The organism is Aureispira sp. CCB-E, from assembly GCF_031326345.1.
In the GTDB taxonomy this organism is placed as follows: domain Bacteria; phylum Bacteroidota; class Bacteroidia; order Chitinophagales; family Saprospiraceae; genus Aureispira.
Genome location: NZ_CP133671.1, coordinates 2883573 through 2941243, shown reverse-complemented (window position 1 = coordinate 2941243; position 57671 = coordinate 2883573). Strand labels below are relative to the sequence as shown.

Genomic DNA, 57671 nt, shown 5'->3' with positions numbered 1-57671 from the left:
CGCCGATTTATGATTGTGGATACAAAGATGAAGGTCGTTCCTAATATGCGCCGTTCGGCAACACCTCCCTATTCTAGTTCTCATCAAGAATTGTTTTTTAGCATCGAACATGCAGGCATTAGAATCGGAAATCCTGGTTCTCAAATCAAGACGGCTGTTTTACAAAACGGGCGTTGGGATAACGCCATTACTGACTTAGAGCCTACTTTTATCCAAGATGAAGAAATTGGCTATGACATGCATGGCAAATTGCTTTTTCCAGGTTACAAAGAATTTCGTCCCTTAGATTTACGCTCTTTTAGATATCGAACACTACAAGTAGAACAGTTGAAGGAGTACAACGATGGTTTTGAACTCTGGCTATTTGAAGATGCTAACCGAAAATACACCTCGCATGTCTTTACCCACGATTTGAATGGCAAGTTCTTGATTGAGTCCAACGACGACCGAGAAGGAAAACTAGAAGGAGAATACGCTCAAATCAACTTTTCTCTCAAAGCACTTACTCCTTATGAGGGCGAGGTCTATGTATTGGGAGAGTTTAATAATTTTCGCCCAAAACCTTCTTACAAAATGAACTATAATAGCGATTGTCTGTGTTATCAATTAAGCAATACCTTTAAAAATGGTTTTTACGATTATTTTTATGGTGTTTTTGATCATGCTACGAACGAACTAAATATCCAAAAAATTGAAGGCAGTAGTTTTGAATCTGAAAATGATTATTTATTTTTAGTTTACTACAAACCTTTTGGTGGTCTATATGATCAACTGGTTGCTGTGCAAAAACTCAATACTAGACCCAAATAAGTCACTTCTTAATCGAAACGAATGAGCTTATACCGACCCAATCACTATAACACATTTCTACTTACAATTCTTCTACTTTTTGTAGTTGTTCTTTTATTAATCCCCTTACGACCTTCCGTTTGGGATAGAGATGATTTTTTAGTTGTCAATGACAGCCTAAATCAAGTGAATGGGGATACATTATTACAGAAAGATAGCTTTATTGTTACCACAACTAATGTTCAAGATACGCAGATTCGCCTCATTCACAATATAGACAGCGGAACAATAGATACTAACTTTGTCGTGCAAACCACAGAGATCAAGGATACTACTCAAATTACTATATTAACCACTCCCCCCACTGCTCCCACGGAAAACAAAGCAATTACAACCGATTTACCATCACTAGGCAGTCTAATTGTAGGCTTGCTCTTGTTTCTTATGTTAACGTGGTTGTTTGGCAAATGGCTTATTAATCGCTGGAAAAAACGCTATTGGTTGGAGTACAATGCCCCCTTGCAACCCTTAGCAACACTTGGTAATTCTGATTCTAGTATCAATATTGACTGGTCTAGTTTGCCTTTAAAAACAACGTCAAGCACTCCAACAGCTGCTTCAACAACGAAGGAGGTACCACAAGATACCGTAACAATAGATCCTCCCACAATTGAATCTCAATCAGTTAATAATGAACTACCTATCACCAGTTCTGATGACACCCCTACCCTAGAACTAGCCGTTTCTGATGCTACTAATAAAGAAGTGACCGCTACTCCCAAAGCCTCAAAAGATAAAAATCCATCTTGGTTCAGACTCTTTATAATAGAATTCTTTGGTCGGCTACCTCGTATTTTATTTGAAATCGGGCGAGGAATCACTTCTATCTTTAGCTTTTTTTCTACAGGAAATCAAAAAAGAAAACCTTTAGATTTAAAATGGCAGGATGGGGTTTCGGTTTTTATGATTCTATTCTTTTTACTGTGTAAATGGGTTATTTTTCCGTATCAACCTACTAGTCCAGCAGCCAATATTATCATTGGTTTGCTTGTTTGGGCTTCTCCTGCCTTGCTTCGGCTACATTGGGGCTGGGGTGTTTTGGGAATTGTTCTAATTTTCGGAGAAATTATTGGCTTAATAGTTTATATCGTCCTACAAGCACTCAAAGATTTAGAACCGAGCAATGGAGACTCCACGATTTACTGGATTATTGCCGCTGCATTGCTTGGACTCTCATTCTTATATTGGGCAAACAAAAAAGGTTTCTTCGCTAAAATAGCAACGATTAAAAGCTCTAGTTGGGCAGGTTTTCTGTTTATGACAATTGGTAGTCTATTTATCTTTCTTCCGTACATCCAACACCCTTTAGGAGCATTTCAAGGTTCTATACAATGGGGGGATGTGATCGCTCAACTAATTGGACTCTATGTTCTCTATGAAATTGGAGCAGCAGTGCTATCTGTCAAGACCCAACAACAACCTTCTGATGCTTCCAACTCGATTGCACCGCAACCTATTCAGGAACACCAAGTAGACGATAAGCAATCAAATGATTTAGCTAAAAAACTTTCTACCTCACTTTCTCACGAAGAGTTAAAAAAGTTATTTAACACCAAAAACTGGTATAAAAAAACAGCTCTAGATCAACTAGAAATGATTAGTTTGCCCAATCGACAACTGGATGAGCAAAGCGAGTTTGTCGTTCTATACTTGCCTGATTGTATTAATCTTCGTCAACTCTACTTATCCAACAATAATTTTAAGGAAATTCCTTACGAGATTAGCGAATTAGATCAATTAGAGGTTTTGAATTTATCTTATAATAATATTCACACGATTTTTCCAGACATTGCCTACCTAACCCATCTTAAAGTTCTATTTTTAGCTAATAATAATATTTCTAAAATCCCAAATGAATTAGGGGCATTAAAGCAATTGACTCAGTTGGATTTAACAGGCAATCCATTAACAAAAGATGCCATCACTGCTCTACAAGAATTACTTCCCAATACTACTCTAAAATTTGATACCATCAAAACAGACTTACCTCCTTCTAAAAAAGAAGTTGCAGTAGTATCAAAGGAAGATAAAAACCTAGAGAAAAAAGTCCGAAAAATTTTACACAAAGAATTAAAAACACCTCAACAGGTTTATGCCTTATCCAGTTTAATGAATCAGGGATTATCAGATTTGCCACTTTCTGTTTTACGAAATTTTCCCAATTTAAAAAGCCTATACCTCAACAGTAATCAATTCACTCAAATTCCCGAAGCAATATACCAACTGCCTTCGCTCTCAACTATAAGTTTTAGTTATAATCAACTAGATGCTATCCCAGATAGAATTATTGAATTACAAAACATACAAGAATTAGATTTTTCAGGCAATCCTATTCAGTCTTATTCTACTAATATTGTTCAGTTGCCTCATTTAAAGAAGCTAGCTTTAGGCAACCTTGGCTTAACTACCTTCCCTGCTTTTTTACTAAAAATGCAACAGTTGGAATCCTTGGATTTAACGGGCAACCATATCCTCCGACTGCCCGAAAACTTGTATAAACTAGGCAACCTAAAAGAACTTCGACTTAATTTCTCTGGTTTGAATATAATCCCTAATGAAATTTTCACACTAAAAAACCTACGTTCTCTAGATTGGACAGGCAATGGTTTAGAAACCATTCCCCCTGAGATTGCTCAATTGACAAAGTTAAACAAACTAATTCTTAGTTTTAATCAAAATTTAAAGAGTTCCGCAGATATTTTGCAGTCACTCCCCCCCGACTTAAAAGAATTCTATATCAGCGGATTACAAAAAGACTCTATAAACTCAATCATTAACAATATTGGTCTATTAAAAAATTTACAAACCTTGTGGTTAAGTTACAATGAGTTAAAAGAAGTGCCCAACTCGCTATTTGATCTAAAAGAAATGAGAAGGTTAAGTTTGGCTTGTAACCAACTAAATACATTGCCAGAACAAATAGGCAGTCTCTCTAACTTGGAATATTTGTATTTAGACGACAATCAATTAACATCCTTGCCTACAAGCATTAAAAAACTAAAAAAGCTACGCTATCTAAATTTAAAAGATAATCCTATTGACATACAACAAAAGAGATCATTACAACATTCCTTGCCCAATGTAAAAATTTACTTTTAGCTGTTGTTCCCTCTTTTAAAGCCACTATTAGAATACTTAACAATAACACAAACAAGAGTAACAATACTGATAGTCTTCCTCAGATAACAACTATTATTCATTAAAAATCAACAACTTAACAGCAAAGTAATATTTTTTTTATCTTTTTTTTTTTGATAAATGCCTTTCCCTGTATTTTGAATATTATTTTAAAATGCTTTTTTTAGTAGAGTATTTTTTAATATAATAATGCCACGCTATGAAAACTCTAACAATAATAACTTTATTAATGGTTTTATGCTGTTCCCAATCAGCTTTTTCACAACAACAATTAGATAGCACTTCAACATGGAAAATTCTAAGAAATGGGCATAATTCTCTTGGAGCATACAAAGAATATATCACAATTAGTATTGATGGAGATACAACAATTCAATCTAAAGTTTACTACAAACTTTATCAACATGGAATAGATTCTACCAATAACTGGACAGGAGGTACGACTACAAGTTTAGTTCCTAAAAGTTTTTATGGCTTGATTCGAGAAGATAATAACAAGTTTTATAGTTACCAACTCTCTGGGCAAGAATCCTTGTTATATGACTTCACGAAGTTGATTGGAGACACTATAACCCATTATTGTACTGATACTGTTGCTTTTATTGACACTGTCTTTTTAGGTACAACTCCTTTAAGAAGATGGAATTTTTCAACTTATTCTGACATGAATTCATACATTGAAGGCATCGGAGCTGTTTCTGAGCCAATAGGTGGTCTTTGCCAGCTTGTTGGAGGCAGTACTCGTTTGCTTTGCTATGAAAAACAAGGAGAGCAATTAATCGTTACTCCTGGTTATTCTTGCTCTGTGTTCAATACGACTTCCAAAGTTCAAGAAGAAAATAGTCTTGTAAAAGTTCAAATATACCCTAATCCGAGTTCTGAAAAAATTTCGATTCGCATCGACGCTCTCAATCAAAATGATTTCGATATACAACTTTATCACACTAATGGAGTATTATTAAAAAGTCAGTATTTAAACGGGCAATTCATCGAATTAAATTTAAGCGACTACTCTAGAGGAATCTACTGGTTAAAGATCCAATCTCCTCAACAAACACTCACCTATAAATTAATCAAAATCTAACCATTAGAACAATTGATTTAACTGCTCACTTTTTTTAGAAGTGAGCAGTTATAATTTGATGCGCAAAATTCTTCTAAAATTTCTACAACTACTATGCACCTTCTGCACTTGGATAGACTCCATTTTCAATCCAATCAATAGCTTTTTCTTCCCAATCAGGTGTTTCCGAAGCATTGATAAATATTTTGGTATTAATAACACCAGTTTTGGTGCATATGCGTTTGGATTGCATGTCTGTAATTACCGAATTAGTAATTGTAGCAGAGCGACTAATTCTAGGTTTAAATTTCTTTTGAGTAGCCATTAGTATTTCTTGGCTTTTGGCTGGCATAGCGGTCATTTCTATCATATCAATGAGCATACCAAAAGAGGGAGGCAGTTCGTCTAATAAAGTCAACATTTCGCTTTGCCATGCTTTCATTTCCGTTTCTCTTAAAAAACCTGCGAATGTTAACTTTACGCCATAATCTTTTTGTTCTACGTTGTACATATATGAATCTTTTAAACTTAGGGACTAAAAAAGAACATTATCATTATACTTCCGACACATAGGACGTTGTACGATAAGTATCAAATGCTTATCAATTTAACACTTTTTTATTTTTTTTCAAAAAAAACTGCTGTGTATGTGTCTTAAAATTCAATAAACGAGTCCTTAATTTGCACTTATAGATTAACTTTTAGCACTTTCTTTTTCTTTTAACATAGTCCAAAACCTAGTATTTTGAATCTGTTTTTTAAATTTTACAGCATTAAATTTTTTATCTGAAGATCCCAATCTATAGGAGTTGCCATAAAGAATAAACATTCCGATTTTTGCTTTTGTCTGTTTACCATTCTTCTCAATAAAAGCTCTTTCTGTTTTTACCTTTTGCAAAGCTTCATTAAAAGCCTCTTTAAAGCTATCAAAGCCATATACTTCATCAATTAAGTCCAATGCTCTTTGGCTAATTCTAGAATAAAAATCAACACTCGTAAAGCCTCCCCAATCAGGTTTCCTAAAAAATACATCTACGTCAATAGCCTTGTTTACCAAAACCCAGATCGCTTTTTCTTTTTGGTTATTCTCCAAATAAAACTCTGCTTTCCACATAGCAATAGAAACCGCCCTTTTCTCAAAAGAAGTTGCACTGAAAGTTTCATAAGGATACTTGGTTTCTGCCCAAAGCAGATAATTTAAACCTTCCTCATATTTCTTTTCCTTGGATAAAATTCGAGCCATTTGCATACAAGCATTATGATGATAGTTCGCATAGGGTTCCATAATTCCTGTTCCTGGATCAAAATTATTTAAATCTTTTTCTAAAATTTTTGTAATCCATAATTTGGCATTTTCAAAGTCTTCAAGTTGCTCATAAACCAAAGGAATATTATGTAAACTATTCTTATAACAAGACGAAGTATCTGAAAATGTATGAACAATCTGCAACCAATAGCTTAACGAAGAATCTATTTTTTCATCGTTATAAAGTGCAATACTACGACTAAAGAGAGAATCGCACTCAGTATTTTGTGCAAATGACAAAAAAGAAAGACAGCATAAGATAACACTTAGGATAGTTTTCATGGATTTAGATTTAACGCTACTCCGTTGAAAAATCGTATTAGTTTACTGTATGAGTGCTTCGCAGTTAATTATCAGTAAGATGAATCACTGTTAACCTTTACACTAAAAGACTAATAATCAAACTAATGCAAGATGTTTTTTTATGTTTTTTATAGAAAAACTAAAAAACTAAGCTTGCGCCCTCATGACCAGAGGGAATAATCAACGGAGTATTAATTTAACATTACTCCGTTGAAAAATCGTATTAGTTTACTGCATGGTATTTCTATGCCCCAAACGAACGCAGCGAATAATAATCAACGAAGTATTAATTTTAAATAGTTTTTACTAGGATACTTTACAAAGTAAGCTAGCGATCTCATAGGCATAGCAAACTACAGTAATAATATAATAACGAAAAATAATACCAAAAGATACCACCTCAAAAGGTAAAATTTTGATGCTAATTTTTTATTGCTTTAGTATCGAACCTAACAGACTTCTTTTAGCTGTAAAAAGACAACGTATATTGCTTATTGGAAGATTTTTATCATAACATAAAAAAAGCGCTTCAATAAGATTATTGAAGCGCTTTGCGGTCTGGACGGGACTCGAACCCGCGACCCCCTGCGTGACAGGCAGGTATTCTAACCAACTGAACTACCAGACCAAAATGAGTAAACTCACTTTGTATTTTATTGTAAAAGTTGCGGTCTGGACGGGACTCGAACCCGCGACCCCCTGCGTGACAGGCAGGTATTCTAACCAACTGAACTACCAGACCAACTCTTTATTTTGTTGCGATTACAAGCATGTCTTGTAACTAGTGCGATGCAAATATAGGGCAAAAATCAGTACTTGCAAATATTTGAGCAGTATTTTTTAAAGTTTTTTTAAAGTTTTTTTTGCACAAAAACCTAGTCACTACATAATCAAGTATTTAAGAAGAAACTTTTTTTTCTGTTTTTTTTTCAAGAAGCAAAGATGCGTACAAAAACAGCTTATATTCGTTCGCTGTGATTCGTGCTTGATTGGTATATCCTGTTCTCAAATCAGTAATGGTAGAAGCCTTGTGCTCCTCTCCCAACGATATATCATACAACCGTACTACAAAATTAGTTCCTAGTTCCACCTTCTTTTCTTCCGATCGTCGAATTTCTACCTGTATAGGCAACGGATTTTGATGCGAGCGATAAAACAAGTGATACCCCGCCTCTGCAATTAACAATTGGTGTGCCCCATAACCTTCGATATAAAAAACAGCATCAATCAACTTAAAAGACAATCCTAGTTCTTCAAAAATTGCTTTGTAAACTCGTTTTAAATATTTTATTTCTTCCTGCCCTTGATTGCTAATCGTTGAGCGAATTTCAATTTCTAGCTTATCCAATTGTTCTCGTTCCAAATGCTCTACCTTTACTTTTAGAAAAGCTACATCAAAATAATCGGTCAAGTACACCGACTGTTGGCGATCGAATTGCTCAGGAGCATTTTGATAAACATAACGCAACTCTTCCAACGCGCTTTTTTGAAACAATTGCTCTTTGAGTAAAATTTTATCAATTTTAGTCGTATCTCGTTTATAAATAATACTACTTGTTCCAGCACTTTTTAAGCGTAGAGAAGTAGATACGATATGATCCAAATACTTGCTTCTCACTCCTAACAACATTCTATTCGCATCCTCCTTTTTCTCTGCCAACTGATTTTTTAAGTCATAATATTGCCAGTCCAAATCATCCCCTTCATTCATATCAATTACATAATCCTCTTCAGCATCTAAGACGGCCAAACGATCTTCTATGGATTCAATTTCTTCAATCAGAAAACCATAAAACCGCTTTAATTGATTCTCGGTAGGGATTGGAGGTAAAAAGTTTTCTTGTAAGGGGTTGACAAAATCAAGTACTTCAATCTTGGGGTATAAGGTTCCATTTTTCAGCTTAATATCAAAAATGACAGGTTGGTCAGAAGTTGTTTTAATTAATTGCTCTGCCGAAAAAGCGGTTAAATCCTTTTCTATTTGACGTTTCAAAGCACGCCCTCCCATTTTAGCATTAAACCCACGTCTAGCCACCCACTCTAGAGCATCGTCTGAAATATTCAAAATAGTTGTCCGCCGCACAAAACCATCTCGACTTAACAAATTCTGAATTTGCAGTTTGGCAATTCCTAAAATATGCTCTAGCTCTAAAGCGTTAAAAATAACTGTTTTATCAATTCGATTAATGAACTCAGGTCGGAAAAAATTCTCTACCGCTTTCCTATAAATAGCATCATCCGTACTTTTTTGAGTTTGAAAGCCAAGTTGATTGTCTACATCTGACGCTCCAATATTAGAGGTCATAATAATAATGGTATTTCCAAAATCAACCGTTCGCCCCAAAGCATCTGTCAAACGACCATCATCTAGAACTTGCAGGAGTAAATCATGAATCTTAGGATGTGCCTTCTCTATTTCATCAAACAAAACTACCCCAAAAGGATTATAACGAATTTTTCCTGTCAACTGTCCTTCTGGATTATAATAATCGCCAATCAAACGAGACAAAGCCATTTCGTCAATATACTCGTTCATATCAAAACGCATCAACTTTTTAGCATCTCCCAACAAATATTCACAGATAATTTTAGCCGCTTCCGTTTTACCAACTCCTGTCGGACCAATAAACAGGAAGGAGCCCAAGGGTTTGTTAGGATCATTTAATTTGGCTTTGATGGTGTGAATCACATTGGTCAAACAATCTACAGCATTTTTTTGACCAACCAATGAGGCCTCAATATGTTGGCGCACCTCATTTTCTTCAAACGTGTACCCCATGTCAAAAATTTGGCTACTCAAACCACTATACATCTCGAATTCCTCTTGTGCCTGTTCTACATCAACCGTTTGCATACTATATTTAACCGCCAATTGTGTCAACAGTTTTGAAACAGAACCAGGTAAGGCCTTGCGCTTAAAATAGTTTCTATGAATGGTAAATAATTGCCGAACTGCTGGGATTGAAATGGTACATTGGTGTTGTAATTCCAAGCGTTTGCGTTCTTCCAAAACCATTTTAACCGCTGTTTCTAAGGTTGGTTGTTGAATCCGTATTACTTGAAACAAATCTGTAAACCGACGATCTTTCTCCTGTATAATTTTCCATTCCTCTGGTGTTGCAATCAGAATAACTTGCAACAAGCGTTTTTCCAGATAAGGTTTCAAAACATCACTCAAAGTCATGCTGTTTTGTGACGACTTGCCAATACGGAGCATTGCTACCACATTGTTGATTAGGATTTTGTCTGTTTTTTTTCCTTTTTGACGAGTTTTAAGGTGTTGCAATATTGCCTCAAAACGCTTCTGCCACATACCAACCACACTCATTCCTGCAATAATACGAGTAGGGTCAATATGCCAAAGCCTAGTCATTTTTTCTGTATCTGGCTTATCCCATGTCTTGCAGAAACGATAGACAATTTCGTGAATCAAGCTATGTTTGCCAACGCCTTCCTCTCCTACCAATACAATCGGTGTATTCTCTTGTTGATAAACAATCCCTGACAACTGCTGCACCAATTCTTCTCTCTGAAAAGCCCGTTTCAAACCAACTGGATACAATTCGTTTAAATTTACGCCAACCTTTCCAACTTCTTCGGCACCGTCAAAATCTTCCTGCCCTCCAAAAAAGGCAAACATCCAATCGTCCGCACTGCTCTCAAATCGAAAGTTGTTATGCGCCACATTCACCTTAAATTCCAAGGTAGTCACAAACTCTCCTTTACTGGCATAGTAGGGATCCATATCCAACGTAGTCAATCCAGCATTTTTTTTGTAAATCCGCAACAGCTTTTCAATCACCAATTGTGTTTGGATGCTAATGTCTTTAAAGCTGTTTTCAGCTTCTTCCATGACAAAAACAAAAGAATTAAAACTAGGCAAGCACACAAATGTCTTTTCTTGTAGCTGAAAATAAATGATACTAAAAGAACCGTTTACCGATTGTTTGCCTGCTACAAAATTCATTTTTAGCACCTTGTGTTGCATCTTAGGGCTAAACATATACCACAACAAATAATCAGCATTGGAACGCCCAATTTTTAAGCCTTTAAAATGATCTCGCACTTCTTTCTTAAACAGTGAGACGGCTTCCTCATAACGCCGATTGACGGCAACAGGATTTGGAAAAAAAATAGGGGCAATATGATATTGTTGTTGTTTGTTAATCTCTAAATGTTGTACCATTACGGGTACTGTTACCGTTACTTGGCTCATGTATGCTGCTTCTTTTTTGGTTGTTTGGGTCTTATCTTATGTTTCCCTTCTTATAACTGGTCTTTGAAACTACAAAATAGGCTTTTTGTTTTTTATTTTAAAATCGTAGATGGATTGGTGGGTTTTATTTTTTGGAATGTGTATCTTGGGATTCAAATTATATGCAAAAAATGAAGCAAGAAGAACAATATTCACCCGCCGTTTATTTTAAATCATTGACGATTGAGGGCATCCATTGTTTTAAATCAGAACAAACCATTGACCTTACAGACAATGATGATAATCCTGCTATGTGGACGGTTATTTTGGGAAATAATAATACAGGGAAGACTACGCTTTTGAAGTGTTTGGCTATTTATAATGATCAAGAAAACCCCAACAGTTCTAGCTTTCTTACTCATAAACACAATGCTATTAACATTGTCAATTATTCAATTAATATAAGATTAAATAATCATGCATTTCGACGTATTAAAGATTATACTAGTCACCAAACATCCGAATTGAATGCCCTCCTCAATAACGATAACAATTCTCTCCTACTTATTGACGCATACAGCACCCAACGGAAACAAGGCAAAAGTACATTTATAGAATACCAACTCAATGATCGAGCAGAGTCCTTATTTAAAGATGACATAGAATCCATTATCAACGCAGAAGAATGGTTTTTAGGGACAAAATTTGATGCTCTAAATGGAGATAAAAAAGCAGAACAAAATTTAACTCAAATTACCCATACACTAGTTTCCATTTTACCCGATATTACCAACATAGAAATTGGTGGAAACGGAAATAGGCGCGTCCACTTCGTCACCAAAGGAGGCGAAAGAGTTCTAGTGAATCAATTGGGTTCGGGATACCAAAGTTTGGTCACTTGGGTCGTAGACTTTGCCAAACGTATGTTTGACCGTTATCCTACTAGCGACAATCCATTGGCGGAACCAGCTATTGTTTTGGTTGATGAAATTGATTTGCATTTGCACCCCGAATGGCAACGTAAAATTGTATCTTTTTTGAGAGATAAGTTTCCTAAAACGCAATTCATTGTTACTGCTCACAGCCCTTTAGTAATTCAATCTTCAGATGATATTAATGTGGTGGTCTTGCAAAAGAATGAGGAAACAGATGAAGTAAGTATTTATCAGCCCAAAGAAACCAACTTTCAAGGTTGGACAATAGAAGAAATTCTATCTGATTTGATGGGGATGGGAGCAAAAATTCGTTCCGATAAATACTTAGAACTTTTATCAAGATTCAATGAAGGTTTAGACGAAGATAATTATCAGCTAGCAAATATAGCTTTTGAAGAATTAAAACAGATTTTAAACCCCCAAAGTGCAAAATTAGAATTGTTAAAACTCCAAATGGCATCTTTAAGTAATGATTAAATTAACCTTTGAACCTAGACCTATTGGATTAACAGATGCCCTTGTAAAAGAGTTAACCGATTTATTCAAACAAAATAAAAAAAAGGCAGTTTGGAAACGAAAAGATATTAAACAAGCACTTCTAAAAATGTCTAACAACAAATGTTGTTACTGCGAATGTGATGTTGTTCAAGCAAGTAACTATATGCAAGTAGAGCACTTTTATCATAAAGATAAATTTGAAGACAAAGTACTAGATTGGGAAAATTTACTTCCTTGTTGTCAACGTTGCAACACCACAAAAAACGACCATGATGTTGTGGAGACACCTTTAATCCATCCTGCTATTGACAATCCTCAAGACGAGCTTTCTTTTAAACTATATCGACTTTATGGTAAGACAGATTTAGGAAAGGAAACCATTCGTAAAATCAACCTTAACGATGATGATAGATTGGTCGATGTTCGTTATGCCTTGGGTAAAGAACTTATTTTTGAATTAGAAGAAATCTTAGATAAAGCGGAACGTTTTGAAAAAGGACTATATAGCCAAAAAGGACGGCTGACTTCTCATTTATCCAAAATCATGAAACGTTGCATTCCTAGTACTGTTTTCAGTGCTACCAAAGCAACCATTCTACTCCATGAGGATTCTTATCAACAAACCAAAGCAATTTTTATAAAACACAATCTCTGGGCACCTACATTTCAAGAATTAGAAGACTTGGCAAAATCTTGTGCTTTAGATTTAAAATAAACCAAAAACATGCTCAAAATAGGCGTCTTAGGACTAGGTCATTTAGGTAAAATTCATGTCAAATGCATTCAAATGATTGACCAATACGAGTTAGTTGGCTTATTTGACATAGACCAAAAGTTAACCTCCAAGATAGCGACAGAACAGAATGTTCAAGCTTTTGAATCGGTTGAAGCCTTGATCGAAGCAGTAGATGTAGTAGACATTGTAACGCCAACCATTACCCATTTTGAGTTGGCAAAAAAAGTTGTTGCTGCTGGCAAGCATTTTTTTATCGAAAAACCAATTACCCATACGCTTCAAGAAGCACAAGAACTCTGCGCATTGGTGCAAAACCAACCCATCAAAGCACAAGTAGGACACGTAGAGCGTTTTAATCCTGCCTTGTTAGCCATCGAAGATAAGAACTTAAATCCTATGTTTGTAGAAGCGCATCGGTTGGCCTTGTTTAATCCTAGAGGAACAGACGTCTCTGTTGTATTGGATTTAATGATTCACGACTTGGATATTATTTTAAAATTAATTCCTCACGAAGTTCATTCTGTCCAAGCGAGTGGCGTTGCTATTGTTAGTTCTTCGGCAGATATTGCCAATGCTCGAATAGAATTCAAAAATGGCGCCATTGTCAATATTACAGCCAGCCGTATTTCTATGAAAAATATGCGCAAATTGAGAGTTTTTCAATCCGATGCCTATCTGAGTTTGGATTTTCTAAACAAACAAACAGAAGTGGTGCGCATTCACGAGCAAATTCCAACAGGTAAAGACAATTGCATGGAATTGGATACCAGTATTGGTAAACGCTATATTGAATTAGATATGCCTGAAGCCAAGCCCAACAATGCTATTAAAATGGAATTAGAGTCCTTTGCCAATAGCATTCTTAGCAACCAACCAACAAAAGTCGCCTTAGAAGATGGGTTAAAAGCCTTGCAATTAGCTTATTGGATCATGCAAGAGATTGAACATCATCAAAATCGAATTACAACCAACCAAAATCAACATAAACTATTTTAAGAACATTACTTTTCTTTCCTTTAAGAAAATAGAATTCGTTGAAACCATAAGCAGAAGAACAAAATGTTTAATAATAATTTTGAGTTCTTACCTATTCTTAGGGGATTCTATTATTTTTGTGCCATACCATACATTTCCTACAGTTTGAAGAATCTTAATCAAGTTACTTTTGACTTCAAACTCATTTTCAAAAAATAGACAACAACAATGAAACACTTAATTGCACCTTCAATTCTAGCTGCTGATTTTGCCAACATGGGAAGAGACATCCAAATGTTACACGAGAGCAATGCCGACTGGGTACACGTAGATGTCATGGATGGTCGTTTTGTGCCCAATATTTCTTTTGGATTCCCTGTCCTAAAAGCCATCAAACCTTTAACAGACAAAGTAATGGATTGTCATTTGATGATTGAGGAACCAGAAAAATATGTTGAAGAATTTGCTGCCGCTGGAGCCGATATTATTACCATTCACTACGAAGCAACCAACCACTTGCATCGTGCGATGCAACAGATTAAAGCAACAGGAGCTAAAGCTGGTGTTGCCTTAAACCCACATACTAGAGTAGACCTATTGTTTGACATCTTAGAAGAAATTGATTTGGTTTGCTTGATGTCTGTAAACCCTGGGTTTGGAGGGCAAAAGTTCATTTATTCGACGTTGCAAAAAGTACGAGATTTAAAAGCTGAAATTATCACTCGAAACTTAAATACCAAAATTGAGATTGATGGTGGTGTGGGGTTGCAAAACGCAGAAGTTTTATTGCAAGCGGGTGCTGATGTATTGGTAGCGGGTTCTGCTGTTTTCAAAGCCGAAGATCCAAAGGATATGATCAATCGCCTAAAACAAGTGGGCGTTGAAAAAATCATCTAATACTCAACAATAGTTAGCTGCGCTCACGAGCTCACGAAGTAATCAACGACCACGAAGTAGCAGCTCAGCTAACTACTAACTCAACACAAGTGTATTTTAGTAATAATTTGCCCATCTCTGTTGCTATACTATGGTAATTGGAGGGCATAAATAGAATCTACATGAGAATTGTTTTTATGGGAACGCCTGATTTTGCGGTTCCTTCTTTAGATATTTTATTAAAAAATGGCTACGATATTGTAGGCGTTATTACGGCAACAGACAAATGGGGCGGTCGTGGCAATAAGAAGTTGCTAGAATCTGATGTCAAAAAGTATGCTGTAGAAAAAGGGCTCCATATCTTACAACCTAAAAACTTAAAAAGTCCTGAATTTCAAGCTGAATTGCGTGCCTTAAAAGCCGATTTGCAAATCGTGGTTGCCTTTCGTATGTTGCCTGAAGCTGTCTGGGATATGCCTCCTTTGGGAACGATGAATTTGCATGGTTCTTTATTACCTAAATATCGCGGAGCAGCTCCCATTCATTGGGCTGTTGTAAACGGTGAAAAAGAAACTGGTGTAACAACCTTCTTGTTGCAACATGAAATCGACACGGGCGATTTGCTCTTTCAAGCCAAAACAGAAATTGGAGAAAATGAAACAACAGGTGAGTTATACAATCGCTTAAAAGTAATTGGAGCTGATTTGATGCTAAAAAGCGTTCAGACCATTGAGAACGGTAATTATCAATTACAACCACAGGACAATAGCCAAGTTTGCCATGCACCTAAAATTTTTCATCAAGACTGTAACATCAACTTTGATCAAACCACAGAAGCGGTACACAACTTTATTCGCGGTATGAGCCCCTTCCCTACTGCTTGGACAACTTTAGACGGTGAAAAATTGAAAATTTTTAAAACTCAAAAAGAAACCACTACACACAATTATCCACCAGGCACTCTTAAAACAGATGGTAAAAAATTCTTAAAAGTAGCAACTCAAGATGGTTATGTCAACTTACTAGATGTCCAACTAACCAAACGCAAACGCATGGATATCAAAAGCTTTCTAAATGGTTATACCATACAAGATAACACTATAACAACATCTAGTATTTAAAGCTAATTGTTAAAAAAAAGTGAAGCCTTTAGGCTTATACAACAGAAAATGTATCTTTGTAGTTATCTAAATGTTGCTTTAAAACGAAAAAATACTATATTTATAATAGTTTGAAATTTGATAGGAATACTTTAGATTTCTAAAACCATGTTAGAAAGTAACCTTGTAAATGAAGGGAACGACTCTTTTTTAGGAATAGAGTTTGCATTTACAAAGTGTTTTGTTCAAATAAAAAAGAAAACATGATTAAGAAAATAGGCTTTTTTATAATCTTATTAAGTTTATTGGTTTGTCTACGTCCTAATCTATTCAAAGGAATGTTCAGTAGTAATGAATCCAATGACAAGGACTTAATAGATCGAGAAAATCTTGTTGCTGCTACTCGTGGTGTTGGAGAATCAACAACCGAATATGCAGAAGGATATAGTTCTGCCAATTTAGGTGAAGTTTTTGACCATCCTATGGATGGCAAATTTGTTGTCGAAAAGGAAATGGAACCTGTAGGTCCTTGGGAAGATTTGCTAACCTTAAAATTCGATATTCGTTTTGATGAAAGTGTTGACGATGTTATTTTTGAACCTAAAATTTCAAAAAGAGTTCGCCAATACGAAGGAAAGATAATTGAAGTAGAAGGTTTTATTATTCCTCATGATATTGCTGCGGATGCAATGGCTGATTTGGATGACGATGGACAACAATTTATGTTCTCGGCTTTTCCTTTAGCTTCTTGTTTCTTCTGCGGTGGCGCAGGGGCGGAATCTGTTATGGAGGCATTTCCTAAAAAACCTATCTCCTATACAGAACGTAAAATTAAAATTAGAGGTCGCTTAGAATTTAACACCACAGATTTCTTAAAATTGCCTTATCAACTTAAAGATGTTGTTGTGGTAGAAGATAATTTATAGTAATCTATAAAACAAGTTAATATAATTACAGCCATTCTGAAGCTTTCGGAATGGCTTTCTTTTTTGTTGTAATTCAAAAACTAGTTACTTTTAAGATAGTAGTTAACGGCATTGCTACTTTGTGGTTTCAACGACCACGTAGTAGCAGCGCAGCTAACTATTGTTTAAGAAGCACTGCTCTGTTTAAGATCGTGTTAACGTAACTATCACTACTATTGAAATAAGACAAACGAATGAAAAATAAATACGATACCATCGTGATTGGTTCTGGAATTGGAGGACTAACCACCGCCGCCCTACTAGCCAAAGCTTATCATAAAAAAGTCTTGGTCTTGGAACAACATTGGACATTAGGAGGTTTAACGCATGAATTTGAGCGAAAAACAGCCTCCAATACTTATAGCTGGGATGTTGGGGTACACTATATCGGTTTTTTACAGCAAGGAGATTTAATGACAGAGGTCTATGATTATATTAGCAATGGTCAACTGGAATGGGAAAAAATTAAAGATCCCTTTGATACATTTTGGTATCCTGACTTTCGATTTGGTGTCAGTTCAGACTTAGAGCAGTATAAAAAAGACCTTTGTACGCTTTTCCCAAAAGAAAAGAAAGCTATTTTACGTTTTTTTAAGCATGTAAAATCAGCTGCTAACTGGGCTGCTTTTTGGTTCTTAAAAGAAACCCTTCCTCGTCCGTTAAGTTGGATAATGGCATTGCTTAAAAAGTCTCAGGAAGGATTTTTCATGCAGACTACACAGCATTATTTAGATAAAAACTTCAAAGATCCCAAACTAAAGGCTTTGCTAACTTCTCAATGGGGGGATTATGCTACCATTCCAAACGAGAGTATACTGTGGGGACATTGTATGATTGTTAATCATTATAGTATTGGGGGATTTTATCCCAAAGGCGGCTCCAAAACCATTGCTCAATCTGTTGTTCCAACCATTGAAGCGGCAGGCGGGAGATGTTTGTGCAATGCTTCTGTCAATGAAATTTTGATCGAAAATGGTCAAGCCATAGGTTGTACTTATCGGATCAAAGAGCAGGGAAAATGGGTTGAAAAGACAGTCTATGCAGACAATATTGTTTCGAGTATAGGCGCTAAAAATACCTTTAGAAAATTACTTCGGAATCCCATCCACCCAGAGATAGAACAGATACAGTCTGGACATACAGCAATGACTATTTATTTAGGATTAAAAGAAAATCCAAAAGAGAAATTAGGCGTTACAGGGGGAAATTTTTGGTTGTTTAATCATTATAATCACAATGATTTTGTCAAAAACGAAGACATTGCAAAAAATCCTGCTCAATTTTGCTTTCTTTCTTTTCCTTCTCTCAAAGACCCTTCTAGAAAAGCACATACTGCCGAAATTGTTGCCTTTACTCAGTACAAAACGTTTGAACAATGGCAACATACTGACTGGCAAAACAGAGGCGAAGCATACGAGGATTACAAAAAAATGGTTGCCGAACGTTATATCTCTTTTGTAGAAAAACGTTTCTCTGGTTTTAAGGATATGATAGACTATATTGAGGTTTCTTCTCCTTTAAGTTTAAAAAAGTTTACGCAGCGTCCTAAAGGTGCCATGTATGGTTTGGATTTAAGTAAACAACGCTTTGATTTAACCTGTCTCAACGCTCAAACTTCTATTCCTAACCTTTACCTAAGTGGTGCCGATGTGATGATTATGGGAGTTTCTGGTGCTGCTTTTGGTGGTGTTATTTCGGCTGCTAAAATTGGAAGTAAACTAGGAGCCATTTCGCTTATTCCTAAAATAAAAATGGATAATCAACAACGAAAAAAACAAGGTAAATCTATGAAAATTTACACTTAGTTTAATACCTTGATTTCGTTCTTTGAATTATCAACAGCGATTGTCTATTTCTATCATTTGATATACAGCAATCTCTCAACACTCATCTTATTACTACTCCATTGATTTTTCAACGGAGTAATGCTTATACGAAATTAAATAAAGGATCTCGTATTAAAAATAAATCCAATGAATATCCCACTCTTAATTGCCAATGCCCTTTGTTTGTTAGCTTTTTTTGCCCATACTTTTGTTGGAGACAAGGAAATAAGAATGATTGCTCCTCCTTCCGATCCTGAAAATGATTTTCTCCATCAAGAAAAATGGACGATGGCACGTTGTGGCTGGCATTGGGTTTCTTTTGACCTTTTGTTTGCTACCCTTGGGCTGACTGTCATTAATTTTACAGATATTTTAACAGCCTCTCAAACCTTGCTGCAAGTATTAGCAACCTACTTTTTAGGTTACGCAATTGTTTGGTTTCTGACAATTGCTATATCCAAATCGTTTCCTAAGAATTATATAAAATTAGGGCAATGGCTATTATTACTATGTTTAAGCGGTTTAGTATATTGGGGTAGTTTGTCTATTTAAATTTCCTCATCAGCAGCTACAATACTTGTAAATTTCCTCTTATTCTCAACTTCAATTGATTGTTAATAATGACTTGTTTCCAGTTTTGATAAGGAGACGGTGCTTGATAGCAACAACTTATTTTATCATAGACACCTTCTATCCCTGTCATCACAAACATAGAACTTGTTGCCGCTGCCTTTACACCATCATCGGTTGCCCTAGAGTTAACATAAAAATCGTTTCCAGGCCAAGAAACATGATCCCAAGCAACTAGACTAAACAATAAGCAGTTTGAAAAATCGTCTGAAGTTTCTTCAAAAGTAGATAACTTTGCTAGTTGAGATTTTCCTTCATTGCCCTTTGCCAAAGGGCGAACCATCAAAGAAATGCCCTCAATTTCCAAGCGTTCGTTATTACATTCTTGATAAGGGTCATAATAGACAGCTTTTATATTGGACAACTGCCCTCCATAATTTTCTAATAAATCAATGAGCACCTGTTTCAGCAAAGCCCCCAACTGCCCTTGAAATCGACCAGCAAACATACCGCACCCCAAACCGGGTATGGTTATAAACGCTTCTTTATTTGCTTTCGCAGCTTCTACATCTGCATATTTCAACAATGGCAACAACCGACGTTCGTATAGTTTATAATATTTGTCATAATCCAGTTTTTTTGCTGTTGTTACGGCACTCCAATCAGCAGGTTCGTTCCCCGTATCATTTCTTAATAAAGCACCAGGCGTATACAACAAGATACCATCGAAAGGTTCTTGATGTATTAAAGGATTTTGATGGCGGCCATTATCAAAAATCGTCACAGGTACCGCAATACTAATATCTCCCAAGATTCCTAGTTCCACCAAACTCCAATCTCGACCGTCTCCATAAACCGCACTTTCTGCAAAAATCGTAGGTACTTTGGTTTGTAACAAGACTTCTAAGAAATCATCTACGGTACAACTTTTTGCATCCTTATATCTAAAACCATTATAAACGTACTGCCCTGCGTCCCTCAAATTATCTTGTATCTGTTTCCAATATTTTTTCGCTTGGTCTTGAGTCTCCTTCGGGATAATAATGGTGTAGTTCTGCATGATTTTAGTTTTTGTTGGATCAATAACTCGCCAAAATAGGATGGCAAAACAAAAGGAATCCTGTCTTTTAACTCAAGATACATTTTTTGTGTCGTTCTTTAAGGCTTTTTTTGTACTTTTACACCAATGACAATTACAAATGATTTTGTACAACTTAGGGTTCTATTTGGGGAGTCTTTACTACTTCACCACAACCAACCAACCTTATAAAACACTAATTAACAAACACTTAAACCATATCAAAACATTTTATTTGTCATCAACTTCATTCATAATCAATCATTCTACTAGGTAAATTCAGTTTACCCGATTTACACACATGAAAATACCATTTTACAAATACCAAGGAACAGGAAATGATTTCATCCTAATAGACAATAGAATGGCATCCATTCCAGAACTTTCTCCCTCTACTATTGCTCAATGGTGCCATCGAAAATTTGGAATTGGCGCAGATGGTTTAATGCTCCTGCAAAACAAAGAAGGGTTCGATTTTGAAATGATTTATTATAATTCAGACGGTCACTTGAGTAGTATGTGCGGCAATGGTGGACGTTGTATCACTGCCTTTGCAAACTTTCTAGGCATTATAAAAGACCATAAAGCCCATTTTCTAGCCGTCGATGGTCCTCATGATGCTGTTTTGCCAAAAGATGATTATGTAGAGTTAAAAATGAGTGATGTATCTATCCATAATTATAATCCAGCAGCTATTTTTTTAGATACGGGGTCTCCACATCACATCGAATTTGTGGAACAAATTGCAGGACTAGACGTTTACAATAGAGGTAAAGCAATTCGTAATAATGAGACTTATAAAAAAGAAGGTACGAACGTCAATTTTGTAGCCATACAAGCGACAAATTGCATAGAAGTAGCTACCTATGAGCGTGGTGTAGAGAATGAAACGTTGTCTTGTGGAACAGGTGTGACAGCAGCAGCATTAGCTTATCATTTAGCGTTTTCAAAAGACAATGCCCCTACTCCTGTTGATATAAAAACCAAAGGAGGCACTTTAAATGTACGCTTTCAACGCCAAGATCAGTTATTTCACGATATTTGGCTCTGTGGTCCTGCAAAGCTTGTTTTTCATGGCTTTATTGACTTATAGTTCTATTCTATTTTCCTTAAAAATCAAGTGTTATGTCAGCATTGTACTTAGAAATCCATCCCGACAATCCCGAAGAACGAAAAATCAAGCAAGTTACTCAAATTATTGCCGATGGTGGTTTGGTAATCTACCCGACAGATACTTTGTATGGTCTGGGCTGTGATATTACCAACAACAAAGCCGTTGAACGTATTTGTCGCATCAAAGGAATCAAGCCTCAAAAAGCGAATTTTTCCTTTATTTGCTCCGATTTGAGCAATATCTCTTTTTATACCAAACCCTTTAGCAATAATGTGTATAAAGCAATGCGCAAAAACCTCCCTGGGCCATTTACTTTCATCCTAAAAGCAAGTACCCAAGTCCCTAAAATGCTAAAAAACAATCGAAAAAATGTAGGTATTCGGGTTCCCAATAGTCCGATTGTTGCCCAATTGGTTGCCCAGTTGGACAATCCGATAATGTCAACTTCTATCAAAAATATTGACGATGAGATTACCCCTTACCCTACCGATCCTTACGAAATTTATGAAGCCTACAAAAACCTAGTCGATGTCGTTATCGATGGAGGCTTTGGTGGTAATGTTCCATCAACTGTTGTAGACTGTACTGCTGATTATCCCGAAGTTATTCGTGAGGGTCTAGGAACCTTAAAATCGTAATTTTTTGTCACGGGCATTATTTTTAATAATCACTTATATTTAAAACTAGTTTGCTAGATTAGTAAAATCATTATGTACAAAAAACTTTTAATCATTACGGGGGTGTTGGGTATGTTAGCAGTTATATTAGGTGCTTTTGGAGCGCATGCACTAGCAAATAAGTTAAGTACTAGTCAACTAAGCACTTATCAAACAGGTATTCAATATCATTATTATCATACAATTACCTTATTGATTGTTGTTATGGCGAGTCAATGGTTTGTAAAGCCTACTTGGCTGTATCGAAGTGCGATTTGCTTTGTTATAGGAATACTTTGTTTTTCGGGCTCTATTTACCTTTTGGCTTGCAAAGAATTGCTATCTTTGCAAGATTGGACTAAAATTATCGGTCCAATAACTCCTATAGGAGGCTTATTTTTCATTGCTGGATGGGCTATGCTTGTCTTCCACGCTTTTCGATATCCGACATCTAGTGTGTCTGAACAAGCATACAAACGAGTTCTAGATGAGCAACACCAACAAGGATAACTTTAAAACAGTTTGACACAACGGTTTATAACCTCAAAATTAGACTCTTTCTCAATAGCATACGATCGACTATTTCCTAGACTGTTAAAGTTTTAATTTGCATATAAAAATTCCCCTACATTACTTTAAAATAGTTACAAGACGATGTCTATAATAAGAAAACAATACGAACAATATGTTGCTCATCTACAAAAAATACAAGACCTAAACAGTACACTCGCCCTCTTGCATTGGGATAATGAAGTCAACGCCCCTCCTAAAGGTGCCCAAATACGTGGGCAACAGATTGCTACTCTATCAGCAACTGTGCACGAATGGGCTACGAGTCCCGAATTCGGGGGACTATTGGTTAATTTAAATGATAATCGTCAGGCATTATCAGAAAATGAAGCCAAAAATGTTGAACTGAGTTTGGCGCTTTATAACAAAGAAAAAAACTTATCGACAGAATTTGTTACTGCTTTCTCCAAAGCTAGAACGAACGCCTTTCAAGCTTGGCTCAAAGCCCGTAAAGCCAAGGACTATAGTTTATACAAAAATGAACTGAGTGTCATGATTGAGTTGCTCAAAGAAAAAGCAGAGCTGATTGGTTACGACGAACATCCTTACGATGCCTTGATTGATGAATTTGAAAAAGGCGCTACTGTTGCTCAATTGGATGTTTTATTTGGTGATGTTCGACAACAACTAGTTGCATTTGCCAAAGAAATTCAAGCCAAGGGAAAACCTAGTGAAAAATCGTTTTTGAATCGTCATTATGACAAGCAAAAACAGTGGGATTTTGGAATTGAGTTATTAACACAAATGGGCTACGACTTTGAAGCAGGTCGCCAAGATATTTCTGAGCATCCTTTTACCACAACATTTTCCTCCAAAGACGTTCGAGTAACGACTAGAATTGAAGAAGATAATCCAATTGAAATGATTGGTGGTTGTGTTCATGAAGGAGGACATGCGCTTTATGAAATGGGGTTGCCAGCCAAATATTATGGTCTTCCTTTGGGAATGCCAACGTCGCTGGGTATCCACGAGTCACAATCTAGATTGTGGGAAAATCAAGTAGGCTTGAGTTTGGCTTACTGGAAAGCTAATTTTCCTCGCATGCAAGAATTGTTTCCCGCTTCTTTAGGAGATATTACAATTGAACAATTCTACAAAGCAATCAATCAGCTGGAGCCCAACTATCTACGAACAATTGCGGATGAAATACATTATCACTTGCATGTTTTGATTCGTTACGAAATTGAAAAAGGGTTGATAGAAGGCACCTATGATGTAGACAGTCTAGAAACTGTTTGGAATCAAAAATACAAAGACTTTTTGGGCTTAGATGTTCCACATCCTACTTATGGGATTCTGCAAGATGTACATTGGGCAGAAGGTTTGTTTGGGTATTTCCCAACCTATTCACTAGGAAGCTTCTATGCTGCTCAATTTTATTCCAAAGCCAAAGAGGATATTCCTAATCTCGAAGCAGAAATTGCACAGGGTAATATGAAGCCTTTGTTAGAATGGTTGCGTTATCACATTCATCAACACGGTCAAAAATATACTTCAGAAGAACTCTGCCAACGAATTACAGGAGAAGGCTTAAATTTGAGTTACTTTATGAACTATGCAAGAGAGAAATATGCTATTATTTATGACTTTGATGCTAAAGTTTTAAGCGAAATTTAAATTCATGAAACTACTTCATACTGCCGACTGGCACTTAGGGCAAAAGTTCTTTCATCGCAATCGAGAGCAAGAACACCGAGCTGCACTTGATTGGTTGGTTCAATATATTATACAGGAAGGTGTCGAACTATTGGTTGTTGCTGGAGATATTTTTGATACCGATAGCCCGCCAAACTATGCTCGAAAATTATACTTCAACTTCTTAAAACAATTGGTCAATACTTGTTGTGAAGACATTGTAATTGTTGCAGGAAATCATGATTCTGCTAATATGCTGGATGCTTCTAAAGAGTTGTTCAAATTGCTAAATGTACATGTTGTTGGTCATATTTCGGATGATAGAGCAGCACAAATCATTGAAATTCGGGGCAAAGAAGAAGGAGCACTAAAAGCAGTTGTTGGAGCGGTTCCTTATCTCAGAGACAAAGATATTCGAAAAAGTATTTCAGGTGAAACCTACGAAGAACGAGTCGAAAATCTACGTCAAGGCATTCAGCAACATTATCAAGAAATAGAAGCTGCCTTAACACCTTATCAAAACCTAGCTATTCCTGTTATTGTTACGGGACATTTGTATGCGGCTGGTGGCCAGCGGGATGATCGCCCCAATAGTATCCATATTGGATCTTTGGATATTATCAAAGCTGAAAACTTTTCGAAAGACTTTGATTATGTAGCACTAGGACACTTACACCGCTATCAACAGATTGACAAAAATCGTCCTATTTGGTACTCTGGCGCCTTAATTCCATTAGACTTTAGTGAACTTAATTACGCTCAAGTTGTTCGAATAATAGAGTTTCAAAACAAAAATATTCTTCATCAACAATCGGTCAAAGTGCCACTCAAACGCAAAATGCGTACTTACAAAGGTAATTTAGCCTATATTAAAGAAAAATTATCTACTTTGGATACGAATGTTCCGCTAGATACTTGGTTAAAAATAGAGGTAGAAACGGCGCATTATTCTCCTGACTTGCTAAGTGACTTAGAAGAAATTATCCAAGATAAACCTGCCGAAATTATTATTCTAAATCAACGGGCGATTCAAAACCGCTCCATTGACAGTGAGCATTATCAAAATTTGCAAAGCTTGCAAGACATGGACGAAATCGAGGTTTTTCGGATGTGTGCGCAACAAAAAGGTCAAATAGAAACTGAAGAATTGACAGAATTAGAGAATAGCTTCAAAGAATTATTAGGTTGGATGCAGGAACGAGATGTAGAATAATTTTGTTGTATTTGTAGTTTCTATAAGAAAAAAGTACAGCAACCGCATCATAACACGCCGCTACTAAGCTAAGCGGTCTCACGAAGTATATACTTCTATTGTTCTATGCTTTTTAAGTAAGTGGACAGAAAAAAGTATAGTTAAAAATGTAATTGTTTTTAGTGCTGTTCAAAGAAAAGAATTGAAGTTTTAGCGGGCTAAAACGAGATTTTTTGATGAAGAACAGTGCAAAAAGAATTCTATTTTGCCTATAAATTTTTATGAACGATTACTTATCTAAAAAAAACATAGTTTATAAACTATTATCAATATGAAAAAGAAAAAATTTGCTAAAAAAGGACGTAAAAACGCAAAGCAAAATTATACAACTTACGACGATGGTCGAAAAGTTTCTAAGAGTTGGTTCTTTAGAGTTTTCCTTCGAAGAGCTTATCGACTACTTAGAAAACCATTGACTATTTATACCTTGCTCAAACAATCCATCATTTATCTTGAAAGATACGATTCTGTCCGAGAATTTGCAGATGAGACCAAAGAACGCCTAGTCCTTTTAACAAGAATGATACGGGCATACGTAAAAGGCGATTATCAAGGTATTTCTAAAAAAAATGTAGCGCTTAGTTTAGCCGCTATTCTTTATTTCTTATCGCCTATTGATTTAATTCCAGACTTTCTAATCGCTGGTTTTTTAGATGATTTAGCATTATTGACTTGGTTGTATAATAACCTTAAACAAGAGTTAGAAGCGTTTCAATCTTGGGAAGAATCAAAACGTCTAATTCGCATACCAATAAAAGTAATAGAAGAAGAGCAAAAATAACATAGTCTCACGACTCATTCACGAACAAACTCTTCGCAAGAGTAACGAATAAAACTAGTGCGTAGGGTTTGTTTTTAGTCAACTAAGTAATTGACAAAATAAATCTCATTGGATTCTGATATTAGTTGGGACAATTCAATGGGTTTGTCTAAATTGAGGCAAATTTACTAACTTCAAATTCTTACATTGACACGTTATTTTTTTCATATAGCCTACAATGGCATCCACTATAGAGGTTGGCAACGCCAACCCAATGTACACTCTATTCAAGAAGTGATAGAAAACAAACTCGCCAAAGCACTTAGGCTTCCTTCTATTACTATTATAGGCTGTGGTCGGACAGATGCAGGCGTTCATGCCAGCCAATTTTTTTTTCATACCGATTTAAAACATCCTATTAGAGACGACCTAAAATTTGTACTAAACAAAATCTTACCCCCTACTATTGCTATCTTTGACATCATTCCCACTACTCCAAACCTGCACGCTCGTTTTAGTGCTAAAGAACGAACCTACGATTACTTCATACACACACACAAAGATCCTTTCATTGACCAAACGAGTTCTTTGTATGTAGATTATCAGCTCAACTTAGTTGCTATGAAACAAGCTGTAGATTTACTTACTAAATACAAGGATTATGCTGCATTCTGTAAACAACCCGACTTGCATAATACTACTATATGTGATGTTCGAAGTGCCACCTTATTTCAAAACGAAGAACGCACCAAGCTTCGCTTTCGAATTGTAGCCAATCGTTTCTTACGAGGTCAAATTCGAATTATTGTGCAAAAGCTACTAGAAATAGGGGTTGGAAAATTTAGCTTAGACGCATTTGAAGCCTGCTTAAAACACAAAAAACGACCACAACTCATTCGACCTGCCCTTCCTCAAGGGCTCTTTCTTTCAAAAATTTATTATCCAGATTTAGATTTACCTAATAAAGCTACCTATACACTGCCCAATAGTAGCTGGCAAGAGATCAAAATATAAATTTCCATTTACGTTATAAATGAAATAATTATTCCTTGTTTTCAATACAAAAACAGGATTCCTCTTTGTATTTATTACCTATTTTTATTACCTTTTATGCTTATAGATTGCTTTAGTCAGCATTTCGAACCACAATGACAATCTCATAACATAAAACTTTATTCTATGCAACAAGAACCTTTCGACCTTAATGCCGAATTTCTCGGCAAAGCACTATTTCCTGCTATATTTGGACTACCCAGCTATGCGCAAAATAATATGCTAAAAATACTAGCTAAACATGGGGTACCTAACCCTGATTCAGAAGCTTGGTATAACATCAAAATAATGATTGCTTTTTATGATCAATTGGCCAAGGATTTTGGTCCTAATACTATTTTTGACCTTGGCAAATCAATTCCAGATAATGCTGTCTTTCCACCAGGGGTAGATTCTATAGAAAGTGGTCTTAACTTAATTGATGTAGCTTATAATATGAACCACAGAAATGGCTATGTTGGATTTTATAAAATGGTCAGCCACGATACAAAAGAAAAAAAAATCGTCATGCAATGTTATAACCCCTACCCTTGCGACTTTGATCGGGGCTTATTTACTGCTATGGCTCGTAAATTCAAGTCTGGTATAAGAGTTAGTGTTGATGAAAGCAAACCTTCAAAGAAAGAAGGTGGCAACGAAAGTTGGTATATCATCTCCTATCGTTAGGCTACTTTTTAGATATGTTAGTAGTCTATTATCTTTTTTTTGGAACTAAATTTGACATTATTATTGTTTCATAAGTGACCATAAAAAATAAGTTATCGAAAATTTGTGGCAATGCTTGAAGCTAAAATGAAGTAAAACATTAAACAAATCGATAATTTTTTTTTTAGATTTACGAAATATCTTTTAATATTAAAACTTATAATTTAAATGAAAAATATTCTTTCTATTGCCTTTACCTTTTTCTTCATGTCTATGATCGTTGCTCCTAGTACTGCTCAAAAGGGAAAAAAAGTTCAAGACGCGGTCATTACTTACGATATGAAGTTTGATGGTGATAATCCAATGGCGGCTATGATGGGTGACATTACAATGAAAATAGGATTTAAAGGTTCCTCTAGTATAGCCGACATCAATATGATGGGAGGAATGATTACAACTAATGTCTGCTTTGACAACAAGAAAAAAGAAGGTATCATGTTAATGAACATGATGTCTAAAAAAATTGCGGTTAAAATGGATGAGGAAGAAATGAAGGAGTACCAACAAAAACAATCTAAAAATACTGCTCCTCCTAAAATTGAGTACTTCAAGAAAGAAACTAAAAAAATTGCTGGGTATAAATGTTACAAAGTAATTTCTACTGCTGGTGAAGGTGCTGATCCTGTTGTAATGTATGTTACAGAAGATATCACACCAACTGCAACTTCTCAATGGGAAATGCAATACCCTGGCATGAAAGGATACCCATTAAGCATACAGGTTACTCAACAAGGCATGAAGGTTAATATTATTGCCAATAATGTCGATGCTAAAGCTGCCAAAGACATTAAGTTTTCTACCAAAATTCCTGAAGGTTACGAAGAAATGACTGTCAAAGAATTGGAAGAAATGGCTAAAGGTGGTGGTGGATTTGGTATGTAAAAGCTAGTCCCTCCGAACAATATAAGACTTATTGGGAATATGTATATCCCTTAAAAAATATAAAAGAGCATCTTAGGATGCTCTTTTTTTGTTCTAGCTACTAACTTGTTAATAAAAGATTAAAAATTAGATATTTACTTCAGCATATGTTTTTACTAGGTAGGGATTATTTATCTTAAGTAAGTGGACAGAAAAAAGTATAGTTAAAAATGTAATTGTTTTTAGTGCTGTTCAAAGAAAAGAATTGAAGTTTTAGCGGGCTAAAACGAGATTTTTTGATGAAGAACAGTGCAAAAAGAATTCTATTTTGCCTATAAATTTTTATGAACAATTACTTAGATGCCCTTCAATCATATTCCCCAATAAAGTAGCTAGTTTATGCTCTCACAAGCCAAACAGTCGTTTACAGTGGTGTTTATCCAATAAAATAGAAGTAAATTTTCAATTTACGTGTGAATTCTATAACCATTTGCGTTTTTAATTGTTACAGATTTGCAAATTAATTCCAAGAAATAATATTAAAACATGGCCAATAGAAAGGGATTTATTTTCAAAGAATACGAAGCTCCTCATCAGGAACCTTTTGATAGATTATTAGAAATTTTCAAAGAGTTGATTACATATACTTCTGGAGATGTGGAAGAAACACTAGACTGGATGCGGCAACTGGACAAAGAATACCAACTAACCACTCCTGAATATACCTTAGAAGACTTTGAAGAAGACTTAAAAAAGAAAGGTTATATCAAAGAAGAGAACAATCCCAAAGATGGTCGTGGTCAATTGTCCATTACAGCAAAAACCGAACGAGCAATCCGACAGCAAGCATTAAATCAAATTTTTGGAAAACTCAAACGCAGTGGCTCGGGTAATCATAAGACCAAACACACAGGGCAAGGTGATGAACACAATGGTGAATTTAGAAACTATAACTATGGGGATTCTTTGGAGCGTATCTCTATGACGGAAAGCTTGCGTAATGCTCAAATTAACAATGGTATAGGAGACTTTAAGCTTACAGAAGATGACTTGGTTGTTGAAGAGACAAGTTTCAAAGCTCAAATGAGCACTGTTTTGATGATTGACATCAGCCATAGTATGATTTTGTACGGAGAGGATCGAATTACTCCTGCCAAAAAAGTAGCAATGGCATTAGCTGAATTAATTACGACGCGCTATCCCAAAGATACATTGGATATATTGGTTTTTGGCAATGATGCTTGGTCGATTAGTATCAAGGACTTGCCTTACCTAAAAGTTGGTCCTTACCACACCAATACAGTGGCAGGCTTACAACTAGCAATGGATATGCTGCGTAGAAAACGCAATACCAATAAACAAATTTTCATGATAACCGATGGAAAGCCAAGTTGTATTCGAGAAAAAGATGGCTCTTATTATAAAAATAGCTTTGGTTTAGACAAATACATTGTCAACAAATGTTACAATATGGCTGCTCAAGCTCGAAAACTGCACATTCCAATTACAACATTTATGATTGCGCAAGATCCGCACTTAATGAATTTTGTAGAGCAATTTACCAAATCAAATCAAGGAAAAGCATTTTATACGGGTCTTAAAGGTTTGGGTGAAATGATTTTTACAGATTATGAGCAAAATAGAAAAAAAAGAATTCGATAAAAGCGCATTCCCCCCCCTAATGGGCAATTAATCACTAGACATAAAACTTAATAGCGTACTAATTTTTTTAATGCTATTGAAATCTAATAACTATACAAAATGAAATCAATTCAAACATTCGGTGAATTAAAAAAATCAGGCTATCAGAGTAAATCTATCAAAGATGAGCTTAGAGATAACTTGATTGCAAAAATTAAAAATAAAGAAACCATTTTTAAAGGAGTCTGGGGATACGAAAATACGGTAATTCCAGAACTAGAGCGAGCTATTTTATCTCGTCATAATATTAATTTGCTAGGTTTGCGTGGTCAAGCCAAAACTCGTTTGGCTCGTTTGATGGTGCAACTTTTAGATGAATGGATGCCAATTGTTGCAGGTTCTGAAATTAATGATGACCCCTTCCATCCTATTTCTAGATTTGCCATTGATTTGTTGGAAGAAAAGGGAGACGATACTCCGATTGCATGGGTACACCGAGCAGAACGCTTTGCTGAAAAGCTAGCTACTCCCGATGTAACAGTTGCCGATTTGATTGGCGATGTTGATCCCATCAAAGCTGCTACCATGAAACTAACGTATGCTGACGATAGAGTGATTCATTTTGGTATGATTCCTCGTGCGAATCGTTGTATTTTTGTTATTAACGAACTACCAGATCTACAAGCTCGGATTCAAGTGGCACTGTTCAATATTTTACAAGAAGGAGACATTCAAATTCGAGGGTTTAAATTAAGAATGCCTTTGGACGTTCAATTTATATTTACAGCTAATCCTGAAGATTATACTAATAGAGGTAGCATTGTAACACCACTCAAAGATAGAATAGGTTCTCAAATCCTAACGCACTATCCAGAAAATATTGCTGTAGCTAGAACCATCACTGAACAAGAGGCTCAATTAGATGATCGTCAATCTGAAACAATCCATGTTCCTTCTTTAGCCAAGGATTTACTTGAACAAATCAGTTTTCAAGCTAGAGTAAGTGACTACATTGATGTAAAAAGTGGAATTAGTGCTAGAATGAGTATTACAGCGTTTGAAAATTTATTGAGTACAGCCGAACGCCGTGCATTAAAAAATGGAGATGAAAAAACGTCCATTCGCCTAAGCGACTTTATGGGAGTCATTCCTTCTATCACAGGAAAAGTGGAGTTGGTTTATGAAGGAGAGCAAGAAGGAGCTGCTTTTGTTGCCGAAACTCTAATTGGCGAGGCTATCGTAACCTTGTTTAGCACATTATTTCCTAAAATATCAAAACTAGAGCGTCCAGATACAGTAAGCCCTTATCATGATGTTTTAGAATTTTTCTTTGAAGAAAGTGGTTTTGAGTTGTTAGATGAGTTGCCAGAAAAAGAATACCATGCTCAACTAGATAAGATTACACCTTTAACTGAACTAATTAAAAAATATCAACCCAATATCTCAAAAGAAGACAGCTATTTCTTAAAAGAGTTTGTTTTGTGGGGCTTGGTCGAACATAAAAAATTAAGCAAAGATCGATTTACCGAAGGCTATCAGTTCAAAGACTTGTTAGGTTCCTATTTAAGTGGTCTGCAATAAACAATCATTATCAATTTATTATTTTTTTATATAGATAGGAATAGGGAAAACTCTATTCCTATTTTTTTTCTTGTCTAAAAAGCTTTAAAAGATAATCCAAGCCTACTATTATTATTTTCTATTAAACAAGCCATTACTAAACCTAGCACCTACTCGAAATCTCTCCTTGAAACGAACAATTAAAAAATATTAGGATATAAATTATTGTAGTTTCACAAACATAAACTCAATGAATATTATAATTTTAATAAAAATACATTGAGTACAGTACATCAACTTTGTGTGCTAAACCTACTTCATTTAGGAAACCCCACTCCTAAAAATCGTCATACTCCCCCGACAACATATTGGATTAATTTATGATCGCTAAATATGTATTTAGCCTTTGATTTTCATTCTATATTATTTAGTAGAACACACTCTACTATACACACATTATAACTATATTTTTTCACTATCTAATTTTATAATATGAGTATGAAAACAAATTTGTATATAATGCTAATTGCATTATTTGCCCTGTTTCAAGTACCTAGTTTTGCGCAATCAAACAACAATGCACCTGTTGTCTTAGGTTATTTCCCATCTTGGTCAGAGAACTGGGTTTCAAACAATCAAAATTCAAAATTAAGGGAAATTCCTTCTTATGTCAATCACGTTTTTCTTGCTTTTGCCAAACCCGATTTGCGATATACTAAGGGATCTTATGACATTAGTCAAACAGGCATTCAAGTTCCTTATGACGGTTGTACACTAAAAGAGAGTATTGGGGCACTCAACAACAAGGGAACGAAAGTGATTCTGTCCATTGGAGGAGAAACATATTGGACCAGTAACACCATTTATAACGACATTAATTATCAGCAAATCAAAGATTTGGTAGACGATATGGGATTTGCAGGCATCGACTGGGATTTTGAGCCCAACGGTTCTTTTGCCAATATCGGAAGTGCTACAAACGTACAGCATTTTATTGATTTCTTCACCAACTCTAGAGCTATCATGCCTCGTTCTCAGGGATACATTATGGCTTGCGCTCCTAGTGGTGTTGGTGCTTTGGGCGGTCAGCTAAATGATGATCCTAGTTCTCCTTTTGCCTTTGCCAATCGCAATACCCTAACAGGAGAAACCGATGCTCAACTATACCAAGGTACTGCCCAAACTAACGGTATCAATTTATTTGGTTTTAGTGCAACAGGTCATATGATTCCTGTTATGAAAGCTGTTGGTAACGAAATTGATTTAATTGCTTTTCAAGGCTACAATGCAGGAGGGAGTACCAATCGCTCTATCATGTACGATGCCTACGCGCACTATGCAGAACAATATGGATTTAAAATTGCTGCCGGTGTCCATTATCCCAATGAACCATGGGGGCCGTATTACACTTATACACATGCCAACGTTGCTTCTTTATCAGACCATATAGAAAATCATCCAAATCGTGCAGGGGATGGAGATGGTATTATGATTTGGCAACTATTAATGTCTGGTAGTAATAGTTCTGCATACTCCTACCTAAACGTTGCAAGCAGTGTCTTAAATGGAACTGCTCCTGCCAATGCCGTTGCTGATGCTAATAATTTTGCCATGGAGCCTTATAGTGGTGGTGCAGATGACTGCAATGGTGCTGGTAATGGTGGCGGCGGTGGTGGCAATGGCGCTATTTACTGCGGTCATGCTTCCTATAATCCTGCCAATAGCTACCCTAGTCCTAATACCAATGTTTATTACCAATGCAAAATTTGGAGCAACCAATGGTATGCCAATCCGAACGAAGTGCCTGGATCAAACCCTGTTTGGGTAGAAATTAGCCCTTGCACAGAAGATAGCAGCTGTATTGGCAATGGCGGCGGTGGTAACGGTGGCGGAAATGGTAACGGGGGTGGCAATGGCAATGGTGGTGCTTATTGTGGTCACAATGCCTATGACAATAGTATTGCGTATCCTACACCTAACACGAATGTTTATTACCAATGTAAAATTTGGAAGAACCAATGGTACGCTAATCCAAATGAAGTGCCTGGATCAAATTCTGTTTGGGTAGAAGTGAGTACTTGTACAGCGGACAGTAGTTGTTCGGGTAATGGCAGTGGCAACAATAGTGGCGGAAGTGGCAGTGGTAATGGTAGTAGTCCTACCTATTGCGGTCATACAGAATATAATAGCGCCAATGCCTATCCGACACCGAATACCAATGTTTATTATCAATGTAAAATTTGGAAGAACCAATGGTATGCCAACCCTAATGAGATGCCTGGATCAAATCCTGTTTGGGTAGAAGTGAGTACTTGTAATAATGGTCCAAATTGTACATCTGCACGCCTATCAGCGCCACAATGGTCTATTGCTAACCAAGTGCTAAGCATCCGAAACGTTTCTGAAAAGCAAACCATCTATGTTTTTGATGCGTTGGGACAAGTCCATTACACCACTACTACTTCATCTGATATTACAATTGATTTGAGTAGATTAGCAGTTGGAACTTACTGGATCTCAGCAATTGATACGCAAGGAAACAGAACCATCAATACTTTACTAAAAATCAACTAAGTATAAATAATGATTAAATTTTAAATTTGTTACAATTCTATTTAGTTTCTTCCCCAATAATCACAATAAGGAATTTATTCCCTAGTGGTTATTGGGGTCTTTTTTATTTGGTAATATACTTGTCAATAGATTTTTCGGTTAACATTTGTTGCGTTACAAATTGACCGTTATAAAAAACGCTGTAAATAGTATGAGGAACAAAGTGATTTTGGGCTTGTTCTTTGGTTGCCAATCTATGAATTTGAATAGGAATACCTCGCTTTTTAGCAGCTTCTACTAGTTCTATATTCGCATAATACTCTGTAAATGGACAAGCATTCGTATAATAAACACTCAAACCTTGCGGAACATCGCAAATCCCTTGTTTGGCGATTGTTTTGAACGTTGGGACAACAGCATCTGCATGAAATGGATAGTACCATAATTCGAAGTACGGCAAGGCCGTATCGCACAGCTGAAAACCTTTTTTATTAAAAAATTTCTTTTCAGACATAAAAGGCTGTTTCTTTTTTGCGGTTACAACTACAAGCCCATCTTTATCCCTAGCATCTTCTAGACAAGCTTCATAAAGTCGTGTTCCCAATCCTTGCCCTTTGTATTTCCCAGAAACCCAAAAACAATTGATTAACATATAATTTGGGGCATCAATGGGCACCCATCCTTTTTCAGCAGGAACATACTCTATAAATACCTTGCCCCTAATATTAAACTTCTTGAACGTATACCCATCTTTAAACTGTCCTTTCAACCAATTTTTTTTGGCTTGATAGCCTTCTGCACAATTCTTATTGGTAAATGCACAACAAATATGCTCCGTATCTATATTCCACTCATTTAGTGTAATCAATTCATATGCTTCCATCTTATTCTATTTTTCTACCCGAACAATCATCTTACGTTTTTCCTTTTTTTGGTTACCCAAATTAATATTCTTTATCCATATTTTCAGTAGAAGATAGCAATATCCGATAGAGATCTTATTATAATTCCTCCTTAAGAAACTCATAAAGTTTTCAACGAACAATTGAAAAATATTCCCCACTCCCAAAACATATCTGTATCTTTGGCATTTTCTTGCATATAATTTTCTTTTTTGTAATCTGCCCGCAAACTATGGATTCGATTAACTTTGATACTAATTTTTGGAAACAAAAGCTCATCTTAATTGATAGTAGAAAATTAATTTTTCCTGCACAAAGTATCTTTTTTGCAATTAAAGGAAAGCTCAATGACGGGCATCGTTTTATCGATGCGCTTTACCAACAAGGTGTTCGGCATTTTGTTGTTAGTGAATCGATCTCTTGGGAACAATACCCCATGGCTCAAGTTATAACAACTCCTAATGTCATCCAACTTTTGCAAGACTATGCGCATTATCATCGAAAACAATTTGACCTACCAGTTGTAGCAATTACAGGAAGTAACGGAAAAACGATTTTAAAAGAATGGCTTTTCCAATTATTAGAACAAGATTATACCTTGATCAAAAGCCCTAAAAGTTATAACTCACAAATAGGCGTCCCCCTCTCTGTACTTGCCATCAATGGGCAACACAACTTGGCTATCTTTGAAGCAGGCATTTCAAAAGTGGGTGAAATGGAGCGATTACAAAAAGTGATAACTCCCACCATCGGTATTTTCACCAATATAGGCAAAGCACATGCTAGTGGTTTTGCTAACCTAGAGGAAAAGATAGAAGAAAAACTATTGCTATTTAAAGGAGTCGAGGTACTTATTTATAGTACCAACCATTCGCTAATCCATCAAAAAATTAGAGCAAAATTCAAGCACACCCCTACCCGACTTTGGTCTTGGGGAGCTTCAACAGAAGCTCAATTGCCCATTTATACACAAATAAGGACAAATAAAACGCTTGTGCAAATTCATTGGGAGCATAAAATTACCCGAATGTCGATTCCTTTTACCAATGCCGCAGCTATTGAAAATTGCTTGCATACTATTGCAACCTTGCTTTATTTGGGCATTCCTATTCAGCAACTAGAACAACGCATGGAGAAATTGAGTGACGTTCCCATGCGTCTGGAACTAAAAGAGGGGATTCATAACTCGCAGATTATTGACGATAGTTATAACAATGATTTAGAAGGTCTGAAAATTGCCTTAGATTTTTTACAGCAAAAACACAAAACTAGTTCGGACTATAGCAAAACTTTAATTTTATCAGACATCCCAGAGCTAAAAAAACTTCCACATTATCAACTAATTGGACGCTTACTTCAGGAGCATCAAATTAAAAAGTTGATTGGTATTGGTCCTCATCTAATGCAAGCCCAACATTATTTTAAGACCATACCAGAAACCTATTTCTTTGAAACAACAGATGCGTTTATCGCTGCAATTGGTTCCGAGGTTTCTTTTTATCAAGAAAGTATTCTGCTCAAAGGAGCTAGAGCATTTGGTTTTGAGCGAATTGCACAACAACTAAAACAACGTATCCATGGAACCGTCTTGGAAATCAACTTAGAAGCCGTGACCAACAACCTCCAAATCTATAAAAATCAGCTCAACCCCAAAACTAAGCTAATGGTCATGGTTAAAGCTTCTGCCTATGGTAGCGGTTCTTACGAAATTGCACAACTACTACAATACAATCATGTTGATTATTTGGGAGTAGCCTATGTTGACGAAGGGGTAGCGCTGCGATCAAGAGGTATTCAACTGCCCATTATGGTTATGAATAGTGCCGCCTATGAGTTTGAGATCTTGTGCAAAAATAGATTAGAGCCTGTTGTTTATAGTTTTAGTATGTTAAAGGCTTTTTTACATTATTTAACGACCACTGACCTAAAAACCCCTTATCCAATTCACTTAGAATTAGACACAGGAATGCATCGTTTGGGCTTTGTGGAACAGGACATTCCGAATGTATTAAGCATTCTCAGTAAACACAAAAAACAATTGAATATCAAGGGCATTTTTTCTCACCTTGCAGCATCTGATACACCACAACATGAGGCATTCTCAAAGCAACAAATTGATAGTTTTGCCCATCTAGCCAATCATCTGGAAACAACTCTAGAGATCAAAGCTATTAAGCACTTACTCAATTCCGCTGGCATTACTCGTTTTCCGCAGCACCAATTTGATATGGTTCGTTTGGGCATTGGTTTATATGGCATTGATCCAAATCAACAATTACCATTACTACAAAATGTCGTTTGCCTAAAAACAAGTATTGCTCAAATAAAAACATTAGACACCAAAGAAACCGTAGGTTATAGTCGCAAAGGAACCCTTGAGCAAGTTAGTCGGATTGCCGTTTTATCCATTGGGTACGCAGATGGTTTTTTGAGAGCTTTTGGTAATGGCAATGCACAAGTAAAAATTCATGGACAGCTCGCTCCTACTATTGGCAATATTTGTATGGATATGTGCTTTGTAGATGTTAGCCATATTTCAGCGGCACAAGAAGGAGATGAAGTTATTTTGTTTGATAATGTCGATATGATTCAAGCTTTAGCGACTACGCTAGAGACCATTCCTTATGAAATATTAACCAACATCAGCGATCGAGTACCTCGCATTTTTTATGAAGCTTAACCAACGTGCCAATCTATTTCAGATCTAAAAATAGTCTCAAAAACAAATTTATTCTTTTTCAGCATTTTCTTCCTTTACAATCTTTTTTTCTAATTCTTCGGAAGAACTAATCACCTTAGTTTTTCCTTCTTGCATTGGTCCCAAATCTAAAACTCCCAAGTTAGTTTGTTTTTTTATTTCATTGTTCAAAACGACTACCTTTTCAGCAGCATTGCGTTCTTTTTTGGCCACTTCAATATCTTGCTCAATTTGTGCTTGATTCTGAATCGTTTCTTTCATTCTATCAATGGCCAAAGCTTGTTTTAATGCCAATGTTTGGTACTCTTTGGATTCTTTAGACTGTGCCTCCAATTGCTTTTTTAATTTTGACAACTCCTTAGACAACTCTGCCAGTTCACTTTTAGTTGTTTTTAACTCCAACTCTTTTGCTTTTTGCAATTCTTTGGCAGCAATTGCCGCTTCCTTTGCAGCTTCTGCGGCTGCCAAGCGTATTTTCTTTTCTTCTATTTTTTTATCACAATTTTGAAGCAACAACATATCGTTTAAAGAAACTATATCTGCGGATACAACATAGTTTACAGCATAATTATCCGAGCTATTATAAATTTCACCCTTGAGACCAAATATGTCTCCCCCTGACACTTCTGTCGCACTTTGAATTCGGACATAATCTTTGGTATAAACAGTTGTCAATTTAGCAGATTTGACATAGTACAAATTCACTTCTGAATCTGCTTGATCTGCATTTTGAAATGCCTCACAAATTTCGGTATATGGGATTAAGCTATCTGGAATAATTGCCATTGCAATATCTGTGATGGTCAATTCATAGACACTTTCTACACTTGCATTTACAGAAGCAATCATATAGTGCCCATTAAATTCACAAGAGCCGTCAATTTTTGAGCTATACAACGCTTTATCGGATATAATAGCTTCCATTTTTGGAGGGCTATTTTTTCGAACATATCGCCCTAATATAACAGGTTTTTTATTTTTTCCTTTTTCCTTTTTTATTAACAACACATGTCCTACCAATTGGTCAATTTGATTTCGATAACCAGCCAAGCCTCTAATAAAGGTTCTATCCGTATAATCAGAAGGAAGAGGAGAATTAATTTCTTTTGCCCCTGCATGCCTACTAAACTTTACTTTTTTTACTCTTTGAGCTTGTAAGTCAACGTAAGGATAAATTAAAAAAATAACAAGCGTTACAAACAAGAATTTTCTGTGTGGTGACATCATTCGTATTTAATCTACTCAACAATTTTTTTGCTCCTGCAAAAATATAGGATTTCTATCAAAACAAAAACTATAAAGCGATTTGAATTATTGTCTTTACTTTCCTAAATATGGGCAAATCTTGTAAAGTTTTCCATCCCTTTTGCAAGTCTAAATTTTCTCCCCAAAATGACCTAAGACTTCTTCTAAATCCTCATCCATTAATAGAACACGTACGCTTCCATCCTTCAAAAATTTCTCTAAATCAATTCTTAACTGTTCATACTTCAGACTGGTTTGTTTGTCTTCTATATTTGCGCTCGCATCTGTAATCGAAAATTCATAATCAAAGAGCACTTTTTCGAGATAAATATATTTTTGATTTCGAGCATCAAAGAAGTTCAACCGTGTTAATTCTTCAGCTATACTGTCAATCTTTTCTTTTGTAAAAAAGACTTCATTATAAACAATTACATGCGCTGCCTCTCCATAACTTCTAGTTTCTAAATTAGCAACAACAGAACTGGGGTCAGTAAGCTCACTTGAAGGCTCTTCTTCAGGCGAAACAGTCCATCCTTCTTCAGAAGGGGTAGAAGGAAGTATTCGATCAGAACCATACCACAAATAACCACCCATAAAAATACTAATCATAACTAACGAAAAAATAAAACTAATTCCACCCGCTCGCCACAAACTATACACCTCTCCTCCTTGTTGAATATGTGCTTCCACATCTTTCTCTTGCTGCTGCTTAAACAATTGCCGTGCAATGGCAACACTAATAATTGGAAAAACTACATTGGGAATATTGATCGTTACGATTTCTTGTATTATAAAAAGAATGGTACAATATAATATGAAAACTACTGACGTAATTCCCCATACTTTTTTAGATAAATGACCTTTTCCTAGGTTTTTATAATTTGCCACAAAAAGATAACCTGTAGCTATAGGACCTCCGAAAAATGTACCTAGTGCTATTCCTGTTTCGTTGTAAACTTTTTGCGATGATTGGACTTCATCCAATATGTGTGTTTCTTCCATGTATAAATATTATCAAATAAGATATTTATTGTTGTACTCTACTTCGTTTAAAAATCGTATTGTTTTTAATACATAAACTATTCATTACTTTTCGAGTTGGTCTAGCAATTTAATAACATTTTGGATTCCTGTAAGTTCTGATCCAACAATAAATCCATCTTTATTAATTACAAAAAATAAAGGCAAGTAATTGATATAATAATCTTTCGCAATTTTTGAATCAAAGGAATTAAAAGCACCAAGATTTATAGCCCAATTTATTTGAGTAGTGACAATTGCTTCTTGCCATTTTTCATAATTTTCAGGCTTCTCTATCCCTACAGCAATGAATTTCACCTTAGATTGATACTTTTTAAAAGCAGGAAATATCCTAGGATTCAAAAATGGAGCCCCTCTAAAAGTGGAAGACCAAAAATACAGAACAACTGTATGCCCTTTAAAATCATCTAGAGTTACTATTGTATTATCTAAACTCTTCAATTCAAAGTTTGACGCAACTGCACATAATTCAACACCTTCCTGATGAACAACATTCAAGTTTTTATCATAAATCTTAACACACTCAATGTTCCCTAAATAAGAAATTTCTTTCCTAAAAGGTACATATTGGGTACTATAAGGGCGGTGTTTATAATCGTAATTTTCTTCACAAATCAACCTCTTTTGTGCATCGTATTTCAATTCAAGAATTCCAACATTATCTTTTTCTATATTACCATCAGCATCTAAGTATTTAATTTGTTCTTCCAATCCATGTTCATTGTAAGTATACGCCATTCTAAATTTTGTATCTCCATTCCTTGACATTCCCCAACGCTCTATGACTTGCTTTTTTGAATTGTATGTATGAATAACTTTATGATAAAATGGAGGGATGTCCAATACATCTGGTTGCATATTTTTATCATAACAATATTCTATTTTAGATTCCTTACCATCTATAAGTCGGTATTCATACACAAAAATTGGAGCCAAACCAATTCTAGAAAGAATCTCACCAAGAGTGTCGGTCATATATTCTTTGATAAGGCGATTATTAGGATCATACTCGTAATGATTCAGATAATTTCTTCTTACTCCCTCTTCGTAATACTCCACCTTAACAATATTACCAGCAGCATCTACTGTTCTTAAAGTATCTATAGACTGACTGTAAGCAAGATTAAAAATTACGAAAACTAGTAATAGGGTTAAAAACAACATAATATAAGGATTAAGACAAGCAAACAATTATCAAAAAATATATTCAAAATATAAAATTCAAATCGTTTTACCTTCTTTTGCACGCGATGGAGCTTCATTGGATTTTTAATTTTCCATGAAGCAATGAACTTGTTATATCAAATACAAATTAAGGAGGAACATAGTTTCAATCCATTACATTTTTTGCTCTTATCGCTATTGTGCAGAATAAAACATTGCTTAGCGTAGCAACGTAATATTTCCTTTCAAAAAGGCTTCGCTCCCATCGTCACAAACACACTGCATATAATAACCATATACATCTGGAGACAACAATTTCCCTTCAAATGTTCCATCCCAACCTCTATCTTGATCGTTGGTTTCAAAAACCTTCTGTCCCCAACGATTGTAAATAGCAAAAGTCATTTCGGTAATATGATTGCCTTCTACCCTCAAAATATCATTGTGGCCATCATTATCAGGAGAGAAAGCAGAAGGGACAAAAACAACGGGATTTCCGCAAAGTGGCGGCAGAATTGTAACTGTTACAGAATCTAGTAAAGAACACCCTATATCATTTCTTACAGAGAGATAATACGTATTGGTTGATCGAGGTTGGGCAGTAGGATTATGAATATCATATGCATTTAATGTTGTATCGGGCAACCACGTATAGGTATAATCCATGTCATAAGTAGCCAACAGTTGAGTTGTTTGCCCTTCATAAATTGCATCAGGCAAGGCAGAAACCGATAGTACAGGAGAAACAGAGCTGACAATCACACTGGTATAATTCGTATCTTTACAATTTTCAGTATTAGTACCAACCACTTCAAAGTAAATATCATCATTAGCCAACACCCAAATACTATCTGTTCCCTGTCCTGAAATAATATGCTCTGTAGGCGTCCAGTTATACTCTATAATATCATGATAATTTTGCCCTGTTGCAAATGCCGTCACTAATAATGTATCTGACTTACAAACTGTTTGGGAGCCAATAGCTGCGATAGAAGGACTTGTAAATGGAACGTACAACATTCTACTAAATGTATCTTGACAAGGATGTCCAATACCCGCAATTAAAGTTATTTCGTACATTCCTGTATCGGGAAAGGTATGGGTTGGATTTTCATCGGTTGAACTCCCCGTATTTCCAAAATTCCATAAATATTGCTGATTGTTCGTAACACTTTGGTTGTTAAAAGGAACTGAAAGTGATTTATTACAAGTAAATGTAGTCGTATCAAAAGCAGCCATCACTGTATCTATAGGAACATCTACCTGTGTTAGTTGTACCATATCGGTGCATCCATAATTATTCGTTGCCTCTACCATTACCCCAAAACTATTGCCACTTACTGACATCCAAACACTATCTGTTCCTTGTCCCGAAATAATATTGCTAGGTGGCGACCAGTTATAGCTAACTACTTGATTAAATTCAGAGAAAATATTGTAAGCCACTAACAATACTTTGTTATCATTACAAATAATTGGAGCACTCACGACATCTATTTCCGCAGCCTCTATATTTAATTGAACATCCATTTCGATAGAGTCCTCACAAGGAGTTCCCAAACCAGCAATAAGAAGAACCGTATACTGCCCTGTATCTGGAAAAGAATGAACAGGATTGGCTACTGTTGATATGGGGCTTCCATCTCCAAAATCCCAAATAAAAGGACCATTAGAAGGGTTGCTCATATTATCAAAGCCAATATTTAGAGAAGCATTACAGATGGGAATATCTGGCTCAAAATCTGCTGTAATAGAAGTAATACAAGGTGTTACAATAAATTGGAAATCTCTCCGTATGCGCCCCATTAATACGCCATTTCGGTATTCGCTAATGCAAATTCCAAATACAAAGGTTCCATTAGAAAAAGGGGTTCCTGTCAACATTCCCGTTACAGGATCTATCACAAATGGTTGTGGTCCTCCAAGCATATTGTTTAAATTATAAGGGAGTACCCAATTCACAAATTGATTTCCCGCCACTCCAAAGATATCGTATGGAGTACACAATTCGTAAACCAAAGAATCCCCATCAACATCTGTTGCCGAATGATCATAACTAAATGGCTGTCCATTACAGATATAAAAAGGAGGCCAATCTCCTACTTTTGGGGCACTATTGCAAGACAACAAGGCTTCTTCTGTTAAAACAGCATGATAAGCCGCTTGGGTTCCTGTAGGATTTGCAATATTAATAATATCTTGATTTCGACAGCAGATTTGGTATAAAAACTGATACCCTCCCACTCGAAAAGGCAACGTCCGCACCTCTCGATAAGTAGTGGTATGAATACAGGCAGACGGTGGAATAACAGAACACGCTGAGCTTGTAAAAGCCAAGGTATCATTGTTTCTCAATCGCATTCCTATCGTATCAATAAAGTATCCATTAGCATCCAATATTTGAATGGCTGCTGGATCTTCAAACCAAGGTACTCCAGTGTCACAATCTCGAAACAATTGCAACGTAATTTCATACCGATCGTTCCCTAAGCACCGATAATTAACTTCTCCTCCAATAATATGGGTTGCCAAAAGCGAATGCATGCCTATAAACATACTGCTTATACTTAGGATCAAATATTGGAGTCGAAGTGTTTTCATGGTGTTAATTTTAGTGGTCAAGGGCTATTCTTCTGTTCAGCCTAAATAAGCATCTGGTTATTAGAAAATAGTATTTCTATTTACATTTTAATGCCATTAATTCTAGTTCTAAGATAACATATAGTTTGAATAAAATCAACCTCCATCCAATCATATTAAATTAAACTAAATTTACAACTTGTTATTCAATATGAGCATAATACTTGCTTTATCTCAACAAAGTAATATTTCCTTTTGTCAATAGTTCACTTCCATCATCACATATACACCTTAAATAATAGCCATAAACGTCTGGAGGCAGTGTTTTCCCTTTAAACGTACCATTCCATCCAATCGCTTGGTCGTTGCTTTCAAATACCTTTTCGCCCCAACGATTGTAAATTGTCCAATCAATCCTTGCTATGTTATTTCCATTAATCATCAAAACATCATTGTGACCATCTCCATCAGGTGAAAATGCGTTGGGTATAAACACAGTAGGCAAACCACAAACGGGAGCTTTTATCGGAACTAAAACCGAATCTTTGGTCGTACAACCATATTGATTGGTTGCCGAAACAAAATACCAAGTTGTTTGTCTCGGTTTTGCCATGGGATTATAAATAAAATAATTATCCAATGTTGTATCTGGCAACCAATTATAGAGATAATTGATATCGTTTGTTGTAGCTAATTGAGCCGTTTGACCAACAAAAATACTGTCAGGGTTTACAGTCGTTGTCAATATTGGTGAAATGTAAATGATGCGCCCTTGTGCATAAGCTGTATCAACGCAACCATGCGCATTGTTTCCAATTACAATAAAAGTGGTATTAGTATCCATCAAGGCATATGCCGTGTCGGTTCCTTGCCCTGCAAAAATTTCATTGGTCGGCAACCACTGATAATTGACCCAATCGGTATAAGCATCCAAAGCATTGGTAACCGTTAGTTCTACCGTATCTTCTTTACAGATAACCGAGACATCAGGAGCATCCATAATTAAACCATGTAAAGGCAAATAGACCTCCATATTGAATGTATCTGGACACAAACTACCAACTCCAGCCACTAAACGTACGGTATAATTTCCTGTATCTGGAAAATTGTATAGCGGGTTAACATCTGTGGATGTTGCCAAATTTTCAAAATTCCACTCATAATTATTCATTGTTAGATTGCTAGTAGATGTATTGACAAAAGGAACTAACAAAGAAGTATTACACAAAACATCTAGGGTATCAAAAGAAGCATTAACTTCCAATACGTTTATAGTTGTAGTAACAGTATCTCGACACAAATGACTGTTCAACGCTTCAACTTTTATAGTCGTCGTATTGGTCGCTAGAATTAAGACCGAATCTGTCCCTTGCCCTTCAATAATCTGTGAAGTAGGTGTCCAAACATAGTCAATACTATCCGAATAACGTTCTAACAAATCATCCACGGTTAACCATAACGAATCGCCTACACATGCTGTTTGTGCTGGAATTGGTGTCAAATCAACACCATAAAGTGGTAAATATAAATCTAATGACATGGTATCAGGACACAAGGTATTGGCTCCTACAATGAGTTCAATTGCATACATTCCTGTATCTGGAAAGGTGTATATTGGGTTGGTAGTAGTACTAGTTGCCAAAGTATCAAAGCGCCATAAATAATTACTACCTCCCAAACTATTAATGGAGCTGTTCGTAAATGGAATGGCTAGAGATGTATTACAAGCCAAATCAAGCGTGTCAAAATTAGCTTCTATATGGATAACGTCAATGTCAAAACTCAATGTACTGGGGCAACCATAGTTATTTTGTCCTGATACCTGTATTTGTGTGGAGTTATTGGCTATAATTAAAACACTATCTGTTCCTTGCCCCGTTACAATCTCTGAACTTGGTGTCCAAACATAATTAGCAGAAGTAGAATAATCTTTATACAAATCTATAGCTTTAATAAAAATACTATCTCCCTTGCATGCAGTGACATCAGGAATTGGCTGCAACTCCATTGCTGTTAATTGTACCAAAACATTCCTTGAAATAGTATCAGCACATAGGCTGCCTACTCCTGCCACCAAAGTTACGGTGTAGGTTCCTGTATCAGGAAAAACAAAAAAAGGATTGGTTGCCGTAGCAAATCCTAAGGTACCAAATTGCCATTGATAATTATTATTAGTAGGGTTGCTAGAACTTTGATTTTGAAACTGTAAAGTTAATGACGTATTGCAGGGTGTACTCGTTGTTGTAAAATCTGCCGTCACTTGCCGCATGTTGATCGTTGCAAAAGCACTACTAGTACAACCATAGTTATTGACACCATCTACTCGAAACTGTGTGCTTTGATTAACAACCACCCAAACGCTATCTGTTCCTTGTCCGCTGATAATAGCCGCCGCAGGAGACCAAGTAAATGTTGTTGAGTCAGAATATCCTTCATAAGTATCGGTAGCCACTAACAATATGGTATCTCCTTGGCAAGCCGTTTGTGGTGCTGCCATTGATAATTCTAAGGCTTCTATTCTAATGTCCATATCCACAGAAAAAGTATCCAAACAAGGAGAACCAATTCCCGCCACTAGAGTGACGGTATAAAGTCCTGTATCTGGGAATGTAAATATAGGATTAACAGCTTGAGAGGTTCCCAAGGTATCGAATATCCAATTGTACGATCCTGTTACGACTCGACTGTCATTATCAAATGGATAAGTTAGCACTTTATTGCATTGCAATCCTGTTGTGTCAAAATCTGCTACTGTTTGTGGTTCACAGGTTCCGACTACATGTTGAAAATCGCGCCTAGTAATCGAAATTAAGTTTCCATTTCTATATTCTTTAAGACAAACTCCAACCAAAAATACGCCTAAGTTTTGCGGCGTACCTGTCAACAAACCAGTAACGGGATCTATAGATAAAGGGTCGGGACCTCCTAGTACGTTGGATACACCATATGGCGCTTGCCATGTGATATTTTGATAAGGAGGAGCATTGGGTGGTTGTGGTCTTGCGTTCGCATTAGTTGCACCATCCGAAGGCGTGCAGAGTTCGTATACGATAGAATCCCCGTCTACATCTGTTGCCGAATGATCAAATGCTATAGGAACTCTTGAACACAAATACACCCGAGGCCATTCATTAAAAACAGCTGAACTGTTGCACAATTGCAACGCAGCTGGTGATATATATGTCCAGTAAGTTGCTCCTGTCGAATTGGGATTGACAATATTTACAATATCTTGATTTCGACAACACCTTTGATAAGCCAAAGTATAGCCTGTCAAAGAAAAAGGCAAGGTAAACGTATCGGTATAAGTGGTTGTATGAATGCAAACATTGTTGGGTACAATCAAGCAAGAATCAGGCAAATAAATATCTAGTGTATCATTGATTCCTGCATCTAAATCAACTAATTGACTAAAAATTAGCACATTGGTTTGTCCATCAAAAACACCAATCGAAGCAGGATCATCAAACCAAGGAACACCAGTATCGCAATCTCGAAATACCGTCAAAGAAACTTCGTATTGATCATTGCCCAAACATCGATAATTCATTTCTCCCCCAACAATATGGGTTGCTAGAGCTTTTTGAGAACAGCAAAGGAGAGCCAGCAATAAGAGTATGCCTTTTAAAGCATGGAGTAGTGCTTTTTTCATAATAGAGTAGTTTTGAGCTGTGGGGGCTATCAAAAAAAACGGGATAAACTACCAATCATTTATCCCTTTTACTTTTTTATCACGCTCTGATTCTTTTTAATTATCAGAGTACTATTTTAAGATAGCCCTAAAAGCATCGTATTACTCTATCAAACCATCTATTTACTTTAGTAAGGTAATATTTCCTTTTAATAACAACGTACCTCCTCCATCGCACGTGCATCTCATATAATAACCATATACATCTGGCGGCAAAGCTTGTCCTTCAAATGTTCCATCCCAACCAATATCTTGGCTATTGGTTTCAAATACCTTTTGTCCCCATCTATTATAAATGGCCATCGTCATTTCGTCGATATTGTTTCCATTCACCATCAATACATCATTGTAACCATCTCCATCAGGCGAAAATGCATTGGGTATAAATACAACAGGACCATCACAAACTGGCTGTCTTATTCGAACAGTTACAGAGTCATAATCTGTGCAAAGTTGATTTTCAACTGTCAAATAATAGGTTGTCGTTTGTCTAGGCTTAGCGATTGGATCAGGAATATTATAAGCACTTAAAGTTGTATCTGGCAACCAGCTGTATATATAACCTGCTACATTGGTAGCAGCCAACTGAGAAGACTGTCCTAAAAAGATACTATCAGGGATTGCAACCACTGTAAAAGCGGGAGACATTGTACTCACATTAACATGCGCCATAGCAGTATCTCTACAACCTCTATCATTTAAGCCAATTACTATAAAATCTAGATCTCCGTTTGCCAAGACTTCCACACTATCCGTTCCTTGACCAGTTAGTATATTTGTCCCTGGTGTCCATGTGTAGTCTACAACATTACTGTATAAAGATAAAACATTTGAAGCAGTTAACAAAACGGTATCTCCTCTACAAACCAATTGAGAATCAGAGGCTATTATTTCTAACCCATCTATTGGCAAATAGATCGTCCTTGAGAAGGTGTCTGGACAAGCAGTTCCAATACCTCCTATCAATGTAACGGTATAAGTCCCTGTGTCAGGAAACGTGTGGGTTGGACTTAAATCTGTCGAGGTTCCTGTACCTCCAAAATCCCATACAAATCCTACATTAGGATCGACACTGGTATTAGTAAAAGGAACATCTAGCGATTTGTTACACACCAATTCCGTCGTGTCAAAAGTAGCGTTAACTTGAAATACTTGAAGCGGTAGTTTTACGGTATCGACACAACCATTGTCATTAATAACATTAACTGTAAATACCGTATTGGCATCTGCTACAATTTGAATAGAATCCGTTCCTTGACCAGATAAAATCGGAGCATCTGGTGTCCATACATAACCTGCTATATTATTATAATTAGCAAGCTCATTGGTCACACTTAAAATCAAATCGTCTCCCTTGCAAGCTTGTGTAGGAGAAGTAGACAGAACTGATGCACCATCCAATGGGATATAAATATCTCTAGTAAATGTATCTTGACACAATGCTCCATACCCAGCAATTAAAGTAATCGAATACAGTCCTGTATCTGGAAATGTATGAACAGGAAATACATCCGTCGAGGTCCCTGTCCCATCAAAATCCCACCAATAGCCATTGTTAACAGCAACACTATTGTTAGTAAATGGGATACTCAAGGTAGTGTTACAATCAAAGGCAATACTATCGAAACTAGCTTCTACTAATTGTAATTGTATATTGGTATTATCAACATCTTGGCAACCATTATCATTGATTACCGTTACACTCAAGTTTATGTTACTATTAGCGACAACATAAACAGAATCGGTTCCCTGTCCTGATAAAATGGTGTTGTTGGGTGACCAGTTATAAGATACTAAATTATTATAGTTACTCAATACATTTTGTGCAACAAGCAACACCGTATCTCCCAAACAAGCTTCTTGCGGAGGCACTTCTACATCTGCCCCATCTAGTGTTACGGTAATTTGGCGCTCTACGGTATCCACACAAGAAAGTCCTGCTGCTGCAATCATGGTTACAGTATACGTTCCTGTATCTGGGTAGGCATGGTATGGATTAACAGCAGTTGAAATAGGTGAATTATCTCCAAAATCCCATTGAAAAGACGTATTTAGAGAAGTACTTGCATTAAGGTGCAAGACCGAAAGCGTATTATTGCAAGGTGGAATATTAACCGCAAACTGTGCTTGCAAAGGAGTACACACTCCTACGGAATATTGAAAATCTCGTTTTGTGACCCCAATTAAAACACCATTTCTATATTCTTGGGCACAAATTCCTACCACAAAAGTTCCTAAAGTAGGTGGCGTGCCTGTTAACAAACCAGTCACAGGGTCTATTCTCAAAGGATCGGGTCCTCCCAACATATTGTTAAGGTTGTAAGGTGGCAACCATACCACAGAATTGTAAGGAGGACCTGCTGGTGGATCAGGGATAGGATCTCCTTGAGTGGCACCATCATAAGGATTGCACAAACTATATACGATAGAATCTCCATCTGGATCAAATGCGGAGTTATCATAATTGATAGAAGAACCTTGGCAAATATAAAAAGGAGGCCACTCTCTAAACCTTGCGCTGCTATTACAATTAGCTAGTGCATTGGCTGAAATAACCACATCATACGTAGCTCCAGAAGCTTGTGGATTGACAATATTAGCAATGATATTATTTCGACAACACCGCTGATAAGCTAAGTGATAACCACCACTTCTATAAGGAAGGGTAATTTGCCTTCTGTAAGTTGTTGTATGAATACACACATTGGGGGGTATCGTATAGCAAGGATTACTCAAGGATAAATCTAGTGTATCGTCTACCGTTAGAAAAAAAGATTCTTTGCCCAAGTAAGCCCCTGATGTAGCATCAAAAACACCAATAATGGCTGGATTATCAAAATAAGCTCCTGGGTTTCCATTCTCACAATCTCTAAAAATGGTTAACAAAATCTCATATTGATTGTTTCCCAAACAATTATAGGTCATTTCTCCTCCTACAATATGACTTGCTTGAGTAGTAGAAAATGGGAATAGAACTAGACAACATAACAAACTTATAGAATGAATTAAATACTTCATAGACGACGACTTCCAATTTTTTAAATAAGGGAGCAGATTAATATTATATTAAAAGAGGTACTATATATATCATAGCAATGGGCTTCGGTCTAAGTTAAACAATTCCTACCACAATTGTAGTTTGTTTATCCTCCAGTTTGATTTATACCAATACTTATATAGATTCTTAGTACAGAAAAACGAAAGAAATTGTACTTTTGTTTAAAAATAGAACCAACTTAACAAATGCGCAATTATTATGCCTTTTGAATATCGTTTCATAATTCATCAATAGTAGTTTGTACTTTCGTTCACTAGGTTCCTTCGCTCGCAAGCTTGGTTTGGTACTAATACGGAATTGGATAACCCTGTGTTTTTTGTAAACTACAACGAGCAAGTGTAATAATAATTGACTAACAATAAATAGTAGTTAGCTACGCTGCTACTTCGTGGTCGTTGATTATTCCCTGCGGTCATGAGGCCGCAAGCTTAGTTACCAAAAAGATAAAAAAGCACATTCATATTAAATTTTCAACAAACTATTCAATAAAGCTTATAGCCTATTACAAAATGAATGTACATCAAAAAAAAATACTAGATAGTATACCTAGTTTACTTTCTGATCAAGATCTCCAAGATTATGGAGTGTATGACAATGTGGTTCCCAATACTTCTACTAACGTATGGGACGGCTCAAAAGGTTGGAGAAGCCCAAGAAGATGGCAACGAAAATCTTGGATTTTTTTAGGGGCTTATAGTCCTGATATCTTTGTAGGTTTCGCAATTGTCGATGCTGGTTTTATAGGCAAAGCTTTTTGCTATGTTTACTTTCCACAGACCAATACCTTTTTAGAGCACGGGATTGATCGCCCATTTGCTTTTGATGCTAATTTTGAGGCAAACTTGGATAGCTATTGGCAATTAGGGCAGTATGAAATTTTGACACAAAAGGGACAAATGCAATTCAATTTTAAGGGCAAAAAATTTCAAATTAGTGTACAATGTATCAACAACGAACACGGGCTAAGTTTTATTTGTCCTTCCTCTGGTGGCAATCGCCCTTTTCATTTTACTTATAAAAACTTGTTATTGCCAACCAATATTCAATTGAAACAAAATGGAGAAACAAAGTTTTTTAACGATTTGTACGGAGGCATTGATTTTTCTAAGGGCTACCCTCCCAAACATACCAACTGGAACTGGACATCCTTTCTAGGAAAACTAGAAGATGGAACGCCTATTGGTATAAATGTGGTGGATCAATTCAACCAAAATATGGAAAATATTGTTTGGTTGGGAACAGAGCGCATTTTGATTGGAAATGTTAGTTATCAATACAACAAACCATTGTCAAAATCCCTATGGAAAGTGCGTTCTTTGAACGGAGATTTGGAACTAAGTATGCAGCCAAATGGTTCTCGAAAAGAGAACATTAACATCAAACTATTAAAAAGTAAATTTACCCAAGTATTTGGTCAAATCAATGGAAAAATTCGCCATCAAGGTACTTGGAAAAAATTCACAGGTTATGGTGTTATGGAAGAACACGAAGCTATTTGGTAATTTTTGCTAGATTGTTTTCGTTCATGGACTGTTTAGCAATCGAAATAGAATGATTACTTAACAAGCAAGTTGCTGTACTAGTGGTTGAGTAATTATTACCCATAATAAAATATTAAAATAAAAATTTGATTACAAAATGAAACGTGTAGTAGTAGGACTTTCGGGTGGTGTAGATTCTAGTGTATCAGCCTATTTGCTAAAAGAGCAAGGGTATGAAGTAATTGGTTTGTTTATGCGAAACTGGCATGATGATTCGGTTATTTTAGATGCGGAATGTCCTTGGATTGAAGATAGCAATGATGCTTTAATTGTAGCGCAAGCTTTGGGAATTCCTTTTCAAACCATTGATTTGAGCGAGCAATACAAAGAACGAATTGTCGATTATATGTTTGCAGAATACCAAGCAGGACGCACGCCCAACCCTGATGTTTTGTGCAATAGAGAAATTAAATTTGATGTTTTTCTTAAAACTGCTTTAGAATTAGGGGCTGACTATGTTGCTACGGGACATTATTGTCAAAAGAAAAGTATTAAAAAGGATGGTCAAACACATTATCAACTAATTGCGGGGGCAGATAACAACAAAGATCAAAGTTACTTTTTGTGTCAACTCAACCAAGAACAGTTATCTAAGGCACTCTTCCCTATTGGTCATTTACAAAAACCAGATGTTCGTAAAATTGCGGCCGAACAAGGGTTGATTACTGCCGATAAAAAAGATTCTCAAGGTCTATGTTTTGTTGGTAAAATCAAATTACCAGAATTTTTACAACAACAACTAAAACCTAAACAAGGAGATATTGTAGAAATTCCCAAGGATGCTCCTGTTTTTCAAAATTATCAAGAACAACTAGATGCCATTGGTGAGAACAGAAATACCGCTGCTTTAAAAATTCTTAGCAAGACATTAAGTTATGCCCCACAAGATGGGAAAGTGCTTGGTCAGCACAATGGTGCCCACTACTTTACCATTGGACAGCGCAAAGGATTACAAGTTGGAGGAACCAAGGAACCTCTTTTTGTCATTGCAACAGATACTCAAAACAATGTTATTTATACAGGTCAAGGGAAACATCCTGGTTTATTTAGAAAAGGGCTTTTTATTACTACTAATGAAGTACATTGGGTGCGTCCAGACTTAAAATTAACAGTTGGTGAACAACGAGACTTTATGTGTCGAATTCGTTACCGCCAACCTCTAACAGCTGCCACATTGTATTGTGAAGAGGATGGAATTTATATTATTTTTGAAACGCCTCAAAGAGGGGTTACTCCTGGGCAATTTGCAGCATGGTACGACGGCGAAGAATTGATTGGCTCGGGTGTTATTGGCTAAACTTATTCAAATTCTAATATTATTGATCGCAATCGTTCTTCTAGCACGTAGAAGGATTGCGATTTTTTTATATCTTTATATAGCTATTTTGAAAAAACAAACCTTGATCCATTATGTTTAGCTTTTTTTTGAAACCCTACATAAAAACTTAGAAAAAACTAAGACGAGTTCTTTGAAAATATGAGAGAAAAAACGAAAGGGATTTCCCTTTCAATAAAATAATGAACTAATTTTAAGCCCAATGTAAAAATTGAAAACTGTTGATTTTGTTTTTCTTGAACTTTCTTTTTTACTGGACTGTTTTGATGTAAAGCACCAAATCCCATAATAAAACAAAAAGCTAATGCACCAACAATCAACAGATTAAATATGTCATAAGCTTCCTTTAACCTTGTTTTATGCATATTGAATCCTCTTGATTTGAAATCTTTGAACATGGTTTCAATTGAAAAACGCAGTTCATATTGCCTTATAATTTCAAAGGGGTCATCTAGATTACTAATCAAAAATATTGGCTCATCATATTTAGGATCATGCCAATGCAGAAAATTTACATCTTGAATTTTCTCTTTAGAAAACTCAACAGATGGGATAAACAAAAATGTTTCTCCATCTGGTACTTTTGTAAATCGAGGTTTAAAACAGTCTCCTTGCTCATGTAAAATTGTATTCTTGGCTGTTCTTACAGCATATTTCCAGCCTAACTTTAGGCGACATAATTGCTGTATAGATGCTCCATCAAACTCTCCATCTCCTAATAAAGTCACTTTAGTTTGAGTAAAAAGAATCGGTTTTAAGATTTCGGCTGCTTGTTGAATAATGTCTAAATGCATTTGTTGGGGAAAATGTCCTTTACGCCCTTTTCTGATTACCCAACAAATAGGAATACTACGTTTTTTCCAAGCTAGACTGACAACAAGAGCAACATGTTTACTTCCCATTTGACTCCCATCTATTACTAAACTAATGCCTTGATTATTATTCGTTTTGGATAAAGCAAAACGTAAAAATGCAATTAGAAAGGGAAGATAATGTACCTTGTAATCTGTCCATTTATTTGACAGAAATCGTTTGGCATGGACAACTCGACTTGCGGCATCTATATCTTGAGGTAAACCACTACCTATATCTGGCAAATGGCTACTTTTTCGTTTAATCATTCCTGTCACTAAGCCACATAAAGTGTTCAAGCGGCTTAGTGCATGCCCCGATGGCTCTTGCTGATATAGACTTTTTAAACTATCTTTGACTTGTGAAAAAATCGTTTTTTTTCATATTGACAGGTTTTGTTTGATATTCGCATTACAAATATGACCTGTCTTTTTCTTTTCTCTACCTAATTTTCAAAAAACTTCTTCTTTTCTTTTTATGTAGGGTTTCAAAAGCTTTTTTAGAAAAAAGAAACCTCAACAAACACCCCAAAGAGATTTATTTGATGAGTTGTTTCCTCTTAGTAACGATCTTAAACAACAGATCGACGCTGAAGTTACAGCCATTCAAACCAAAATGCATGGTGAAGATGGTCTCGCAGAAATTAGAGCTTACCGAAGACAATATACCTCTCAATTAACCATACTCCAAAACTTAGAATTTGATACGTTCAATTGGCAACTGCATGACTCTAATGCTTCTTCTCAACTTTATTACGACGATTTTGGAGATACACTCGAAATCTCCATCATGCTTCCCAATGGTGAAATGAAACGAGAAACTTCGTCTAGTCAAATGCCTGTTTTCAGAAATTGGATGCGTAGCATTGCTCTTGAACAAAGTGGAGGAATTGTATTCTGTGAAGAGTTTTCGTTGGACAATGGCTTGACAGGTAGCGAAAGTATTTTAAAAATTCCCAGACAGGAAGCCCCTGGAATGGATTATATTTATGTCCTTCAAGCACTGCATTACAAAGAACAAAAAATATATCGAATTACCATTCGAGTAAATGAAATGTCTCCGACAGGAATGCGAGACAACATATTCATACAACCAATTAGCTTGATCTTAGGTCTTGACTTCATGGAAATGGCAAAATTATACAATCAAGATCCTTATGATAAAAATTTCAAAGAAGGTAATACAATGAATCTATCAGAACGTCAAGAATTTGATTATTTATTCCCTTTTCATCCTCTAAGTATTATTAGAAATGAGATAATGCCTCAACTAAAATATAATCTTCGTTTTATTTAATCATAATTAAGTGCACTTCAACACGAATAGTAATTCCACACTTAGGATAATATATCATTCAAAATTTGAGCTACTTGATCGGCTTGCTCCAAGACCATAAAGTGTCCCCCTCCTTTGACCAAAATAAGACTTGGCGTTTTCACCAAAGGCAAAATTTTGTCGTTTGTACCATGTATTTGAATCAAATCTAAGGGCACTTTTTCATTTTTCCAGTTTACAATTGCTTGAACAGCCCATCTAAAGAAATGTTCCTCCGTGTCCTGTAAAATATTGTTTAGCAAGACTTGGTATTGCTTGGTTTTTATACCAAAAAAATAATACGTCAAGGCATTGGTCTTTTGTAGAATAGAGAAAGGAATTTTGTCGGGTATCTTCCATTGACCTAACAATCGATAACGAAGTGGGATAGCCGATGCTGTTACAGCACTAGACAATACTATAATTTGGCTATTCTCAATCCAATGTCCCACTTCTACCGCCAGCATACCACCAAAGGAAAGCCCCAAAATTGTTACGGAAGTACTTGTATCAATTTGAGGCAATAACTTTTTAGCATAGCTTCCCATTGTATCATCAATGGAAGGGCTTAGCCAAGCTATGTGTACAAGTTCTATTTCGGGCAGCTTCAATGCTGCAAAAACCCGTTTATCAGCTCCCAAACCACTAATACAATAAACCTTTTTCATTAAAATACCATTTTAGCATATTTTACAGAAAACCACTGTTGCATTAAAAAATACCCGATTACTTTTTTGGGTAAAAAAACAATCGGGTATTAACTTTTAGTAGTTAGCTACGCTGCTACTTCGTGGTCGTTGATTAGTTCGCTACGCTCATGAGATCGCTATCGCTTAGTTGTTTACTTTTTTACCAAAAAAGATAAAAAATCACATTTATATTAGTTTGATAATCAAACTAATAGCACAAAACGTAATAAATCTACAACTTGTTAATTATCAACTGCGCAGCACTCACGAAGTAAACTAATAAAGTTTACTTCGTGAGCGCTGCGCTTTTAGTTAGCTTCGCTGCTACTGCGTGGTTTCAACGAACTATTGAACTTTAAAATTAATAACGAAACAAACTACTTGCTCTTTTTAGCTCGATCTCCGTTCACAGTCCAACCACTACGTCTAGTATCTTCAAATAAACGCAATAAATTAGCTCCATGTGAGGGATCATTATTCCATCGATCTTTTTCTTGAATCGTTGTTCGTACCACATCAAACAAAGCTTGTTGCAAGTGATCAACTACCTCTGGGTCAATGTGTGCAGAACGCTTCCCACTAACAGGGTCGTGCAACCTCCAATTATAATACGACACATTACTAGCCAAACGTCTCAATTCATCCTCCTTTTTCATATTCATTTTGGACTCTCCCTTCCAAGCCAACTCAGTTGGGTTTTCCATACAGTTGCTAAGTGCTTGAGCAGCATCGGCAATAATAGCCCCTTGTTCTGCTTGTGCTCCAAAAGGACGTTCATAATTTTTGC

General features: G+C 36.1%; 41 protein-coding genes and 2 tRNA genes (2 of these 43 cut by a window edge). 27 read left to right on the top strand and 16 right to left on the bottom strand.

Going from position 1 to position 57671, the window contains the following annotated elements; translation table 11 throughout:
- The 3 genes from QP953_RS11095 to QP953_RS11085 form a co-directional block, all read left to right on the top strand.
- Positions 1-810: the 3' portion of a DUF5103 domain-containing protein gene (locus tag QP953_RS11095; RefSeq protein WP_309555051.1), read on the top strand. The gene continues 480 nt to the left of window position 1, outside the view; 810 of the gene's 1290 nt are visible here — the last part of the coding sequence; its start codon lies off the left edge, out of view; the stop codon is at positions 808-810.
- 21 nt (positions 811-831) lie between these two features.
- Positions 832-3948 (top strand): leucine-rich repeat domain-containing protein, encoded by a 3117-nt coding sequence (locus tag QP953_RS11090; RefSeq protein WP_309555050.1) that lies wholly within the window; start codon positions 832-834, stop codon positions 3946-3948.
- A 238-nt stretch (positions 3949-4186) separates the two neighbouring features.
- On the top strand, positions 4187-5071 hold the full coding sequence (locus tag QP953_RS11085) for a T9SS type A sorting domain-containing protein (protein WP_309555049.1): 885 nt from the start codon (positions 4187-4189) through the stop codon (positions 5069-5071).
- A 91-nt stretch (positions 5072-5162) separates the two neighbouring features.
- On the opposite strand, the gene QP953_RS11080 is transcribed toward QP953_RS11085, so the two are convergent.
- From QP953_RS11080 to QP953_RS11060, 5 genes are all read right to left on the bottom strand, one after another.
- Positions 5163-5561: a hypothetical protein gene (locus QP953_RS11080; protein ID WP_052591905.1), complete on the bottom strand. Its 399-nt coding sequence runs from the start codon at positions 5559-5561 to the stop codon at positions 5163-5165.
- A gap of 183 nt (positions 5562-5744) precedes the next feature.
- Positions 5745-6638 carry a hypothetical protein gene (locus QP953_RS11075; protein ID WP_309555047.1) on the bottom strand — a complete coding sequence of 298 codons (894 nt, stop codon included), beginning with the start codon at positions 6636-6638 and terminating at the stop codon, positions 5745-5747.
- A 575-nt stretch (positions 6639-7213) separates the two neighbouring features.
- A tRNA-Asp gene (locus QP953_RS11070) sits at positions 7214-7287 on the bottom strand.
- Positions 7288-7327: 40 nt separating this feature from the next.
- A tRNA-Asp gene (locus QP953_RS11065) sits at positions 7328-7401 on the bottom strand.
- A gap of 156 nt (positions 7402-7557) precedes the next feature.
- Positions 7558-10875: an AAA family ATPase gene (locus tag QP953_RS11060; RefSeq protein ID WP_309555046.1), complete on the bottom strand. Its 3318-nt coding sequence runs from the start codon at positions 10873-10875 to the stop codon at positions 7558-7560.
- A 170-nt stretch (positions 10876-11045) separates the two neighbouring features.
- On the opposite strand from QP953_RS11060, the gene QP953_RS11055 reads away from it, so the two are divergent.
- From QP953_RS11055 to QP953_RS11020, 8 genes are all read left to right on the top strand, one after another.
- Positions 11046-12266, top strand: coding sequence for an AAA family ATPase (locus tag QP953_RS11055; protein ID WP_309555045.1), 1221 nt, complete (start codon positions 11046-11048; stop codon positions 12264-12266).
- Positions 12259-13002 (top strand): hypothetical protein, encoded by a 744-nt coding sequence (locus QP953_RS11050; protein WP_052591936.1) that lies wholly within the window; start codon positions 12259-12261, stop codon positions 13000-13002. Before QP953_RS11055 ends, QP953_RS11050 begins: the two co-directional genes overlap by 8 nt.
- 9 nt (positions 13003-13011) lie before the next feature.
- Positions 13012-14019 (top strand): Gfo/Idh/MocA family oxidoreductase, encoded by a 1008-nt coding sequence (locus tag QP953_RS11045; protein WP_309555044.1) that lies wholly within the window; start codon positions 13012-13014, stop codon positions 14017-14019.
- Between the two features lie 207 nt (positions 14020-14226).
- Positions 14227-14895 carry a ribulose-phosphate 3-epimerase gene (rpe, locus tag QP953_RS11040; protein WP_052591940.1) on the top strand — a complete coding sequence of 223 codons (669 nt, stop codon included), beginning with the start codon at positions 14227-14229 and terminating at the stop codon, positions 14893-14895.
- A gap of 161 nt (positions 14896-15056) precedes the next feature.
- Positions 15057-15995, top strand: a complete 939-nt coding sequence (gene fmt / locus QP953_RS11035; RefSeq protein WP_231512743.1) for a methionyl-tRNA formyltransferase — start codon at positions 15057-15059, stop codon at positions 15993-15995.
- A gap of 242 nt (positions 15996-16237) precedes the next feature.
- Complete coding sequence (locus tag QP953_RS11030) at positions 16238-16900, top strand: hypothetical protein (RefSeq protein WP_052591942.1); 663 nt, start codon at positions 16238-16240, stop codon at positions 16898-16900.
- A 233-nt stretch (positions 16901-17133) separates the two neighbouring features.
- Complete coding sequence (locus tag QP953_RS11025) at positions 17134-18744, top strand: NAD(P)/FAD-dependent oxidoreductase (protein ID WP_309555043.1); 1611 nt, start codon at positions 17134-17136, stop codon at positions 18742-18744.
- 168 nt (positions 18745-18912) lie between these two features.
- A complete protein-coding gene (locus QP953_RS11020; RefSeq protein ID WP_309555042.1) occupies positions 18913-19317 on the top strand; it encodes a hypothetical protein in 405 nt (134 codons plus the stop codon).
- 16 nt (positions 19318-19333) lie between these two features.
- Here the strand turns inward: QP953_RS11020 and QP953_RS11015 are convergent, their stop codons facing one another.
- Positions 19334-20395: a DUF4804 domain-containing protein gene (locus QP953_RS11015; protein WP_309555041.1), complete on the bottom strand. Its 1062-nt coding sequence runs from the start codon at positions 20393-20395 to the stop codon at positions 19334-19336.
- Positions 20396-20714: 319 nt separating this feature from the next.
- On the opposite strand from QP953_RS11015, the gene dapF reads away from it, so the two are divergent.
- From dapF to QP953_RS10955, 12 genes are all read left to right on the top strand, one after another.
- Entirely contained in the window at positions 20715-21506 is a 792-nt protein-coding gene (gene dapF / locus QP953_RS11010; protein WP_197043747.1) for a diaminopimelate epimerase, read from the top strand.
- A 32-nt stretch (positions 21507-21538) separates the two neighbouring features.
- Positions 21539-22165 (top strand): L-threonylcarbamoyladenylate synthase, encoded by a 627-nt coding sequence (locus QP953_RS11005; protein WP_231512744.1) that lies wholly within the window; start codon positions 21539-21541, stop codon positions 22163-22165.
- A gap of 72 nt (positions 22166-22237) precedes the next feature.
- Positions 22238-22693 carry a DUF423 domain-containing protein gene (locus tag QP953_RS11000; protein ID WP_309555040.1) on the top strand — a complete coding sequence of 152 codons (456 nt, stop codon included), beginning with the start codon at positions 22238-22240 and terminating at the stop codon, positions 22691-22693.
- Positions 22694-22837: 144 nt separating this feature from the next.
- On the top strand, positions 22838-24370 hold the full coding sequence (locus tag QP953_RS10995) for a carboxypeptidase M32 (RefSeq protein WP_052591953.1): 1533 nt from the start codon (positions 22838-22840) through the stop codon (positions 24368-24370).
- A 4-nt stretch (positions 24371-24374) separates the two neighbouring features.
- Positions 24375-25601, top strand: coding sequence for an exonuclease SbcCD subunit D C-terminal domain-containing protein (locus QP953_RS10990; RefSeq protein ID WP_309555039.1), 1227 nt, complete (start codon positions 24375-24377; stop codon positions 25599-25601).
- A gap of 310 nt (positions 25602-25911) precedes the next feature.
- Positions 25912-26421: a YkvA family protein gene (locus QP953_RS10985; protein WP_052591956.1), complete on the top strand. Its 510-nt coding sequence runs from the start codon at positions 25912-25914 to the stop codon at positions 26419-26421.
- A 186-nt stretch (positions 26422-26607) separates the two neighbouring features.
- On the top strand, positions 26608-27414 hold the full coding sequence (gene truA / locus QP953_RS10980; protein WP_309555038.1) for a tRNA pseudouridine(38-40) synthase TruA: 807 nt from the start codon (positions 26608-26610) through the stop codon (positions 27412-27414).
- Between the two features lie 165 nt (positions 27415-27579).
- A complete protein-coding gene (locus QP953_RS10975) occupies positions 27580-28119 on the top strand; it encodes a hypothetical protein (RefSeq protein WP_052591960.1) in 540 nt (179 codons plus the stop codon).
- Positions 28120-28326: 207 nt separating this feature from the next.
- Positions 28327-29040 carry a hypothetical protein gene (locus QP953_RS10970; RefSeq protein ID WP_052591963.1) on the top strand — a complete coding sequence of 238 codons (714 nt, stop codon included), beginning with the start codon at positions 28327-28329 and terminating at the stop codon, positions 29038-29040.
- A gap of 525 nt (positions 29041-29565) precedes the next feature.
- Positions 29566-30681: a VWA domain-containing protein gene (locus tag QP953_RS10965; protein WP_052598399.1), complete on the top strand. Its 1116-nt coding sequence runs from the start codon at positions 29566-29568 to the stop codon at positions 30679-30681.
- 99 nt (positions 30682-30780) lie between these two features.
- Complete coding sequence (locus QP953_RS10960; protein ID WP_309555036.1) at positions 30781-32241, top strand: sigma 54-interacting transcriptional regulator; 1461 nt, start codon at positions 30781-30783, stop codon at positions 32239-32241.
- Positions 32242-32739: 498 nt separating this feature from the next.
- Positions 32740-34794 (top strand): glycosyl hydrolase family 18 protein, encoded by a 2055-nt coding sequence (locus QP953_RS10955; RefSeq protein ID WP_309555035.1) that lies wholly within the window; start codon positions 32740-32742, stop codon positions 34792-34794.
- A gap of 103 nt (positions 34795-34897) precedes the next feature.
- Here QP953_RS10955 and QP953_RS10950 read toward each other — a convergent pair whose 3' ends face one another.
- Positions 34898-35656 carry a GNAT family N-acetyltransferase gene (locus tag QP953_RS10950; RefSeq protein ID WP_309555034.1) on the bottom strand — a complete coding sequence of 253 codons (759 nt, stop codon included), beginning with the start codon at positions 35654-35656 and terminating at the stop codon, positions 34898-34900.
- Positions 35657-35907: 251 nt separating this feature from the next.
- Between QP953_RS10950 and QP953_RS10945 the strand changes: the two genes are divergently transcribed.
- The gene (locus tag QP953_RS10945) at positions 35908-38355 is read left to right on the top strand and encodes a bifunctional UDP-N-acetylmuramoyl-tripeptide:D-alanyl-D-alanine ligase/alanine racemase (RefSeq protein WP_309555033.1); all 2448 of its coding nucleotides are present in this window, start codon (positions 35908-35910) and stop codon (positions 38353-38355) included.
- Between the two features lie 48 nt (positions 38356-38403).
- Here the strand turns inward: QP953_RS10945 and QP953_RS10940 are convergent, their stop codons facing one another.
- From QP953_RS10940 to QP953_RS10915, 6 genes are all read right to left on the bottom strand, one after another.
- Complete coding sequence (locus QP953_RS10940) at positions 38404-39600, bottom strand: hypothetical protein (protein WP_309555031.1); 1197 nt, start codon at positions 39598-39600, stop codon at positions 38404-38406.
- A gap of 147 nt (positions 39601-39747) precedes the next feature.
- Positions 39748-40620, bottom strand: coding sequence for a hypothetical protein (locus QP953_RS10935; protein ID WP_309555030.1), 873 nt, complete (start codon positions 40618-40620; stop codon positions 39748-39750).
- 84 nt (positions 40621-40704) lie between these two features.
- Complete coding sequence (locus tag QP953_RS10930; protein ID WP_309555029.1) at positions 40705-41823, bottom strand: TlpA disulfide reductase family protein; 1119 nt, start codon at positions 41821-41823, stop codon at positions 40705-40707.
- Positions 41824-42042: 219 nt separating this feature from the next.
- Positions 42043-44424, bottom strand: a complete 2382-nt coding sequence (locus tag QP953_RS10925) for a PKD domain-containing protein (RefSeq protein ID WP_309555028.1) — start codon at positions 44422-44424, stop codon at positions 42043-42045.
- 208 nt (positions 44425-44632) lie between these two features.
- Positions 44633-48055, bottom strand: coding sequence for a gliding motility-associated C-terminal domain-containing protein (locus QP953_RS10920; RefSeq protein ID WP_309555026.1), 3423 nt, complete (start codon positions 48053-48055; stop codon positions 44633-44635).
- Between the two features lie 162 nt (positions 48056-48217).
- Positions 48218-51112 carry a PKD domain-containing protein gene (locus QP953_RS10915; RefSeq protein ID WP_309555024.1) on the bottom strand — a complete coding sequence of 965 codons (2895 nt, stop codon included), beginning with the start codon at positions 51110-51112 and terminating at the stop codon, positions 48218-48220.
- A 549-nt stretch (positions 51113-51661) separates the two neighbouring features.
- On the opposite strand from QP953_RS10915, the gene QP953_RS10910 reads away from it, so the two are divergent.
- Positions 51662-52654, top strand: a complete 993-nt coding sequence (locus QP953_RS10910; protein ID WP_309555022.1) for a DUF2804 family protein — start codon at positions 51662-51664, stop codon at positions 52652-52654.
- Between the two features lie 136 nt (positions 52655-52790).
- Positions 52791-53990, top strand: a complete 1200-nt coding sequence (mnmA, locus tag QP953_RS10905) for a tRNA 2-thiouridine(34) synthase MnmA (RefSeq protein WP_309555021.1) — start codon at positions 52791-52793, stop codon at positions 53988-53990.
- Positions 53991-54148: 158 nt separating this feature from the next.
- Here mnmA and QP953_RS10900 read toward each other — a convergent pair whose 3' ends face one another.
- A complete protein-coding gene (locus QP953_RS10900) occupies positions 54149-55150 on the bottom strand; it encodes a transposase (RefSeq protein WP_309555020.1) in 1002 nt (333 codons plus the stop codon).
- Positions 55151-55430: 280 nt separating this feature from the next.
- Between QP953_RS10900 and QP953_RS10895 the strand changes: the two genes are divergently transcribed.
- The gene (locus QP953_RS10895) at positions 55431-56177 is read left to right on the top strand and encodes a hypothetical protein (RefSeq protein WP_309555019.1); all 747 of its coding nucleotides are present in this window, start codon (positions 55431-55433) and stop codon (positions 56175-56177) included.
- Positions 56178-56218: 41 nt separating this feature from the next.
- Here the strand turns inward: QP953_RS10895 and QP953_RS10890 are convergent, their stop codons facing one another.
- Together QP953_RS10890 and QP953_RS10885 are read right to left on the bottom strand one after the other, a co-directional pair.
- A complete protein-coding gene (locus tag QP953_RS10890; RefSeq protein WP_309555018.1) occupies positions 56219-56863 on the bottom strand; it encodes an alpha/beta hydrolase in 645 nt (214 codons plus the stop codon).
- Between the two features lie 398 nt (positions 56864-57261).
- On the bottom strand, positions 57262-57671 hold the 3' portion of the coding sequence (locus QP953_RS10885) for a hypothetical protein (RefSeq protein WP_309555017.1). Its footprint extends 544 nt past the window's final position; 410 of the gene's 954 nt are visible here — the last part of the coding sequence; the start codon falls outside the window, past its right edge; its stop codon occupies positions 57262-57264.

Bases quoted from the DNA above. Each gene is read 5' to 3' on its own strand.
- QP953_RS11090 (WP_309555050.1), top strand. From the start codon at position 832: ATGAGCTTATACCGACCCAATCACTATAACACATTTCTACTTACAATT.
- QP953_RS11085 (WP_309555049.1), top strand. From the start codon at position 4,187: ATGAAAACTCTAACAATAATAACTTTATTAATGGTTTTATGCTGTTCC.
- QP953_RS11080 (WP_052591905.1), bottom strand. From the start codon at position 5,561: ATGTACAACGTAGAACAAAAAGATTATGGCGTAAAGTTAACATTCGCA.
- QP953_RS11075 (WP_309555047.1), bottom strand. From the start codon at position 6,638: ATGAAAACTATCCTAAGTGTTATCTTATGCTGTCTTTCTTTTTTGTCA.
- QP953_RS11060 (WP_309555046.1), bottom strand. From the start codon at position 10,875: ATGAGCCAAGTAACGGTAACAGTACCCGTAATGGTACAACATTTAGAG.
- QP953_RS11055 (WP_309555045.1), top strand. From the start codon at position 11,046: ATGAAGCAAGAAGAACAATATTCACCCGCCGTTTATTTTAAATCATTG.
- QP953_RS11050 (WP_052591936.1), top strand. From the start codon at position 12,259: ATGATTAAATTAACCTTTGAACCTAGACCTATTGGATTAACAGATGCC.
- QP953_RS11045 (WP_309555044.1), top strand. From the start codon at position 13,012: ATGCTCAAAATAGGCGTCTTAGGACTAGGTCATTTAGGTAAAATTCAT.
- rpe (WP_052591940.1), top strand. From the start codon at position 14,227: ATGAAACACTTAATTGCACCTTCAATTCTAGCTGCTGATTTTGCCAAC.
- fmt (WP_231512743.1), top strand. From the start codon at position 15,057: ATGAGAATTGTTTTTATGGGAACGCCTGATTTTGCGGTTCCTTCTTTA.
- QP953_RS11030 (WP_052591942.1), top strand. From the start codon at position 16,238: ATGATTAAGAAAATAGGCTTTTTTATAATCTTATTAAGTTTATTGGTT.
- QP953_RS11025 (WP_309555043.1), top strand. From the start codon at position 17,134: ATGAAAAATAAATACGATACCATCGTGATTGGTTCTGGAATTGGAGGA.
- QP953_RS11020 (WP_309555042.1), top strand. From the start codon at position 18,913: ATGAATATCCCACTCTTAATTGCCAATGCCCTTTGTTTGTTAGCTTTT.
- QP953_RS11015 (WP_309555041.1), bottom strand. From the start codon at position 20,395: ATGCAGAACTACACCATTATTATCCCGAAGGAGACTCAAGACCAAGCG.
- dapF (WP_197043747.1), top strand. From the start codon at position 20,715: ATGAAAATACCATTTTACAAATACCAAGGAACAGGAAATGATTTCATC.
- QP953_RS11005 (WP_231512744.1), top strand. From the start codon at position 21,539: ATGTCAGCATTGTACTTAGAAATCCATCCCGACAATCCCGAAGAACGA.
- QP953_RS11000 (WP_309555040.1), top strand. From the start codon at position 22,238: ATGTACAAAAAACTTTTAATCATTACGGGGGTGTTGGGTATGTTAGCA.
- QP953_RS10995 (WP_052591953.1), top strand. From the start codon at position 22,838: ATGTCTATAATAAGAAAACAATACGAACAATATGTTGCTCATCTACAA.
- QP953_RS10990 (WP_309555039.1), top strand. From the start codon at position 24,375: ATGAAACTACTTCATACTGCCGACTGGCACTTAGGGCAAAAGTTCTTT.
- QP953_RS10985 (WP_052591956.1), top strand. From the start codon at position 25,912: ATGAAAAAGAAAAAATTTGCTAAAAAAGGACGTAAAAACGCAAAGCAA.
- QP953_RS10975 (WP_052591960.1), top strand. From the start codon at position 27,580: ATGCAACAAGAACCTTTCGACCTTAATGCCGAATTTCTCGGCAAAGCA.
- QP953_RS10970 (WP_052591963.1), top strand. From the start codon at position 28,327: ATGAAAAATATTCTTTCTATTGCCTTTACCTTTTTCTTCATGTCTATG.
- QP953_RS10965 (WP_052598399.1), top strand. From the start codon at position 29,566: ATGGCCAATAGAAAGGGATTTATTTTCAAAGAATACGAAGCTCCTCAT.
- QP953_RS10960 (WP_309555036.1), top strand. From the start codon at position 30,781: ATGAAATCAATTCAAACATTCGGTGAATTAAAAAAATCAGGCTATCAG.
- QP953_RS10955 (WP_309555035.1), top strand. From the start codon at position 32,740: ATGCTAATTGCATTATTTGCCCTGTTTCAAGTACCTAGTTTTGCGCAA.
- QP953_RS10950 (WP_309555034.1), bottom strand. From the start codon at position 35,656: ATGGAAGCATATGAATTGATTACACTAAATGAGTGGAATATAGATACG.
- QP953_RS10945 (WP_309555033.1), top strand. From the start codon at position 35,908: ATGGATTCGATTAACTTTGATACTAATTTTTGGAAACAAAAGCTCATC.
- QP953_RS10940 (WP_309555031.1), bottom strand. From the start codon at position 39,600: ATGATGTCACCACACAGAAAATTCTTGTTTGTAACGCTTGTTATTTTT.
- QP953_RS10935 (WP_309555030.1), bottom strand. From the start codon at position 40,620: ATGGAAGAAACACACATATTGGATGAAGTCCAATCATCGCAAAAAGTT.
- QP953_RS10930 (WP_309555029.1), bottom strand. From the start codon at position 41,823: ATGTTGTTTTTAACCCTATTACTAGTTTTCGTAATTTTTAATCTTGCT.
- QP953_RS10925 (WP_309555028.1), bottom strand. From the start codon at position 44,424: ATGAAAACACTTCGACTCCAATATTTGATCCTAAGTATAAGCAGTATG.
- QP953_RS10920 (WP_309555026.1), bottom strand. From the start codon at position 48,055: ATGAAAAAAGCACTACTCCATGCTTTAAAAGGCATACTCTTATTGCTG.
- QP953_RS10915 (WP_309555024.1), bottom strand. From the start codon at position 51,112: ATGAAGTATTTAATTCATTCTATAAGTTTGTTATGTTGTCTAGTTCTA.
- QP953_RS10910 (WP_309555022.1), top strand. From the start codon at position 51,662: ATGAATGTACATCAAAAAAAAATACTAGATAGTATACCTAGTTTACTT.
- mnmA (WP_309555021.1), top strand. From the start codon at position 52,791: ATGAAACGTGTAGTAGTAGGACTTTCGGGTGGTGTAGATTCTAGTGTA.
- QP953_RS10900 (WP_309555020.1), bottom strand. From the start codon at position 55,150: ATGATTAAACGAAAAAGTAGCCATTTGCCAGATATAGGTAGTGGTTTA.
- QP953_RS10890 (WP_309555018.1), bottom strand. From the start codon at position 56,863: ATGAAAAAGGTTTATTGTATTAGTGGTTTGGGAGCTGATAAACGGGTT.